Annotated in this window: 53 protein-coding genes, 2 tRNA genes, 1 pseudogene and 1 riboswitch; of the genes and pseudogenes, 24 read left to right on the top strand and 32 right to left on the bottom strand. The window is 73.1% G+C overall.

Translation table 11 applies throughout. From position 1 onward, the window contains the following. Positions 1 to 3,169 precede the first annotated feature (3,169 nt). Positions 3,170 to 3,745, top strand: a pseudogene (locus tag ACZ6O5_RS18720) (LppU/SCO3897 family protein); the annotation flags it as partial. A gap of 95 nt (positions 3,746 to 3,840) precedes the next feature. Continuing rightward, on the top strand, positions 3,841 to 5,676 hold the full coding sequence (locus tag ACZ6O5_RS18715; protein ID WP_465978652.1) for an NHL domain-containing thioredoxin family protein: 1,836 nt from the start codon (positions 3,841 to 3,843) through the stop codon (positions 5,674 to 5,676). A 62-nt stretch (positions 5,677 to 5,738) separates the two neighbouring features. Here ACZ6O5_RS18715 and ACZ6O5_RS18710 read toward each other — a convergent pair whose 3' ends face one another. From ACZ6O5_RS18710 to ACZ6O5_RS18700, 3 genes are read right to left on the bottom strand one after another with little or no spacing between them, the layout of a single operon-like run. Then, on the bottom strand, positions 5,739 to 6,488 hold the full coding sequence (locus tag ACZ6O5_RS18710) for a LamB/YcsF family protein (RefSeq protein ID WP_281933690.1): 750 nt from the start codon (positions 6,486 to 6,488) through the stop codon (positions 5,739 to 5,741). Further along, positions 6,463 to 7,434, bottom strand: a complete 972-nt coding sequence (locus ACZ6O5_RS18705) for a 5-oxoprolinase subunit C family protein (RefSeq protein WP_465978651.1) — start codon at positions 7,432 to 7,434, stop codon at positions 6,463 to 6,465. Before ACZ6O5_RS18705 ends, ACZ6O5_RS18710 begins: the two co-directional genes overlap by 26 nt. Further along, a complete protein-coding gene (locus ACZ6O5_RS18700) occupies positions 7,431 to 8,045 on the bottom strand; it encodes a 5-oxoprolinase subunit B family protein (RefSeq protein ID WP_465978650.1) in 615 nt (204 codons plus the stop codon). Before ACZ6O5_RS18700 ends, ACZ6O5_RS18705 begins: the two co-directional genes overlap by 4 nt. A 75-nt stretch (positions 8,046 to 8,120) precedes the next feature. On the opposite strand from ACZ6O5_RS18700, the gene trhA reads away from it, so the two are divergent. Further along, on the top strand, positions 8,121 to 8,798 hold the full coding sequence (trhA, locus tag ACZ6O5_RS18695; protein ID WP_107158213.1) for a PAQR family membrane homeostasis protein TrhA: 678 nt from the start codon (positions 8,121 to 8,123) through the stop codon (positions 8,796 to 8,798). Positions 8,799 to 8,904: 106 nt separating this feature from the next. Here the strand turns inward: trhA and ACZ6O5_RS18690 are convergent, their stop codons facing one another. Further along, positions 8,905 to 9,195 (bottom strand): DUF6458 family protein, encoded by a 291-nt coding sequence (locus tag ACZ6O5_RS18690; protein WP_107158212.1) that lies wholly within the window; start codon positions 9,193 to 9,195, stop codon positions 8,905 to 8,907. Positions 9,196 to 9,310: 115 nt separating this feature from the next. On the opposite strand from ACZ6O5_RS18690, the gene ACZ6O5_RS18685 reads away from it, so the two are divergent. Next, entirely contained in the window at positions 9,311 to 9,841 is a 531-nt protein-coding gene (locus tag ACZ6O5_RS18685; RefSeq protein ID WP_465978647.1) for a SixA phosphatase family protein, read from the top strand. Positions 9,842 to 9,912: 71 nt separating this feature from the next. Here the strand turns inward: ACZ6O5_RS18685 and ACZ6O5_RS18680 are convergent, their stop codons facing one another. The 4 genes from ACZ6O5_RS18680 to ACZ6O5_RS18665 all read right to left on the bottom strand — a co-directional run bounded on the left by ACZ6O5_RS18680 (position 9,913) and on the right by ACZ6O5_RS18665 (position 14,157). Further along, on the bottom strand, positions 9,913 to 10,182 hold the full coding sequence (locus ACZ6O5_RS18680; protein ID WP_013283345.1) for a DUF6458 family protein: 270 nt from the start codon (positions 10,180 to 10,182) through the stop codon (positions 9,913 to 9,915). Between the two features lie 171 nt (positions 10,183 to 10,353). After that, positions 10,354 to 12,210: an acyl-CoA dehydrogenase gene (locus ACZ6O5_RS18675; RefSeq protein ID WP_465978645.1), complete on the bottom strand. Its 1,857-nt coding sequence runs from the start codon at positions 12,208 to 12,210 to the stop codon at positions 10,354 to 10,356. 116 nt (positions 12,211 to 12,326) lie between these two features. Beyond that, positions 12,327 to 13,454: a PP2C family protein-serine/threonine phosphatase gene (locus ACZ6O5_RS18670; protein ID WP_425785080.1), complete on the bottom strand. Its 1,128-nt coding sequence runs from the start codon at positions 13,452 to 13,454 to the stop codon at positions 12,327 to 12,329. Between the two features lie 67 nt (positions 13,455 to 13,521). Next, the gene (locus ACZ6O5_RS18665; RefSeq protein ID WP_465978642.1) at positions 13,522 to 14,157 is read right to left on the bottom strand and encodes a septal ring lytic transglycosylase RlpA family protein; all 636 of its coding nucleotides are present in this window, start codon (positions 14,155 to 14,157) and stop codon (positions 13,522 to 13,524) included. A gap of 167 nt (positions 14,158 to 14,324) precedes the next feature. Here ACZ6O5_RS18665 and ACZ6O5_RS18660 point away from each other — a divergent pair, with 167 nt between their 5' ends. Both ACZ6O5_RS18660 and ACZ6O5_RS18655 read left to right on the top strand, forming a co-directional pair. Further along, positions 14,325 to 14,864, top strand: coding sequence for a phosphoribosyltransferase family protein (locus ACZ6O5_RS18660; protein ID WP_465978640.1), 540 nt, complete (start codon positions 14,325 to 14,327; stop codon positions 14,862 to 14,864). 41 nt (positions 14,865 to 14,905) lie between these two features. Beyond that, complete coding sequence (locus tag ACZ6O5_RS18655) at positions 14,906 to 15,928, top strand: questin oxidase family protein (RefSeq protein ID WP_465978638.1); 1,023 nt, start codon at positions 14,906 to 14,908, stop codon at positions 15,926 to 15,928. 279 nt (positions 15,929 to 16,207) lie between these two features. Here the strand turns inward: ACZ6O5_RS18655 and ACZ6O5_RS18650 are convergent, their stop codons facing one another. Together ACZ6O5_RS18650 and ACZ6O5_RS18645 are read right to left on the bottom strand one after the other, a co-directional pair. Next, a complete protein-coding gene (locus ACZ6O5_RS18650) occupies positions 16,208 to 17,089 on the bottom strand; it encodes an LLM class flavin-dependent oxidoreductase (protein WP_465978636.1) in 882 nt (293 codons plus the stop codon). Positions 17,090 to 17,118: 29 nt separating this feature from the next. After that, complete coding sequence (locus tag ACZ6O5_RS18645) at positions 17,119 to 18,174, bottom strand: MerR family transcriptional regulator (protein ID WP_465978634.1); 1,056 nt, start codon at positions 18,172 to 18,174, stop codon at positions 17,119 to 17,121. Positions 18,175 to 18,299: 125 nt separating this feature from the next. Between ACZ6O5_RS18645 and ACZ6O5_RS18640 the strand changes: the two genes are divergently transcribed. Continuing rightward, a complete protein-coding gene (locus tag ACZ6O5_RS18640; protein WP_465979064.1) occupies positions 18,300 to 18,620 on the top strand; it encodes a PadR family transcriptional regulator in 321 nt (106 codons plus the stop codon). 39 nt (positions 18,621 to 18,659) lie between these two features. After that, the gene (locus tag ACZ6O5_RS18635) at positions 18,660 to 19,733 is read left to right on the top strand and encodes a hypothetical protein (protein ID WP_465978633.1); all 1,074 of its coding nucleotides are present in this window, start codon (positions 18,660 to 18,662) and stop codon (positions 19,731 to 19,733) included. On the opposite strand, the gene ACZ6O5_RS18630 is transcribed toward ACZ6O5_RS18635, so the two are convergent. Continuing rightward, positions 19,720 to 20,280: an NUDIX hydrolase gene (locus tag ACZ6O5_RS18630; protein ID WP_465978631.1), complete on the bottom strand. Its 561-nt coding sequence runs from the start codon at positions 20,278 to 20,280 to the stop codon at positions 19,720 to 19,722. The two genes, ACZ6O5_RS18635 and ACZ6O5_RS18630, sit on opposite strands and share 14 nt — an antisense overlap. Before the next feature lie 50 nt (positions 20,281 to 20,330). Between ACZ6O5_RS18630 and ACZ6O5_RS18625 the strand changes: the two genes are divergently transcribed. Together ACZ6O5_RS18625 and ACZ6O5_RS18620 are read left to right on the top strand one after the other, a co-directional pair. Beyond that, the gene (locus ACZ6O5_RS18625; RefSeq protein WP_465978629.1) at positions 20,331 to 20,867 is read left to right on the top strand and encodes a GNAT family N-acetyltransferase; all 537 of its coding nucleotides are present in this window, start codon (positions 20,331 to 20,333) and stop codon (positions 20,865 to 20,867) included. Next, entirely contained in the window at positions 20,864 to 21,190 is a 327-nt protein-coding gene (locus ACZ6O5_RS18620) for a DUF6331 family protein (protein ID WP_465978627.1), read from the top strand. The genes ACZ6O5_RS18625 and ACZ6O5_RS18620 overlap by 4 nt, the downstream gene beginning before the upstream one ends. Before the next feature lie 39 nt (positions 21,191 to 21,229). On the opposite strand, the gene ACZ6O5_RS18615 is transcribed toward ACZ6O5_RS18620, so the two are convergent. Further along, positions 21,230 to 21,895, bottom strand: a complete 666-nt coding sequence (locus ACZ6O5_RS18615) for a Type 1 glutamine amidotransferase-like domain-containing protein (RefSeq protein WP_465979062.1) — start codon at positions 21,893 to 21,895, stop codon at positions 21,230 to 21,232. 127 nt (positions 21,896 to 22,022) lie between these two features. Then, a tRNA-Gly gene (locus ACZ6O5_RS18610) sits at positions 22,023 to 22,096 on the bottom strand. 203 nt (positions 22,097 to 22,299) lie between these two features. Here ACZ6O5_RS18610 and ACZ6O5_RS18605 point away from each other — a divergent pair. After that, the gene (locus tag ACZ6O5_RS18605) at positions 22,300 to 23,280 is read left to right on the top strand and encodes a zinc metalloprotease (RefSeq protein ID WP_281933720.1); all 981 of its coding nucleotides are present in this window, start codon (positions 22,300 to 22,302) and stop codon (positions 23,278 to 23,280) included. A gap of 73 nt (positions 23,281 to 23,353) precedes the next feature. Here ACZ6O5_RS18605 and ACZ6O5_RS18600 read toward each other — a convergent pair whose 3' ends face one another. Continuing rightward, entirely contained in the window at positions 23,354 to 23,935 is a 582-nt protein-coding gene (locus tag ACZ6O5_RS18600) for a pyridoxamine 5'-phosphate oxidase family protein (RefSeq protein ID WP_465978625.1), read from the bottom strand. Between the two features lie 78 nt (positions 23,936 to 24,013). Here ACZ6O5_RS18600 and dcd point away from each other — a divergent pair, with 78 nt between their 5' ends. Then, positions 24,014 to 24,592 carry a dCTP deaminase gene (gene dcd / locus ACZ6O5_RS18595; RefSeq protein ID WP_465978623.1) on the top strand — a complete coding sequence of 193 codons (579 nt, stop codon included), beginning with the start codon at positions 24,014 to 24,016 and terminating at the stop codon, positions 24,590 to 24,592. Positions 24,593 to 24,662: 70 nt separating this feature from the next. Here the strand turns inward: dcd and ACZ6O5_RS18590 are convergent, their stop codons facing one another. Next, positions 24,663 to 25,697 (bottom strand): C40 family peptidase, encoded by a 1,035-nt coding sequence (locus tag ACZ6O5_RS18590; RefSeq protein WP_465978621.1) that lies wholly within the window; start codon positions 25,695 to 25,697, stop codon positions 24,663 to 24,665. A gap of 13 nt (positions 25,698 to 25,710) precedes the next feature. After that, a riboswitch (cyclic di-AMP (ydaO/yuaA leader) is annotated at positions 25,711 to 25,846 on the bottom strand. A 230-nt stretch (positions 25,847 to 26,076) separates the two neighbouring features. Here ACZ6O5_RS18590 and ACZ6O5_RS18585 point away from each other — a divergent pair. Then, positions 26,077 to 28,110 (top strand): N-acetylmuramoyl-L-alanine amidase, encoded by a 2,034-nt coding sequence (locus tag ACZ6O5_RS18585; RefSeq protein WP_465978619.1) that lies wholly within the window; start codon positions 26,077 to 26,079, stop codon positions 28,108 to 28,110. A gap of 71 nt (positions 28,111 to 28,181) precedes the next feature. Here ACZ6O5_RS18585 and ACZ6O5_RS18580 read toward each other — a convergent pair whose 3' ends face one another. The 3 genes from ACZ6O5_RS18580 to ACZ6O5_RS18570 all read right to left on the bottom strand — a co-directional run bounded on the left by ACZ6O5_RS18580 (position 28,182) and on the right by ACZ6O5_RS18570 (position 31,667). Further along, a complete protein-coding gene (locus ACZ6O5_RS18580; RefSeq protein ID WP_465978617.1) occupies positions 28,182 to 29,192 on the bottom strand; it encodes a C40 family peptidase in 1,011 nt (336 codons plus the stop codon). A 170-nt stretch (positions 29,193 to 29,362) separates the two neighbouring features. Then, entirely contained in the window at positions 29,363 to 30,367 is a 1,005-nt protein-coding gene (locus ACZ6O5_RS18575; protein WP_465978615.1) for a hemolysin family protein, read from the bottom strand. Further along, positions 30,360 to 31,667 (bottom strand): hemolysin family protein, encoded by a 1,308-nt coding sequence (locus ACZ6O5_RS18570; RefSeq protein ID WP_465979060.1) that lies wholly within the window; start codon positions 31,665 to 31,667, stop codon positions 30,360 to 30,362. Before ACZ6O5_RS18570 ends, ACZ6O5_RS18575 begins: the two co-directional genes overlap by 8 nt. An 82-nt stretch (positions 31,668 to 31,749) precedes the next feature. Here ACZ6O5_RS18570 and ACZ6O5_RS18565 point away from each other — a divergent pair, with 82 nt between their 5' ends. Continuing rightward, complete coding sequence (locus ACZ6O5_RS18565; protein ID WP_465978613.1) at positions 31,750 to 32,421, top strand: GOLPH3/VPS74 family protein; 672 nt, start codon at positions 31,750 to 31,752, stop codon at positions 32,419 to 32,421. Positions 32,422 to 32,487: 66 nt separating this feature from the next. Here the strand turns inward: ACZ6O5_RS18565 and ACZ6O5_RS18560 are convergent, their stop codons facing one another. Continuing rightward, a complete protein-coding gene (locus ACZ6O5_RS18560; RefSeq protein ID WP_465978612.1) occupies positions 32,488 to 34,686 on the bottom strand; it encodes a (Fe-S)-binding protein in 2,199 nt (732 codons plus the stop codon). 176 nt (positions 34,687 to 34,862) lie between these two features. Then, entirely contained in the window at positions 34,863 to 35,126 is a 264-nt protein-coding gene (locus ACZ6O5_RS18555) for a cell division protein CrgA (protein WP_281933739.1), read from the bottom strand. Between the two features lie 231 nt (positions 35,127 to 35,357). Between ACZ6O5_RS18555 and ACZ6O5_RS18550 the strand changes: the two genes are divergently transcribed. The 4 genes from ACZ6O5_RS18550 to ACZ6O5_RS18535 are packed head-to-tail and all read left to right on the top strand — an operon-like array spanning position 35,358 to position 38,886. Beyond that, on the top strand, positions 35,358 to 36,164 hold the full coding sequence (locus ACZ6O5_RS18550; protein ID WP_281933740.1) for a DUF881 domain-containing protein: 807 nt from the start codon (positions 35,358 to 35,360) through the stop codon (positions 36,162 to 36,164). Beyond that, a complete protein-coding gene (locus ACZ6O5_RS18545) occupies positions 36,161 to 37,942 on the top strand; it encodes a class E sortase (RefSeq protein ID WP_465978611.1) in 1,782 nt (593 codons plus the stop codon). Before ACZ6O5_RS18550 ends, ACZ6O5_RS18545 begins: the two co-directional genes overlap by 4 nt. Positions 37,943 to 37,945: 3 nt before the next feature. Next, a complete protein-coding gene (locus ACZ6O5_RS18540) occupies positions 37,946 to 38,230 on the top strand; it encodes a hypothetical protein (protein ID WP_465978609.1) in 285 nt (94 codons plus the stop codon). 5 nt (positions 38,231 to 38,235) lie between these two features. Next, complete coding sequence (locus tag ACZ6O5_RS18535; RefSeq protein WP_465978607.1) at positions 38,236 to 38,886, top strand: aminodeoxychorismate/anthranilate synthase component II; 651 nt, start codon at positions 38,236 to 38,238, stop codon at positions 38,884 to 38,886. 87 nt (positions 38,887 to 38,973) lie between these two features. On the opposite strand, the gene pknB is transcribed toward ACZ6O5_RS18535, so the two are convergent. Genes pknB through ACZ6O5_RS18500 form a run of 7 tightly spaced genes read right to left on the bottom strand, consistent with a single transcriptional unit; the run spans position 38,974 to position 47,930 of the window. Further along, positions 38,974 to 40,791, bottom strand: coding sequence for a Stk1 family PASTA domain-containing Ser/Thr kinase (pknB, locus tag ACZ6O5_RS18530; protein WP_465978605.1), 1,818 nt, complete (start codon positions 40,789 to 40,791; stop codon positions 38,974 to 38,976). After that, positions 40,788 to 42,164, bottom strand: coding sequence for a serine/threonine-protein kinase (locus ACZ6O5_RS18525; protein ID WP_405091839.1), 1,377 nt, complete (start codon positions 42,162 to 42,164; stop codon positions 40,788 to 40,790). Before ACZ6O5_RS18525 ends, pknB begins: the two co-directional genes overlap by 4 nt. Position 42,165: 1 nt before the next feature. Then, positions 42,166 to 43,671, bottom strand: coding sequence for a peptidoglycan D,D-transpeptidase FtsI family protein (locus ACZ6O5_RS18520; protein WP_465978602.1), 1,506 nt, complete (start codon positions 43,669 to 43,671; stop codon positions 42,166 to 42,168). After that, entirely contained in the window at positions 43,668 to 45,158 is a 1,491-nt protein-coding gene (locus ACZ6O5_RS18515; protein ID WP_465978600.1) for an FtsW/RodA/SpoVE family cell cycle protein, read from the bottom strand. The genes ACZ6O5_RS18520 and ACZ6O5_RS18515 overlap by 4 nt, the downstream gene beginning before the upstream one ends. A gap of 28 nt (positions 45,159 to 45,186) precedes the next feature. After that, positions 45,187 to 46,629 carry a PP2C family protein-serine/threonine phosphatase gene (locus ACZ6O5_RS18510; RefSeq protein ID WP_465978598.1) on the bottom strand — a complete coding sequence of 481 codons (1,443 nt, stop codon included), beginning with the start codon at positions 46,627 to 46,629 and terminating at the stop codon, positions 45,187 to 45,189. Further along, positions 46,626 to 47,120, bottom strand: coding sequence for an FHA domain-containing protein FhaB/FipA (locus tag ACZ6O5_RS18505; protein WP_396772348.1), 495 nt, complete (start codon positions 47,118 to 47,120; stop codon positions 46,626 to 46,628). The genes ACZ6O5_RS18510 and ACZ6O5_RS18505 overlap by 4 nt, the downstream gene beginning before the upstream one ends. Before the next feature lie 6 nt (positions 47,121 to 47,126). Next, positions 47,127 to 47,930 carry an FhaA domain-containing protein gene (locus tag ACZ6O5_RS18500; protein WP_107158181.1) on the bottom strand — a complete coding sequence of 268 codons (804 nt, stop codon included), beginning with the start codon at positions 47,928 to 47,930 and terminating at the stop codon, positions 47,127 to 47,129. Positions 47,931 to 48,138: 208 nt separating this feature from the next. On the opposite strand from ACZ6O5_RS18500, the gene ACZ6O5_RS18495 reads away from it, so the two are divergent. The 4 genes from ACZ6O5_RS18495 to ACZ6O5_RS18480 all read left to right on the top strand — a co-directional run bounded on the left by ACZ6O5_RS18495 (position 48,139) and on the right by ACZ6O5_RS18480 (position 50,900). Next, positions 48,139 to 48,224, top strand: a tRNA-Leu gene (locus ACZ6O5_RS18495). A gap of 71 nt (positions 48,225 to 48,295) precedes the next feature. Continuing rightward, entirely contained in the window at positions 48,296 to 49,405 is a 1,110-nt protein-coding gene (locus ACZ6O5_RS18490; RefSeq protein ID WP_465978595.1) for an NAD-dependent epimerase/dehydratase family protein, read from the top strand. Beyond that, positions 49,402 to 50,208, top strand: a complete 807-nt coding sequence (locus ACZ6O5_RS18485) for a WecB/TagA/CpsF family glycosyltransferase (RefSeq protein WP_465978594.1) — start codon at positions 49,402 to 49,404, stop codon at positions 50,206 to 50,208. Before ACZ6O5_RS18490 ends, ACZ6O5_RS18485 begins: the two co-directional genes overlap by 4 nt. An 89-nt stretch (positions 50,209 to 50,297) precedes the next feature. Beyond that, on the top strand, positions 50,298 to 50,900 hold the full coding sequence (locus ACZ6O5_RS18480; protein WP_465978592.1) for a hypothetical protein: 603 nt from the start codon (positions 50,298 to 50,300) through the stop codon (positions 50,898 to 50,900). On the opposite strand, the gene ACZ6O5_RS18475 is transcribed toward ACZ6O5_RS18480, so the two are convergent. From ACZ6O5_RS18475 to ACZ6O5_RS18465, 3 genes are all read right to left on the bottom strand, one after another. Beyond that, the gene (locus ACZ6O5_RS18475; protein WP_465978590.1) at positions 50,868 to 51,272 is read right to left on the bottom strand and encodes a hypothetical protein; all 405 of its coding nucleotides are present in this window, start codon (positions 51,270 to 51,272) and stop codon (positions 50,868 to 50,870) included. The genes ACZ6O5_RS18480 and ACZ6O5_RS18475 overlap by 33 nt on opposite strands. Positions 51,273 to 51,423: 151 nt before the next feature. After that, complete coding sequence (locus ACZ6O5_RS18470; protein WP_107158178.1) at positions 51,424 to 51,645, bottom strand: DUF397 domain-containing protein; 222 nt, start codon at positions 51,643 to 51,645, stop codon at positions 51,424 to 51,426. After that, entirely contained in the window at positions 51,615 to 52,496 is an 882-nt protein-coding gene (locus ACZ6O5_RS18465; RefSeq protein WP_107158177.1) for a helix-turn-helix domain-containing protein, read from the bottom strand. The genes ACZ6O5_RS18470 and ACZ6O5_RS18465 overlap by 31 nt, the downstream gene beginning before the upstream one ends. Positions 52,497 to 53,091: 595 nt before the next feature. Between ACZ6O5_RS18465 and ACZ6O5_RS18460 the strand changes: the two genes are divergently transcribed. Together ACZ6O5_RS18460 and ACZ6O5_RS18455 are read left to right on the top strand one after the other, a co-directional pair. Then, positions 53,092 to 53,379, top strand: a complete 288-nt coding sequence (locus tag ACZ6O5_RS18460) for a hypothetical protein (RefSeq protein WP_107158176.1) — start codon at positions 53,092 to 53,094, stop codon at positions 53,377 to 53,379. A 103-nt stretch (positions 53,380 to 53,482) separates the two neighbouring features. Next, positions 53,483 to 53,911 (top strand): hypothetical protein, encoded by a 429-nt coding sequence (locus ACZ6O5_RS18455; RefSeq protein ID WP_465978587.1) that lies wholly within the window; start codon positions 53,483 to 53,485, stop codon positions 53,909 to 53,911. Positions 53,912 to 53,918: 7 nt separating this feature from the next. On the opposite strand, the gene ACZ6O5_RS18450 is transcribed toward ACZ6O5_RS18455, so the two are convergent. Continuing rightward, the gene (locus ACZ6O5_RS18450; protein ID WP_465978585.1) at positions 53,919 to 54,722 is read right to left on the bottom strand and encodes a PASTA domain-containing protein; all 804 of its coding nucleotides are present in this window, start codon (positions 54,720 to 54,722) and stop codon (positions 53,919 to 53,921) included. Between the two features lie 101 nt (positions 54,723 to 54,823). Next, positions 54,824 to 55,534 (bottom strand): PASTA domain-containing protein, encoded by a 711-nt coding sequence (locus tag ACZ6O5_RS18445; RefSeq protein WP_465978583.1) that lies wholly within the window; start codon positions 55,532 to 55,534, stop codon positions 54,824 to 54,826. Positions 55,535 to 55,596: the final 62 nt, after the last annotated feature.

The raw sequence follows: 55,596 nt of genomic DNA, 5'->3' as shown, positions 1-55,596 counted from the left end.
TCCTCCAACGCAGAAGACCCGCCCGGCACCCCGGGCGGGTCTTCTGCGTTCCCCGTCGTCCGGCACCGGGATTCCACCCCGCCGCACCGCCCGGTACGGTTGGCACGGTCGCCAACCGGCTGCTCCGGACCGACGTGGAGAGTGAAACTCATCGACGTCGCCCGGTGACTTTCGGTGATGACCGATGCTCCCCGAGCGTCCCCGGGCGGCCACCGGATACGGTGCGGGGAGCCCGCACGGCCGGTACCCACCGGCGACGCCGGCAGCCATGCCGACGGTCCCCGGCCGGCATCGGCGGTCGACCTGTGATGGAGGAGGAGCACCCATGACGTCCGAGGCTCCGCACCACCCCGGCCAGGAGCCGGGCGAGGTGTCGCCGGGCACCGGCGGACCGGTGCCGTACGGCGACCAGCCGGCGCAGCAGGACAACGGGTACAACGGCACGCCCGACCTCGGCTGGGCCCCGCCCCCGCCGGCCGGTCGGCCCGCCCCGCCGGCTCCGGCCTGGGCCGCGGCCGACGACCAGCCGCCCGCCTGGGCCCCGCCCGCCGGCCAGCACGTCACCGGTCGCGCCACCGCCCAGGTGCCCCCGCCCGCCGACCCGGGCGGCCGGGGCGCACAGCCCGCCTGGGCCGGCTCCGGCGACCGTAGCCCCGAGCAGGGCGCACCGGCCTGGGCCGGCTCCGGTCCGGGTGCTCCCGCGTGGGGGCCGGGCGAGTCGACCCGTCCGGACGCCTCCGGCGAGCCGGCGCCGCCGGCCTGGGCCCCGACGTCGGGCGGTCCCGCCGAGCCGGCGCCGCCCGCCTGGGCCGCCGAGCAGCACCGTCCCGCCCGCGGCGCCGCCGGGGAGCAGCCCGCCTGGGCGCAGCCCGAGACGGGCGCGCGGAGCACCGGCTACGTCCCGGCGCCGGCCACCGTGCCGAACGAGTCCTGGGTCACCCCCGCCGGCTCGGACGACCCGCACCGCTCCGGCGGGTACACCCCTGCCGCGCAGCAGGGTGACGACGCCGGCCACTCCGGAGGCTGGGCCGTCGGCACCGCCGCCCAGTCGGACGACCCGAACCGCTCAGGCGGCTGGAACCGCCGCGACGAGCAGCCCGGCGCCCAGTCGGACGACCCGAACCGCTCAGGCGGCTGGAACCGCCGTGACGAGCAGCCCGGCGCGCAGCCGGACGACCGGTCCGGCGGCGGTTGGGCCCCGCGCGACACCCAGCCGGCCTGGGTTCCGCCCGGCCAGCAGAGCGGGGCCACCTGGCCTCCGCCCGAGCCGACCGCCCGGGCCGCCGCCAAGGTCTCCGTGCCCGGCGCCGTCCGGCCCGAGCAGGCGTGGTCCACTCCGGAGCAGTCCGACCAGGACAGCCGCTCCACCCGCACCGAGGACGATCCGCACCGCCCCGGCGGTTGGCCGGCGGCCGGCGGGCAGCAGCACGACGAATCGGCCCGATCCGGCGGCTGGCCCGCCCCGCAGGGAGAGAACCGGGTGGGCGGCCGGGACGGTTCCACTCGGGACGACGACCCGGACCGCTCCGGCGGTTGGGCCGCCGGCGGCCGCGCCGCCGGCGCGGCCGAGGTCCCGCAGCCGGCCGGCTGGGGCGAGTCGAATCAGCCCCACCCCGCGGGCTGGAACGACGGCCCCGTCCGACCTCGGCGCGACGGCGACGACCAGGCCGGTGGCTGGAACGACGCTCCCGCGATGCCGCAACGTGACGCCGATGACCAGGCCGCCGGCCGCCACGCTCCGGCGTTGCCGCAGCGTGGCGGCGAGGGACCGGCCGGCGGTTGGGGCGGTGCCGCAGCCGGGCCGCAGCAGCGGGAGACCGAGCGGCCGGCGGAGGAGCCGGCCCGGCCCGGGTGGAGCGGCAGCCAGGACGAGCTGGCGTCCGCCGAACCCTGGTCGCCCGCCGAGGCGTGGGGCCACGCCGACGAGGCACAGCCGGCACCGTCGCGCGGCTGGCAGCCCGCCGAGGACGGACCGGTCTACCAGCCCGCGCCCGCACCGGGCATCTCACCCGGCCACGCGGTACCGCTGCCCGCACAGAGCCAGCGGGTGCCGGGGGCCGCACTGGCGGCCTCACCGCCCGCCGACCATGCCGCCGCCGCGCAGTTCGGCCCGGCCGAGCGTGCACCCCAGGCGTACGAGCCGGAGCGTGGTGACGCCGGCTGGGGCGCCGCCCGGTCCGCACCTGAGGAGCCGCAGTCGCCGGCCGGTCCGGTCCTTCCCGGCCCGCGCACCTCGCCCGAGGCCGGCGCCGCCGGTCCTGTCTCGGCCAGCGCCTCCGTCCCGGTGGCCAGCCGGGTCGCCCCGCCGGCCGACCAGCCGGCACATCCGACCGGCGCGTCCACGCCGCAGCCCCGGGTGTACGGCCGGCCGACCCGACCGGAGCCCGAGGACGCCCCGGAGGCGGACGACGCGCACGGCTACCCCGGCCAGGACGCTCCGTCCGCCTTCGCCGGCCCGCAGGCCCGACCGGACGACGGACCCGGCTTCGGGTCGCCGTCCCGGGCCGACGACGGGTACGGCTACGGCGGGTCCCCGTCCCGGGGCGACGACGGACACGGCTTCGGATCCCCGTCCCGGGGCGATGACGGACACAGCTTCGGATCCTCCTCCCGGGGCGACGACGGACACGGCTTCGCCGGGTCGCAGGGGCGTGCTGACGACGCACCCAACTTCGCCGGCCAGCAGTCCCGCTCCGACGACGCACCCGGCTTCGGCGGACCGCGCTCCCGGCCGGACGACGCACCCGCCTTCGGTGGTCCGCAGTCGCGGCCCGACGGTCCGCACGGCTACCCCGGTCAGGACGGTCCCCCCGGCTTCGGTGGGCCACAGTCCCGGTCCGACGGTCCGCACGGCTACCCCGGCCAGGACGGTCCCCCCGGCTACGGCGGGCCGCAGTCCCGGTCCGACGACGACCCACGCGGATACGGCGACCGGCCGTCCTCGCCGGCCGGCCCGCCGCCGTTCCCGGTCGGTGTGCCGTCCTTCGTGGACCCGCCCGGCAACAACCGCCCCGCCAACGGGGTGCACCCGCAGGACGACGAGCAGCCCGGCGGGTCACGCGACTCCTTCGGCGGCCCCGGCGGCCAGCAGAACCCGTTCGGCGGTCCGGGCGGCCAGCAGGACGCGTTCGGGGGCCCGGGTGGCCGTCAGGACGTGTACGGCGGTCCCGGTGGCCGTCCCGACCCGTTCGGCGGTCCGGGTGGCCAGCAGGACGTGTACGGTCCGACGGCCGGTGGGCGTGCCTCGGTCGCCGTACCGGGTCAGGGTCCCGGGGGTGAGCCGGGCGGCTTCCCGCCCGCGTTCCCGCCGCCGTCCCCGCAGGCCCCGCCGGCCTGGTCCCCGGAGGGTCCGGCCGACGAATCGGATCAGGGTCGCTTCGACGCGTTCAAGCCGGACGCCGAGCCGAAGACCGAGGCGCCCGCGCCGAAGGTGCGCAACGGTCGGGTGCTGGCCCTGGTGCTCATCGCGGCCGTGCTGATCCTCGCCGTGCCGCTCGGCCTGCTCACGCTGCTCGGCAAGATCGGCGGTGACGACAAGCCGGCGGGCTTCGACCCGGCGGTCGGCTCCTGCATCAAGCAGACCGGCACGACCGCCGTGGCTGCGGACTGCGGCGAGCAGGGCGCGTTCACCGTGGTGTCGAAGGTGGACAACAAGGACAAGTGCGCCGACCTGTCCCAGCCCACTGTCGTCCTCCAGGGCGGTGGCACCAACCGGGTGCTCTGCCTGAAGCCGGCCGGCCAGTAACTCTCACGTGAAGCGCCCGTCCCCGGTGGGGGCGGGCGCTTCACGTTGTCCCCACCCCACACGCCGAGAGGTCGGGGGTGCGGCACCATGGGGGGATGAGCGCACGAGTACGGGCACCTGAGCTGCGCGGTCGTGGCTGGCTGAACACCGGCGGCAGAGCCGTCACGCTGGCCGACCTGCGCGGCAAGATCGTTTTGCTGGATTTCTGGACCTTCTGCTGCATCAACTGCCTGCACGTGCTGGACGAGCTGCGCCCGCTCGAAGAGAAGTACGGCGACGTGCTGGTCGTGATCGGGGTGCACTCGCCGAAGTTCGAGCACGAGAAGGACCCGGACGCGCTGGCCGCGGCCGTCGAGCGGTACGGCGTGCACCACCCGGTGCTCGACGACCCCGAGATGGACATGTGGCAGCAGTACGCGGCGAAGGCCTGGCCGACGCTGTCGGTGGTCGACCCGGAAGGCTACGTGGTGGCCACCATGGCCGGCGAGGGGCACGCCGAAGGGCTGGCCCGGCTGGTCGACGACCTGATCGCCACGCACGAGGCGAAGGGCACGCTGCACCGGGGCGAGGGCCCGTACGTCCCGCCGGCCGAGCCGGAGACGGCGTTGCGCTTCCCCGGCAAGGTCGTCCCGCTCGAGGGCGGCAACCTGCTGGTCTCCGACTCGGCCCGGCACTCCCTGGTCGAGCTGGCGCCGGACGCGGAGACCGTGGTGCGCCGGATCGGCGCGGGCACCCGTGGCCGCACCGACGGCCCGGCGGCCGGCGCGACGTTCGCCGAGCCGCAGGGGCTCTGCCTGCTGCCCCCGCACGTGGCCGAGGTGGCCGGCTACGACCTGGTCGTCGCGGACACGGTCAACCACCTGCTGCGCGGCGTACGGCTGGAGACCGGCGAGGTGGTCACCGTGGCCGGCACCGGGCGGCAGTGGCGCTCGACGGTCGACGACCACGCGCACGACGCGCGCGCCGTCGACCTTTCCTCCCCCTGGGACGTGGCCTGGTACGACGACCGGGTGGTCGTGGCGATGGCCGGCATCCACCAGCTCTGGTGGTTCGACCCGATCAAGCGGACCGCCGGCATGTACGCCGGCACCACGGTCGAAGCGCTGCGGGACGGTCCACTGCCGGACGTCTGGATGGCCCAACCGTCCGGGTTGTCCGTCTCGGCGGACGGTTCCCGGCTCTGGATCGCCGACAGCGAGACCAGCGCGATCCGCTGGGTCGAGGCGGGCGAGATGCACACCGCCGCGGGTCAGGGGCTGTTCGACTTCGGGCACGTCGACGGCCCGGCCGATCAGGCGTTGCTCCAGCATCCGCTGGGCGTGTGCGCGCTGCCGGACGGCTCGGTGCTGGTCGCGGACACGTACAACGGCGCGGTGCGCCGCTTCGATCCGGCGGCCGGCCAGGTCGCGACCGTGGCCGACGGGTTGGCTGAGCCGAGCGACCTGGTGGTCACCCCGGCGGGGGAGGTGCTTGTGGTCGAGTCGGCCGCGCACCGGTTGACCCGGCTGGCGCCCGGCGCGCTGACGGCGGCCGGCGCGAGCACGGTGGCGGGCGCGCGGCACCGGATGGAGCGCAGGCCCACGGATGTGGCGGCGGGGGAGCTGACGCTTGACGTGATCTTCACGCCGGCGCCGGGGCAGAAGCTCGACGACACGTACGGGCCGTCGACCCGGCTGGTGGTCTCGGCGTCCCCGCCGGAGCTGCTGGTCGACGGCGCCGGCACGACCACCGACCTGTCCCGGCGGCTGGTGGTCAGCGGGGACGTGACGCAGGGGGTGTTGCAGGTGACCGCCCAGGCGGCGACCTGTGACGCCGACATCGAGCACGCCGCCTGCCACCTGACCCGGCAGGACTGGGGCGTACCGGTCCGGGTGGTCACCGACGGCGCCACCCGTCTCCCGCTGGTACTGCGCGGCCTCGACGAGTCCTGAGCCGACGAGCGTTAGGAGGGGCCCCCTGTTATGCGTCAGGCGTTAACAGGGGGCCCCTCCTTTCACGCGAACGGAGTGAGCGTGACCCCCGCGTCGACGAGTGCGGCGCGGACCAGCTCCGCGCACCGCACCGCGCCGGGTGTGTCGCCGTGCAGGCAGATCGACTCGACGGGGCAGGAGACCACGCTGCCGTCGACCGCGACCACGGTCCGCTCGACGGCCATCCGGACGGCCCGCACGGCGACCTGATCCGGGTCGGTCACCAGCGCGTTCGGGGCGCCGCGCGGCACCAGCGCCCCGTTGGGCAGGTAGTTGCGGTCGGCGAAGCCCTCGGCCACCACCCGCAGGCCGGCGCCGACCGCGAGCTGGGCGAGCACGGTGCCGGGCTGGCAGAGCACCGGCAGCTCGTGGTCGTACCCACTGATCGCCGCCACCAGCGCGGCGGCCTGGGCCTCGTCGCACGCCGCCGCGTGGTAGAGCGCGCCGTGCGGCTTGAGGTAGCGCACCCGGGTCCGGTAGAGCCGGCAGAACGCGTCGAGCGCCCCGAGCTGGTAGATCGTCTCGTCCCGCAGCTCGGCGAAGTCGTAGGCGATGTGCCTGCGGCCGAAGCCGGCGAGGTCCCGGTAGCCGACCTGCGCGCCGACCGCGACGCCGCGTTCGGCGGCGGCGGCGCACACCCGGTGCATGGTGGCCGCGTCCCCGGCGTGGAAGCCGCAGGCCACGTTGGCGGAGCTGATCAGCCCGAGCAGCGCCTCGTCGTCGCCGAGCCGCCAGCTACCGAATCCCTCACCGAGGTCCGCGTTGAGGTCCATGGAACCTCACCGTAGTCCCCGGGCGGGCCTGGGCGAGCGCTGTCACGTCGTCCACCACCCCGATGACCGGGTAGCCACCGGTGGTGGGGTGGTCGGCCAGGAAGATCAGCGGCTGGCCGTCCGGTGGCACCTGCACCGCGCCGAGCACCAGCCCCTCGCTCGGCAGTTCGCCGGCCACCGCGCGGGGCAGGGCGGCGCCGGCCAGCCGCGCGCCGACCCGGTTGCTGTCCGACCCGACGGTGTACGCGCTGCCGTGCAGCAGGCCGAGCGCGGCGGGCGTGAACCAGTCCTGCCGGGGGCCGGGGCGCACGGCCAGCGACACCTCGGTCGGCACCGGCGGGGTGACGGTGAGGTCCACCGGGGGCGGCGGGCCGGTCGGTGCGCCCAGCGGCAGCCGGTCCCCGTCGCGCAGCGGAGGCGGCCCGAGGCCGGAGAGCGTGTCGGTGGACCGGCTGCCGAGCACCGGTTCGACGGTGATCCCGCCGCTGACGGCCAGCCAGGTCCGGACCCCGGCGCGGGCCGGACCGATCCGCAGCACCGCGCCGGCCGGCAACGACAGCGGTCGCCCGACGTCGCCGGGGCGTCGCTCGACCTCGCCGGGGCGCGGCTCGACCTCGCCGGGGCGCGGCTCGACCTCGCCGGGGCGCGGCCCGGTTGGGCGCGCCTCGGCGGGCCCCGGGTCGGCGGTCCGCGAACGCTGCTCGACGAGCACGTCGGCGGGTGCGCCGGTGAGCGCCACGGTGACCGCCCGGGTGACGCGCAGCACGCACCCGGTCAGGGTGATCTCCAGGCCGGCGGCGTGCTCCGGGTTGCCGGCGAGGCGGTTGGCCAGGCGCAGGGCGGCCGGGTCGAGCGCGCCGGACCGGGGCACGCCGAGGTGCGCCCAGCCGGGCCGGCCCTGGTCCTGGACGGTGGTGAGCGCGCCGGCCCGCAGCACCTCGATCATGGCGCGTCGACGAACCGGACCCGGGTGCCGGGCGTGAGCCGGGCCGGCGGGTCGGCACGCACGTCGAAGAGGATCAGCTCGGTCCGCCCGAGCAGCAGCCAGCCGCCGGGTGAGGCGGCGGGGTAGATGCCCGCGTACGGGCCGGCCAGCGCGACCGAGCCGGCCGGCACCCGGGTACGCGGGGTGGTGAGGCGCGGCACGGCCAGCTCGGGCGGCAGCCCGGTGAGGTAGGCGAACCCGGGCGCGAAGCCGCAGAACGCGACGCGGAACTCGGTACGCCGCAGCCGGTCGACCACTGTCGGCACGTCGACGCCCCAGTGGCCGGCGACGGTGGGCAGGTCTTCCCCGTCGTACGTGACGGGCACCCGGACCTCGGCGGCGGCGGAGCGGTCGGTGGTGTTCCGGGGGTGCCAGCCGGCGATCCGCGCGGCGGTGGCCGCCGGGTCGGGCACGCCGTCGAGCAGGACGGTGACCGCGGCGGGGACGATCTCGACGGCGGCCAGCTCGCCGGCCGCGCGCCGGTGCCACAGCTCGGCGCGCCACGCCTCGACCTGGTCGGGGTCGTCGCAGTCGAGCAGCAGGGCGTGCGCCCCGACGGGTCGGATCCGCATCCGGTCATCCTCGCGTCGTCGGGCGTGACGGTCCACACTACTTGCAAGTAACCTACGGTGTCGTAACCTGATGAGGTGACCACCTCCGCACCGCTCCGGCTCCGGCCGGTCGACATCGGAAAGCCGCGCATGCGCGGCTGGCTCCACGCGTACGCGTTCTTCGCCGCGCTCGTCTGCGGCATCGTCCTCTGCTCGATCGCCGCCACCCGGCCCGGCTGGGCGCCGCTGGTGAGCTGCCTGATCTACAGCCTCACCGTGTGCGGGCTCTTCGGCACCAGCGCGCTGTACCACCGGCGGGTCTGGTCCGAGCGCGGCTACCAGATCATGCGCCGGATGGACCACTCGATGATCTTCGTGTTCATCGCCGGCACCTACACCCCGTTCTGCGCGCTGCTGCTGGACACCCGGCACGCCACGATCATGCTCAGCCTGGTCTGGGGCGGCGCGCTGGCCGGCGTTGCGGTCAAGCTGATCTGGCCGCACGCGCCCCGCTGGGTCTCCGCCCCGCTCTATCTGGCACTCGGCTGGGTGGCGGTGGCGATGCTGCCGGAGATCCTGCACTCCGGCGGCGTCACCGCGCTGGTGCTGCTGAGCGTGGGCGGCGCGATCTACAGCGTGGGCGCGGTGTTCTACGCGCTGCGCCGGCCGAACCCGTGGCCCACCGTCTTCGGCCACCACGAGTTCTTCCACGCGTGCACGCTGGTCGCGGCGATCTGCCACCACATCGCGATCTACTTCGCGCTGTTCGCCTGAGCCGGCCCGCCCGAAGCCGGCCCGCCCGAAGCCGGCCCGCCCGAAGCCGGTCCGGACATGCACGAGGGCCCCGCGCCGTTGCGGGGCCCTCGGGTCTCGGGGTGGGTCAGGCCGGGTAGCCCGAGCCCGGGCGGCGCACCTCGCGGTACTCCTCGCGCACCACCCGGTCGCCCTGCACCGGCACCACCGGCTCGGCGACGACCTGCTGACGCACCGGCGCGGCGACCACGCGGCGGCGGCTGTTCCAGAAGTAGAGCGTCGTGAGCAGCCCGGCGAGGCCGGCGAGCATGAGCACCCAGCCCACCACGTTGAGGTTCAGCCATCCCAGGTTGGCGTCGATGGCGAACGCGAAGATCGCGCCGAGCGCGATGAGGAAGATGCTGGCACCGATGCCCATGACGTCGCCTCCTTGGCGTCCTGCTGGCGCTTCTGCCCGCCGCGGCCATGGATGAGGTAGCGGCACACATCGACATACCCACGCGCCCCGATCGCCAATCAGGCAAGCTGGGCGGATGACGGACGGCACGAACCGGCAGCGGACATTGGTGCTGTTGCGGCACGCCAAGGCCGAGCAGTCCCGGGACGCCCCGGACGCGGAACGACCGCTGACCGCGCGGGGGCACGCCGACGCCGCGGCGGCCGGCGCCTGGCTGGCCCGGCACGGGCTGCTCCCCGACGTGGTGCTCTGCTCGCCGGCCCGACGCACCCGGCAGACCTGGCACGGGGTGGCGCTGGGCCTGGCCGGGTCCCCGCCGGAGGGCGGCCCGGCGGGCCCGGCCCCCGCCGTCCGCTACGAGCCGACCGCGTACGAGGCGCACCCGGACGAGCTGCTGGAGCTGGTGCGGTCGGTGGACCCGGCGGTCGGCACGGTGCTGCTGGTCGCGCACAACCCGGGCATCTCACTGCTCTCGGCGCTGCTCGACCCCGAGCGGGCGGACCCGGAAGGGATGCGCACCACCGACATCGTGGTGCACCACCCCACCACCGAGTGGGCCGCGCTCTCGCGCGCCCCACTAACCACCCGCCACACCGCCCGCGGCTGAGGTGCAAGGAGGGGCCCCCTCTTAACGTCTCCGGTAGAGGAGGGGGCCCCGCTTAACAGCCGCGGGGACCGTCAGGACGGCGGGGCGGTGGGCGGCGGCGGGTCGGGCGGCGGCGGCATCATCGCGGTCGGGTGGGAGAGCCGGTTCTCCTCCACGATGAGCGTGCGGGCCCGCTTGCGACGGTCCTGCCAGAACCACAACGTGGTCAGCAGGACGCCCAGCCCGGCCAGGATGAAGACCCAGCCGACCGCGCGCAGGTCGATCCACCAGACGTTGGCCCGGATGGCGAAGGTCATGATCGCGCCGAGCGCGATGAGAAAGATGGCGCTGCCAATGCCCATGTGCGCTGCACTCCCCCGTGCGGTGGCCCTTGGGCGTACTCCGGTCGTGGTCCGCGACGGTTACCCGCCCACCGGCCGGCCTATCCACCTCCGGCGCCACCAACGACGGCGGCCGGCGGGCTGTCGCCCACCGGCCGTCGAGGTGAAAGGGGAGGAAGTGCCCGCGAGGGCTTAGAACGCCTCCTCCGGAAGGTCCATGATCTCCAGGTCGGCACCCTCGATGATCCGCCGGTCGGCGCCGATACGCGGCAGCACCTCTCGGGCGAAGAACCGGGCGGCGGCCACCTTGCCGGTGTAGAACGCCTTGTCGCTGGCGGAGACCTCACCGGCCAGCGCCTTCAACGCCACGTCCGCCTGCTTCTGGAGCAGCCAGCCGACCACCAGGTCGCCGATCGCGAGCAGGAACCGGCGGCTGCCCAGGCCGACCTTGTAGAGCGCGCGGGCGTCGCCGGCCTGGGCCTCGCCCAGCCACCCGGTCATCACACCGATCATGTGCTGGATCTCGGCGAGCGCCTTGCCGAGCGCCTGCCGCTCCTCCTTGAGCTGGCCGTTGCCGGCCTCGGAGGTGATGTGCTCCTGGATCTCGCCGGCGACCGCCATCAGCGCCTTGCCGTTGTCCCGGACGATCTTCCGGAAGATCAGGTCGAGGCTCTGGATGGCCGTGGTGCCCTCGTACAGGGTGTCGATCTTGGCGTCCCGGACGTACTGCTCCAGCGGGTAGTCCTGGAGGAAGCCGGAGCCGCCGAACGTCTGGAGCGACTCGTGCCCGAGCAGCTCGTACGCCCGCTCCGAGCCGACGCCCTTGACCAGCGGCAGCAGCAGGTCGTTGACCCGCTTGGCCAGCCTGGTGGCCTTCTCGTCGCCGGCCGCCTCGGCGAGCGCGACCTTGTCCTGCCAGCTCGCGGTGTAGCAGACCAGCGCGCGCAGGCCCTCGGCGTACGACTTCTGCATCAGCAGCGAGCGGCGCACGTCCGGGTGGTGGGTGATGGTCACCCGCGGCGCGGTCTTGTCGGCCTGCTGGATCAGGTCGGCGCCCTGCACGCGGTTCTTGGCGTACTCCAGCGCGTTCAGGTAGCCGGTGGAGAGCGTGGCGATGGCCTTGGTGCCGACCATCATCCGGGCGTACTCGATAATCATGAACATCTGGCGAATGCCGTCGTGCTTCTCGCCCAGCAGCCAGCCCTTGGCCGGTACGCCGTGCTCGCCGAAGGTCACCTCGCAGGTGTTGGAGACCTTCAGGCCCATCTTGTGCTCGACGTTGGTGGCGTAGACGCCGTTGCGCTCGCCCAGCTCACCGGTCTCGGCGTCGAAGTGGAACTTCGGCACCACGAAGAGGGACAGGCCCTTCGTGCCGGGGCCGCCGACACCCTCCACGCCGACCGGACGGGCCAGCACGTAGTGGACGATGTTGTCGCTCAGGTCGTGCTCACCGGAGGTGATGAAGCGCTTGACGCCCTCGATGTGCCACGTGCCGTCCGGCTGCTGGACCGCCCGGGTGCGGCCGGCGCCGACGTCCGAGCCGGCGTCCGGCTCGGTCAGCACCATGGTCGAGCCCCACTGCTTCTCGATGAACAGCCGGGCCCACTTCTGCTGCTCCTCGGTGCCCTCGACGTGCAGCACGTGCGCGAAGGACGGGCCGGAGGCGTACATCCAGACCGGGGCGTTGGCGCCGAGCACCAGCTCGGCCAGGGACCACCAGAGCGCGCGGGGGGCGTTCGTGCCGCCGAGCGCCTCCGGCAGGTCGAGCCGCCAGAACTCGGAGTCCATGAACGCCTGGTACGACTTCTTGAACGACTCGGGCAGCGGCGCGGTGTGCGTGGCCGGGTCGAAGACCGGCGGGTTGCGGTCGCTGTCGGAATAGCTGGCGGCGAGGTCCTCGCGGGCCAGGCGGTCGACCTCGGAGAGGAAGCTACGGGCGGTGTCGACGTCCAGGTCCGTGTACGGCTCCTGGCCGAACGTCCGGTCCGCCCCGAACACCTCGAACAGGTTGAACTCGAGGTCCCGAAGGTTGCTCTTGTAGTGGGTCATGCTCGCTGGCCCCGCTTCCGGACAGGTGTTACCGATCAGTAACTCCAGACTGTATTACTCACCGGTAGGCAACGACAACCCGATCTCGGAAGTGACAGCGATTACACACTTCCCCTTCACCCGTCGGCGGCGCCGACCTCCCAGCTCGGCACCGGGGCCGCCGCCGCGCTACGCGGGCCGGTGTACTCCATCAGGACCAGCGCGATGTCGTCGTCGAGCCGGTCCTGCACCCACTCGACCAGGGCGGTCTCCAGCGAGGCGAGCCCGTCGCCGACCGTTCCGTGACCGAGCAGTCGCCAGGCGCGGTCGGCGGTCGGGAAGAACTCGCCGTCCCGCCGGGCCTCGCCCAGCCCGTCGGTGAACAGCAGCAGCCGGTCGCCCGGCTCCAGCCGCTCCACCCGGGGCCGGACCACCGGCATGAAGCCCAGCGGCGGCGCCGGGGCCGGCGGCTCCAGCGGGATCACCGCGCCGCGGCGCAGCAACAGCGGCGGCGGGTGTCCACAGTTGACGATGGTGAGCGTGCCGCCGCGCTCCTCGACCAGGGCGGCGGTGACGAAGTCCTCGTCGCCGACGTTGCGGGCCACCGCCCGGTCCAGGTCGGTCACCACCGCGCGCAGGTCGGCCCGCTCGTAGGCCACGTGCCGGTAGGAACCGAGCACGATGCTGGCCAGCCGGACCGCGTCCAGCCCCTTCCCGCGGACGTCCCCGATGATCATTCGGACGCCGTACGGGGTGTCCATCACCTCGTACAGGTCGCCGCCGATCTCGGCGGTGGCCGTGGAGGAGATGTAGCGCGCGGCCACCGCCAGCGTGCCGACCTGCGGACCGAGCGGACGCAGCACCGCCTGCTGGGCGACCGCGGCGAGCCGGGTCAGCTCGGCGATCCGCTCCGTCTGACGCTGCCGCACGGCCGCCGTGGCGGCGGAGATCGCGGTGGCCAGGACGATGGCGGCCACGCTGACGGCGGTCACCAGCGGCATGCCCTTCTCGGCCGCGGCGAAGGCGACCCCGGCTGCGGTGGCCAGCGCCCCCACGGCCAGCACCACCCGCCAGGAGGCCAGCGCGGCGGCGAGGACGGGCGCGGCGGCCATCAGCGCGAGGTAGTGCACCGGCCGGCCGTCGGCCGCCTCCGCCGCCGACACGATTGCGAGCAGCGCGAGGGCCGCGCCGAGGCCGGCGCGGGATCCGGGGCTCAGCGGGCCGCGGCCCGGCTGGAAGGGTTGCGTACGTACATCGGACAGCATGCCTGATGGATGTGAACCGGAGAACGAACGCGGCCCGTCCGTCGCGGAAGTTCTGCCGGACCGGCTGTCAGCCGAGCACCTCGTAGCGGACGTCCACCTCGCCGAGACCGGTCGAGGCGATGGCCGCGAACGCGGCGCGGGACAGGTCGATGCACCGGCCGTCGATGTACGGGCCCCGGTCGTTGATCCGGACCACCACGGACTTGCCGTTGGCCGGGTTGGTGACCCGGACCCGGGTGTTGAACGGCAGCGTCTTGTGCGCCGCGGTCAGCGCGTCCGGGTCGAACGTCTCGCCGTTCGCGGTCATCTGGCCCTCGTCGTAGAAGGACGCGCCGCAGGAGCCGCTCTCCACCACCTTCGGGGCGACGGTCTTCTTCTTCGTCGCGGTCGGCTTCGGCGCCGCGGTCCGGGTCTTGCCCCGGGACGCCGGCTGGGTACGGGTCGACTTCGCGCTCGGGGTGGCCTTCGGCGACGGGCTCCGGGTCGCGGTGGCGGAGGCGCTCGGCGACGGCGCGGCCGAGGTAGGGGCCGCCGTGCTGGGCGGCGTCTCGACCAGGGCCGGCGCGGCGGGCGGCTCGGCGGCGGTGAGCTGCACCGCGCCGACGGTGCCGCCGACCGCGAGCGCCACGCCGACCGCCGCGGTGGCGGCGATGCCGGCCGGCGAGGAGAACAATCTGCGGGTACGAAGGTGCCTAGCAGCCACCGGGCCGGTCCTTTCGTCAACTCAACAAACCGGCCCGGACCGTAACGAGAGAAGCACTTCCGACGTCAACGTGATCATGGTGGTATGCCCATATTTGCCGTGGTACGTGTAGCCGATCAAGCCACGGCCGTTGGGCCGAACGGTGGACGGGCGGGCAGGATGGAGGCGTGCTGAACCGTCGCCTGGTCGAACTGTTCCGCTGGGCCGACCCCGGGCCGGACAGCAGCCACCTGGTCAGCGACCTCTCCGGCTGGTGGCGTGACCCCGAGGTGCTCGCCGAGGTCGGGCCGGCACTTGCCGGCCTCTTCCCGGACGCGCGCCCGACCGTGGTGCTCGCCCCCGAGGTGACCGGGCTGCTGCTCGGCCCGCTGGTCGCGGTGGCCGCCGGCGCCGGGTTCCTGCCCGCGTACAAGGACGGTGGCGAGCGACGCCGGATCGGGCCGACCCGGTGGGCCGGGACCCCGCCGGACCACCGGGGGCAGCGGCTCCGGATCGGCGTGGACGGCCGGCGGCTCGGCCCCGGTGACCGGGTGCTGCTGGTGGACGACTGGGTCGACACCGGCGCGCAACTGGACGCGCTGTGCCGGCTGGTGCGCGACGCCGACGCCGAGCCGGTCGGCACCGCCGCACTGGTCGCCACCTGCCCGGCGGACGTCCGCGCGCGACTGCGGGTCCGCGCGCTGCTCACCGGGGACGACCTGCCCTGAGGGGTTGACCTCAAGCTCGCTTCAACCCCGACCATCGGCGGATGGACGACGGCATCCTCGACGAGGCGTACCACCGACTGCACCGCACCGGCCCCGAGTTCGAAGGCTGGCTCTCCAACCACGGGCCGATGGCCGCCGAGGCGCTGGTCCGGCACGGCCAGGGCGCCCGCGTGCACCGCTGGCTCGACGGCTACCTGCGCCGGCTCGACGACCTGCCGCGGGGCCTGCGGCCGATCGACGACTGGCGGGCCGCGCTCGGTGACCCGAAGCGGGCCGGCGACTGGCTCGACCACTTCGACCGCGAGCTGCGCGACCGGCCGTGGCGGGAGGTGCTCGGCGAATGGTGGCCCCGGCTGCTCCCCGGGATCGCGGCCGGGGCCACCCACGGCGTGATCCGGGTCGGACACGCGGTGCGGGTGCTGCACACCGACGGGGAGACCCCGGAGCGCCGCGCCGAGCTGGGCCAGGCGCTCGGCTACTGGGCGGCCCGCTGGCAGCCGGTCCCCGGCGCCGGCCCGCTCACCGGTCACGCCGACGTCGCGGCGGCGCTGGCCGGGGTGCCCCGGATCGCGGACCGCAGCGGCGGCATCCGGGAGCGGCTGGGCCGGCTGACCGGGGAGCCCGGATGGTCGACAGCGGTCACGGCGCTGCGTCCGCCGGCCGACCCGGACCGGGCGGCCCGCACGCTCACCGAGGTGGTGCACCGCGCCGCGCTGGACTACCCGCGGTTCGGGCACGGCGAGCCGGTGATGCTGGTGCACGCGGTCACCGCGCCGACCGCGGTGCTGCGTACCCTGCCGGCCCTGGACCCGGCGCTGCGGGCGCCGAGCGTCGCTGCGGCCTGGGCCGCGACGGCGGCCGTGACCTCGGTGTACGCCGCACCCGCACCGACCGCCGCCACGCCTGTCGACGGGCCCACCGATCCGGCCGAGGTGTTCGCCCGGGCGGCCCGGCACGGCGACGAACACGTGGTGAAGCTGGCCGACGCGGCGCTGGAGGCGTACGCGGCCACCGGCGACGAACGGGTGCTGGCCGCCCCCGGCCACGCCGGCCGTCTGATCTGACCGGTGCCGTAGCCTCCGGGGCATGTGGCCCCGCATCGGTGGACTGCGCGCGCTCGCCCTCGGCACCCCCGGCGAGCTGCGCACCAGACTGAACACGCTCGTGCTCAGCGGCGCGAAGACCGCCACCGCCGGGCTGATCGGCGCACGGCGCCTACTGGGCGCGGCAGGGCACCCCGGTCACCGACGACAGCCGCATCGTCTGCCTCCGCTTCCGGCTGGTGTGAAGGAGGGGCCCCCTGTTAACGCATTCTGCATAACAGGGGGCCCCTCCTAACGCCTCTAGCCGACGCGGCGCAGCTCCGGCAGCAGCGCCGCCGCCTCGGTCAGCACCGCCTCGTCGCCGGCGTACCAACTGCTGGCCCGGGGCCAGTGCGTGATCACGTCGGTGAAGCCCAGCCGGGCCGCCCGGGCCGCCTGCTCCGCGAGGAAGTCCGCGCTGGTCAGCGAGAAGACCGGAGCCGAGTCGAGCGAGAGGTACCGGTCCAGGCTGGCCGGGTCGCGGCCGGCCTGCTCCAGCGCCCGGGTCATCCGGTCGGACAGCTCCGCCACCGTGTCCCACCAGCCCGCCAGGTCGTCGCCGTCGAGGCCGGTGGTCACCCACCCCTGCCCGAACCGGGCGACCAGGCGCATCGACCGGGGACCGTTCGCGGCCAGCACGAACGGCACCCGGGGCTGCTGGACGCAACCGGGGTTGTTGCGGGCGTCCACCGCCGCGAACCACTCCCCGCGCCAGGTCGTGCCGTCCTCGCGCAGGATCAGGTCGAGCAGCTCGGTGAACTCCGCGAACCGGTCGACCCGCTGCCGGGGCGGCAGGGTCTCGCCGCCGAGCACGGCCGAGTCGAAGCCGATGCCGCCCGCGCCCAGCCCGAGCAGCACCCGCCCGCCGGACACGTCGTCCAACGCGGTCACCTGGCGGGCGAACGCCGCCGGGTGGCGGAAGTTCGGCGAGGCCACCAGCGTGCCGAGCCGAACCCGGGAGGTCACCGTGGCCGCCGCGGTCAGGGTCGTCCAGGAGTCGAACCAGGGCCCGTCGACCAGGTCACGCCAGCCCAGGTGGTCGTACGTCCAGGCGTGGTCGAAGCCCCACTCGTCCGCCTGCGCCCACCGCCGGCGCGCCTCCGACCAGCGTTGGTCCGGCAGGATCACGATGCCAATTCGCATGATCCCCAGCGTACGGCCCGGCCGTTCCGCTACGTCGTCACCAGATCGGCCACCACACAGGCGATGTTGTCCGGCGCGCCCGCCGCGTACGCCAGCTCGACCAGGTGCCCGACGGCGGTCTCCGGGTCGTCCGCCCCGGCCAGCGCGGCGTGCAGCGCGCCCGGGTCGACCACCGCGGCGAGGCCGTCCGAGCAGAGCAGGTAGCGGTCACCGGGCAGCGCGGTCCGCAGCGCCAGGTCCGCCTCCACCTCGCCGCCCGCGCCCAACGCCCGGGCCAGCAGCGCCCGCTGCGGGTGCGCCCCGGCTTCGGCCGGCGTGAGCCGCCCCTGGTCGACGAGCGTCTGCACGTACGTGTGGTCCTGGGTGAGCCGGGACAGCTCGCCGCCCCGCAGCAGGTAGGCCCGGGTGTCCCCGACGTGCACCAGGGCAAGCCGGGTGCCCCGTCGGACGATCGCGGTGAGCGTGCTGGCCGGCCGGTCCACGTCGGTGGCCTGCGCGCGTACCGCCCGGTCGGCCCGGCTCACCGCGTCGCCCAGCGCGGCGAGCAGGTCGCCCGCCGGCGCGTCGGCCGCCGCCAACGGCCGCAGCGCGTCCACCGCCGCCGCGCTGGCGGTCGACCCGCCCGGACCGCGTACGCCGTCGGCGACCGCGAGCAGCGTGTCGCCGGCGTACGCGACGTCCTCGTTGGAGTCGCGGACCGTGCCGGTCTCGCAGCGCGCCGCGTACCGGAAGGTGTGTTCGGACATGGTGGTGCCCCTCTCGGTGAGCTGGTCGACGAGGGATGCGACGGCCCGGCCACGGGCCTCGGTGTCCGCGCTGACCCGCCGCCACCACGCGTCCAGTGCCTCGGCGGCGGCCGGCGACGGCAGCGCGCTGACGGCCCGGATCTCGGCCAACGGCATGCCGGCCCGGCGCAGCGCGGCGATCAGCCGCGCCCGGTCGAGCTGCTCCGGCGCGTAGTAGCGGTAACCGGAGTGCGGGTCCACGGCGGCCGGCGGCAGCAGTCCGCAGTCGTCGTAGAGGCGCAGCGCCTTGGCGGTCAGTCCGGCCGCGCGGGCGAACGCCCCGATGGTCAGCAGCCGCACGTCGCTCTCCTCCTCGCGCCGGCCCGGGTGGGCCGGCCCGGACCACGTTGCGGCTTGCCGCAGGGGACGGGTCAAGAGCGTTGACCATACATCGAAGACTTATATATGTTGTCGACATGACCCAGATGCGGGAGCCGACGTTCCTGATCCTCACCTCGCTCGCCGGCGGGCCGAGGCACGGCTACGGCATCACCCAGGAGGTCGCCACGCTCTCCGCCGGGCGGGTGAGCCTGCTGCCGGGCACGCTCTACACCGCGCTGGACCGGCTCACCGCCCAGCGCCTCGTCGAACCGGACCGCGAAGAGGTGGTGGACGGCCGGCTGCGTCGCTACTACCGCCTCACCCCGGCCGGCCTCGACGCGCTCACGGCCGAGACCGCCCGGCTACGGCAACTCGCCACCGTCGCCGAGACCCGGCTGCGGGCCCTGCGCCCCCGCACCGCCTGAACCGCCTCCCGCCCGCACCCGCAAACCGTAGGGGAGACCATGTCGCTCGCCCACCAGTACCGGCGGTTGCTCCTCGCCTACCCCCGCGCCTACCGGCGGGAACGCGGCCCGGAGATCCTGGGACTCCTGCTGGACTCGGCACCACCCGGGCGAACCCGACCCACGCTCCGCGAGGCCGCCGACCTGGTCCGCGGCGGGCTCCGCTGCCGGCTCGGCCGGCCCGCGAGCCGCACCGTCGGCGTCTGGGCGGCACTGACGGCGTTGATCTGCGGACTGTTCACCGCCGCGCTCGCCGCCCGGCTCACCTGGGAGACGTCCCGGCCGCAGCCGGACCGGGCCGAGTTCGCCGCGGTCTTCACCGAGGCGTTCCCCGGCCACCGGATGAGCGACGACGTCTCGACCGCGCCCGCGCTCTTCGTCTACTACAACCAGCCGCTACGACTCGGGCAGTGGCGTGGGCTCGTCCTCGGTGACGGTGGTGAATACCAGGAGGGCTCGGCATCCGGATCAGCATCCGGCCCGATGCCGACGCCCCCGGACCGCACGCTGACGACGGCCACGCGACGACTGGAGGCCGACGGCTGGCAGGTGGCCGAGCCGACCTCGATCGTGCTCCAGACCTGCTATAACGCCAGGTGCGAGCGGGCCGACGAGCCGGTCGAGACCGTGCTGGTCGCCCGGCGCGGCGACACCGTCCTGCGGGCCACCTTCAACGACCCCGACACCTCCGGTTCGTACCTCTACGTGGAGGTTCAGCGGGCGACGCCGCCCGCCGTGCTCCCCGCCGCCGCTCTCGCCGCGCTGGTCGGCGGCGTCCTGGCCTGGCTGGCCTTCGGCTGGGCGAGCCGGCGCACCGACGGTCGACGTGGCGTGCCACTGCTGCTCGGCATCACCCTCGTCCTCTGGTGGACGCCCGCGGTGCTCACCACCTTCTCCTTGGTCGGGCACCACCTGGACGAACCGCATCCGAGCTGGCATCCCCTCTGGGAGTGGCTCGGTCAGCCGGCGCTCTCGCTGTTCTTCCTGGTCGGCCTGGCCGGCGCGGCGACGCTGTCGGCCATCGCGCTCGTGCCGCGCCGCGAGCCGCATCCGCTGACGCTCAGCCCCGGGTGAGCTTGGCCAGCATCCGGCCCAGGTGCGGCTCGACCGTGCCGGCCGGCGCGTCGCCCACCTCGGCCGGCGTCCACCAGCGGACGCCCCGGAACTCGACCGGGTCGGGGGTGAACCGCTGCTCGCGGTGGGCGTCCAACACGTACCAGAGGCTGACGTCGGTGTGCCGCTGCGCAGGCGGGCCGACCGTCTCGGTGACGGTGAGGAACGCCGGTCGCTCGCCGAACGGCGGCGCGAAGACCGCTGGTACGCCGAGTTCCTCCCGCAGCTCGCGGCGCACGGTGTGCACGGGGTGCTCGCCCGGCTCGACGTGACCGCCGCTGGGCAGCCACCTGCCGGCGTTGCGGTGGTCGACCAGCAGCACCGCGCCGTCGGACGGGTCGCGGAGCAAGAAGTAGGCGACCAGGTGCGGCGACGGGGTGCACGGCTTGACCCGGCGGAAGATGTCCTCCGTACCGGCCAGCCAGGCCAACGCCGCCGCCCGGTGCCGGGCCTCCTGCTCGTCGCCCGGCGTCAACGCCTCGACCAGGGCCCGGATCTCGTCGCGCATCCCGCGGCTGCCATCCGGGTACGACGGGCGTCGGCGACTAGCCTGGCCCGGTGCCGGAACTCGAACGACTCGCCACCCATCACGCCTACGTGCTGTACCGGTTCGAGCGGGAGAACCGGGCCTACTTCGCCCGCTACGTGCCCGACCGCGGCGACGACTACTTCGACCTGTTCGCCGACCGGCTCGCCGCCCTGCTGGACGAGCAGGACCGCGGCATCTGCCACTTCCACGTGCTGGTCGACGACGACGGTTTCGTGCTCGGGCGGTTCAACCTGGTCGACGTGGCCGACGGCAGCGCCGAGCTGGGCTACCGGGTGGCCGAACGCGCCGCCGGACGCGGCCTCGCCCAGTACGGCGTGCGGCGGGTCAGCGAGCTGGCCCGCGACGGGTACGGGCTGCGCCGGCTGGTCGCCGACGCGGCGCTGGCGAACCCGGCGTCCCTGGCGGTGCTCCGGCGGACCGGGTTCGTGGAGGCCGGAAAGGTGGACCTGGGCGGAGAGCCGGGGCTGCGGCACGTCCTCGACCTGCGCCCCTCTCCGGGGCAGCGCCCTCAGGCCGGCGGTACGCACCCGGGGGATCAGCGGTGAGGGAGGTGTCGGTCGACATCCCGTCGCCCCTGAGCGGCTGCGTCGACCACTGCGAGGTCGAGTGCGTCCGCCTGTGCTGCGGGATCGACGCCATCTCCACCGATCCCGCCCTCGTCGCGGCGTGGTGCCGTCGGGTGGGGCCGGACGCGGTGGCCGAGGCCCGGCGTCAGCTCGCCGCGCTGGTCGAGGTCGTCCGGGACCGCTCGCACGTCGTCACGTCGACGTTCCTGAACCACCGCACGCACGACGACGCCGCGCGGGGTGAGTTGCTGGACTTCCTGGCCGAGGTGGAGGCGGGGTTGGCGCGCGGGAACCGGTCCTGAGAACGCGATCCGGCCTCGCGGCGGGCCGATCGCCTGTCGTCACGACTGTGCCGGGAACAGCTTCCAGTGCCCCTCGGTGACGACCTCGACGTTACCGTCGATCACGGTGATGGCTGTTGAATCGTCGATCGCGTATGCCGGTCCCGACATGCCGGCGGCCCACTTCTCGGCCTCGGCCATGGTGTTCTCCGGCAGGTCCGGGTGATCCAGGTGCGGGAAGATCGAGAAGTCGACCATGCCCAACGTTTCGTCGGTCCCGCCGGGTGGGGTCCAGGCGACGAATTCGGCCCCGACCCGGGGGGCCATCACCATGCTGCCGGCGCTCGCCCCCACCCAGACCGCATCCAGCGACGGCAGCAGCTCCGCCAAGCCGGACTGCCGCATCCAGTGGCTCAGATACAGGGCGTCCCCGCCGCCCACCAGCAGGGCGTCCACCTCCTGGACCCAGGGCACCCAGCGATCTTCACCGACGCTGGGCAACGCGGTGAGTTCCAGCACCCCCAACGACTTCCACCCCAACTCGCACATCGGTATGACGGATTGGCCGGTGATGAAGCGCCACGCCCCGGCGGGACCGCCCATGGCGTACGCGGCGGTCGGAATGCAGAGGGCGTTGGCGTCGGCGATCGGTTTGCCCAGGAGGCCGACCAGCTCGTCCTGAATGCTCGCGTTCCTGATGCCCGCGGACGTGAGAAGAAGCTTCAAGATCATCCCCCGATGGATCTTCGTCGGTCCCCGGAGAATAGTCCCCTGACCGCGGGTTCGACGTCCGCCAACCGCCGCAACGCCGAAGGCCCCGGCGAGACTGTCGTCCTCACCAGGGCCTCGATCGTGGAGCGGGTGACGGGAATCGAACCCGCACTGTCAGCTTGGGAAGCTGATGTTCTGCCATTGAACTACACCCGCGAGCGGCACCACTGTACCTGAGGTCACCACCCCCGTGCACCCAGGTACCCCCGCCACGCGGGCCCAGCCGAGTTGATCAACGAATGTTGCATGCCGGCAACATATGGCCGTTCTCAAATCCCTCGATGGGATGTAACGTCTGCCACACGTTTCCGGCTCGGCGTGACACACCCCCTGCCACGCCGTCAGAAAGAGGTGGGCCCATGGGACTCCGTCCCAACCTGCTGACCCGGCGTACCGCCGGTGTCGCGACGTCGACCCTCGCGCTGCTGCTCAGCACCGCCGCCGTCGGCGTCGTCCCCGCTGCTTCGGCCTTCTCGGCCGCCCCGGCCGGCGTGTGCGCCGAGCCGGCCGACGCCCACGCCGACGCCCGTGTCGCCAAGGGCGGCCACGCCAAGCTCGACCCGAACCACCTGACCGCCAAGCAGGTTCGCGACCGCGAGGCCGACCTCGCCGCCGCGCAGCGCGAGCGGGCCAACTTCCGGACCGGCGCCGTCGCCCCGCTGGCGACCGTGACCATCCCGGTCGTCGTGCACGTCATCCAGGAGAACAGCACCCGCGCCGGCGGCAACATCCCGGACTCGCTGATCACCCAGCAGATCAGCGTGCTCAACCAGGCGTACGCGGGCTCGACCGGCGGCGCGGCCACCGCGTTCAGCTTCCAGCTCACGAAGATCAACCGGGTGACCAACGCGTCGTGGTACCCGATCGTGCAGGGCTCCTCGGCGGAGCGGTCGATGAAGACCTCGCTGCGCACGGGCGGCAAGAACACGCTGAACATGTACCTCGGTGAGCTCAGCGACGGCCTGCTGGGCTGGGCGACCTTCCCGAAGCGGACGCTGGACAAGATGGACGGCGTGGTCGTGCTCGGCGAGTCGCTGCCCGGCGGCACCGCGACCAACTACAACCAGGGCGACACCGGCACCCACGAGATCGGCCACTGGCTGAACCTCTACCACACCTTCCAGGGCGGCTGCTCGGGCTCGGGTGACAGCGTCTCCGACACCCCGGCCGAGGCCTCCCCGGCGTACGAGTGCCCGACCGGTCGGGACACCTGCTCCACGACCGGCAAGGACCCGATCACCAACTTCATGGACTACACGTACGACTCCTGCATGTACCAGTTCACCGCCGGCCAGGCGAGCCGCATGCTGACCGCGTGGAACGCCTACCGCGCGGCCTGATCGCCACCGCACCACGTACCGGTGCCGGCCCCGTCTGCGGACGGGGCCGGCACCGTCGTTTTTCCGGGCCCGGTCAGGCGGCCGGCCGGCGGGTGTCGAAGCCGTGCCGACCACGGCGGCCGTCCGGGACGAGCGCGTCACGCCGGGCCGCGACCAGGGGTGGCGACACCGGAGTGGCGGACGCGGGTGCGACCTCCCCCGGGTCGAGCCAGAGCCGCATCTCCGGGCGGCCGGCACCGATCTGGGTGACCGGGTCCCGGCGGGTCAGCATCGCCACGTCGACGGAGAACTCGAACAGGCGCCAGTCACCCTGCGGCGCCGCCCGGCCGATCCGGGTCAGCCGGTCCACCGTCGCCGGATCGGTCACCGGCCGGGCCCGACCGGCCAGGTAGGCCTCGTCGTCGCTCTCCTCCGGCGGGAAGGAGTGCAGCGCGTAACGGCCGTCGCGTTCGAGGTCGCGGCGCTTCGGCGAGTCGATGACGAAGCACCAGAGGCCGTCGTCGGTGATCAGCGGTGAGACCGGGTGCACCCGTGGGCCACCGTCGGCGCGGACCGTGGCGAGATAGCCGAAGCCCGGCCCGTACTGCTGCATCAGAAGGCGGATCTCGGCCGCGAGTCGGGGTTCGTCGGCGGCGAATTCGGACCAGGAAGCCATGCCGACAGTCTATCGAACACGTGTACGAAGAAGTAGTCCGACACGCTGTTCACCACCGTCTGTCGCTAGAGTGTTCCGATGCTGCTCTCCGACCGCGACCTGGTCTCCGAGATCAAGGCGGGCACGCTCGCGCTGGAGCCCTTCGAGCCCACGCTGGTGCAGCCATCCAGCATCGACGTACGCCTGGACCGGCTGTTCCGGGTCTTCAACAACCATCTCTACACGCACATCGACCCGTCGGTGCAGCAGGACGACCTGACGTCGATGGTGGAGGTCCCCGAGGGGGAGCCGTTCGTGCTGCACCCGGGCGAGTTCGTGCTCGCCTCCACGCTCGAGGTGATCTCGCTGGGCGAGGAGTTGGCCGGCCGACTGGAGGGCAAGTCGTCGCTGGGGCGGCTCGGTCTGCTCACCCACTCCACGGCCGGCTTCATCGACCCGGGCTTCTCCGGCCACGTCACGCTGGAGCTGTCCAACGTGGCGAATCTGCCGATCACGCTCTGGCCGGGCATGAAGATCGGCCAGCTCTGCATCTTCCGGCTCTCGTCGCCGGCCGAGCACCCGTACGGCTCGGCCGTCTACGGCTCGCGCTACCAGGGTCAGCGCGGCCCGACGCCGAGCCGGTCCTGGCAGAGCTGGCGCACCTGGCCGACCCGCTGACGCCGAGTTTGGTTGTTAGGAGGGGCCCCTGTTATGCGGAATGCGTTAACAGGGGGCCCCTCCTTACACCTCAGCCGGGGCGGCCGTAGCTGTTGATGTCGCCGTCGTCGACGCGCTTCATGGTGATGGGCTTGCCGGACTGGGAGGCGTGCACGACCCAGCCGTCCCCGACGTACATGCCCACGTGGTGCAGGTCGCCGTAGTAGAAGACCAGGTCACCGGCGCGCAGCTCGGCGCGGCTGACCCGCCTCGTCACGTCGTGCTGCTGGCGGGCGTTGTGCGGCAGCGAGACCCCGGCCTTCGCCCAGGCGGCCATGGTCAGGCCCGAGCAGTCGAAGTGGTCCGGGCCGGCCGCGCCCCACACGTAGATCTTGCCGATCTGGGCGCAGGCGAACTTGACCGCCACCCCGGCCGCGCCGCCCGGGTATCCGGCGGGACAGGGAGCCGGGCGCAGCGGGCCGCCGCCACCGTTGCCGTACACCTTGAGCCGTAGCTTCTGGAGCTTGGCGATCTCGGCGTCGATCTGCTTCTTCTTCGCCGCGAGCTGCGCCTCGGTGCGACTCAGGTCGGCGACCATCGCGTCCAGCGGCTTCTTCTTCGCCGCCAGCTCGTCGCGCAGCGCGGCGATGTCGCGGACCTGCTCCTGCTGGTGGTGCGCGAAGCGGTCGAGCATTTCCAGGCCGGCGACCAGCTCACTCGGCGAACGGCTGCCCAGCAGCGCGTTGACGGTGGAGAGGTTGTCGCCCTTGTACGCGTCGGCGGCGAGCCCGCCGACCTGGCCGAGCGCGGCGTCCACCCGGGCCTGGAGCGGGGCGATCTGCTTGCCGAGCGCGTCGGCCTGCTTGCGGCGCACCGCGAGCTGCCCGCGGACGGCGTTGACCTGTTCGATGACGGGTTCGAGCTTGTTCCAGTCGCGGTCGATCTGGGCCTCGATCTCGGCGACCGAGGGTTCCGCGTGCGCCGCCGTCGCGCCACCGGTCAGGACGACCGCGGCGCCGACCAGGGCGGCAAGTGTGGTGGTGAAGCGGGACCAGCGGAAACGCGGCACGACGGCGGACCGGTCGACCGACCGGCTCGACGTCGGCCGCGGGGCATGGTGGGCCACCGGGCGTCCGTACTCCTTCTGCCTGACCGCCTACCGGGTTAGCTGACGGGTTCGGGCGGGAAGGGAAGCGCCCTACCGCAGTGGCTGCGGATTCACCCCAGGAACCTGGGTCCCCGGTTCGCCCGTGGGCGACTCGGCGGTGTCGGGCCGTCACCGACCGGGTTGGACGGTGAAGATGCGGCCGACGATTGACCAGAGTAAAGATTCCCGTTACCAATCCGCAACCCGAACGACCGTGACACTCCGTACCTGATACGGCGGGCGAACGCGAATGGAGATTTTCTTCGCATCGGATTGCCTCCTGGAAAGGTATTGACCCCACGGGGGGCTGGCGTGAGGGTGGGAACGCAGTGACCCCCATCCCTGTCCAGGAGGTTCGATGCACCTCTCAGCCCCGCCGTCGAGCAGACGGATCCTGCTCGCCGCCGCCGTGGCGACGGCCACCGCGCTGGCCACCACCGGCCCGGTGAGCGCCGCGCCGCAGGCGGCCCAGCCCACCGGCGACCGCCAGCAGCAGTACGCTGCCGCGGCGGCCGAGTACGGCGTACCGCAGAACGTGCTGCTCGGTGTCTCCTACCTGGAGTCGAGGTGGGACACCCACCCGGGCCAGCCCAGCACCAGCGGCGGCTACGGCCCGATGCACCTGACCGACGCCGCGCACATCCTGGCCACGCCGGGCAGCGCGCACGTCGACGAGGACGAGGACCCGCGCGGCGACGACAGCCGCCCGCTTCGGCTTGACCCGGCCACCGCCGCCGCGCCGACCCGGGAGACGCCGCTGCCGACCGCCTCGCTCCAGACGCTCGACGCCGCCGCCACGCTCACCGGGCTGGACGCGCAGACCCTGCGCACCGACCCGGCGGCGAACATCCGCGGTGGCGCGGCGCTGCTGGCGTCGTACCAGAAGGCACTGGGTGGGCCGGTCGGCGCCGGCAGCGACGTCGCGGCCTGGTACGGCGCGGTGGCCCGCTACTCCGGCGCGGACACGTCCGACGCGGCGGCGGCCTTCGCCGACGAGGTCTACGACCAGCTCGGCCAGGGCGCGGCCCGGACCACCGATGACGGGCAACGGGTCACGCTGGCCGCCACCGCCGCGCAGCCGGACCGGGCCGGACTGGCCCGGCTCGGGCTGCGCCACGCCGCGCGGCCGGACGGGCTGGAGTGCCCGGTGCGGCTGGCCTGCGAGTGGATTCCCGCCCCCTACGAGCAGCTCAGCGCCGACCCGGGCGACTACGGCAACCACGACCTGGGCGACCGGCCGAAGCAGCAGAAGATCGAATACATCGTCATCCACGACACCGAGGGCTACTTCGCCCCCAGCGTCGACCTGGTGAAACGTGCCGACTACCTGGGCTGGCACTACACGCTGCGGTCGGTGGACGGCTACGTCGCGCAGCACATCAAGGCCAAGGACGTCGGCTGGCACGCCGGCAACTGGTACGTCAACGCCAAGTCCATCGGCCTGGAGCACGAGGGCTTCGCCGGGCAGGGCACCTGGTACACCGAGGCGATGTACCGCAGCTCGGCCAAGCTGGTCCGCTACCTGGCGCAGAAGTTCGGCATCCCGATGGACCGGCAGCACATCATCGGCCACGACAACGTGCCCGGCATCACCGCCGCGAACGTGCGGGGCATGCACTGGGACCCGGGCCCCTACTGGGACTGGTCGCACTACTTCGACCTGATGAAGGCGCCGTTCCGGACCACCGGCACGTCGCGTACCGGGCTGGTCACCATCGACCCGGACTTCGCCACCAACCGGCCCGCGTTCGTCGGCTGCAACCAGCAGCCGCCGGGCGTCCCGACGCCCACCCCGCCGGCCGAGACCTGCCCGTCGCGCGGCTCCTCGGCGGTGGTGCTGCGGACCGCGCCGAGCGCGGACGCCCCACTGGTCAACGACCTCGGGCTGCGCCCGGACGGCACGCCGGACACGATGTACATCTCCGACCACGGCGCCCGCGCCTCCGCCGGCCAGACGTACGCGGTGGCCGGCCGCGAGGGCGACTGGACCGCGATCTGGTACCTCGGCCAGAAGGCGTGGTTCCACAACCCGGCCGCCGCGCCCACCGCGAAGTGGGCCACCGGCTTCGTGGTGACGCCGCGCCCCGGCAAGGCCACCATCCCGGTGTACGGCCGCGCCTACCCGGAGCAGGCCGCCTACCCGGAGACGATTCCGTACCAGGCCATCTCCCCGCTCCAGTACACGTTCGCGGCCGGCCAGCGGTACGCGGTGGGCGGTGTGCTGCCGGGCGAGTACTACCGGGCGGTCTCCTACGACGGCTCCGCCCCCGGTGACCGCACCGTGGTCCGTGGCGAGAACCGCTACGTGCAGGTCCAGTTCGGCCACCGGATCATGTTCGTGAACCTCGACGACGTGCTGATCCTGCCGTCGCCGCTCGGCGCGCCGCGCTGAGCCGACCCGTCGATGCGAGAAGGCCCCCGGTCCTGCCTGGACCGGGGGCCTTCTGCCGGGAACGGGTGCGGTCAGCTGACCCGGACGAAGCCGGCGAGCGGCTGGGTGCTGATGCTCGACACCTGCACCGGTTTGCCCGTGCGGGGCGCGTGCACCATCATCCCGTCGCCGAGATAGAGCCCGACGTGATGCAGGTCGCTGCCGAAGAAGACCAGATCACCGGGTCTGGCCTCGGATCGGGAAACCTTGCGGCCCTCGTTCCACTGCGCGCCGGTGAAGTGGGTGAGCGAGATGCCGGCCGCCTTGTAGGCGTACTGCGTCAGGCCCGAGCAGTCGAACGAGTTCGGCCCGGTGGCGCCCCACACGTACGGGTCGCCGACCTGGGCGCACGCCGTCTTGATCGCGGTACGCGCGGCGCTGCTCACCACGCCGTCGATGGAGGGGCAGCCGGCCGGCCGGATCGAGGTAACCGGCAGCATCCCGGTCAACCGTTTGATCTCGGAGTCGATCTGCTTCTTCTGCGAGGCGAGTTGGGCCTCCTGCCTGACCTCGGTGGCGATCAACGCGTCCAGCTTCTGCTTCTGCGCGTTGTACTTGTCGCGGGCGGCGAGCACGCCGGCGATCTGCCGGCGCTGGTCGTCGGCGATCCGGTCGAGCATGACCAGCTGCTCGGCCAGCGTGCCCGGCTTGGTGCTCACCAGCAGCGCGCCCATCTCCTGCGACGGACCGCGCATGTAGTAGCGGGAGGCGATGTCACCGACCTTGTTCATCGCCAGCGTCGAGGCCAGCTCCAGCGGCACCATCTTGTCCTGGAGGTCCGCGGACTTCTTCTTGTTGACCTTGAGCTGGGCGCGGACCTTGTTGTACTGCTCGATCGTGGGCTCGAGCTTCTCCCACTGCTTGTCGATCTGCGCGTCGATCTCGTCCACCGAGGGCGCCGCGTGCGCCGGGGCCGCCAGCATCCCGGCGCCGACCGCGACGGCCGCGACCAGGATGAGGAGACGGCGTACCACCCGGTGGACCCCGGCCGACCGGCCGGAGGGAGCGCTCGGGACGTGACGTTGGGGGGGCATGGTTGCCACCGGCACGGACTCCTTTGCAACCGACCGGCGGGCGCCTCGCGAGAGGGAAGATCGAGGCAGACGACCCACGGCGGTCGGTGCATCACATTAGGGAAGGCACCGGGGTGGAATCAAGGCGGCCGCCTGTTCAATCACGCGTCCGCAATCGCTTGCACACCAAGGGTATTCATTCACGTGCCGACAATGGCCGTCAATACGTCGTCGAGCGTCACCACACCGAGCGGCCGGCGACCGTCGCTGACCAGCACCATGTGCCGGCGCTCGCGACGCATCGCCAGCAGCAGATCGGCGAGCGTACGGTCCGGGGGCACCACCGCCAGCGGCCGGTAGACCTCGGCCGGCACCGGGGCCCGTCGGCTCGCACCGGCGTACCCGAGCACGTCCTTGACGTGGACGAAGCCGAGCACCCGGCGGGTGGCCCGCTGCACCACCGGGAACCGGGACCGGCCGGTGCGGGTCGCCAGCACCTCCAGCGAGGCCGGTGAGACGTCCTCCGCCACCGTGGTCACCGTCGACCACGGCTGCAACGCGTCCGCGGCGGTACGGCTGTGCAGGGCGAGCGCGCCGGTGATCCGGGCGTGCTCCTCGGCGTCCAGCAACCCCTCGGTGCGGGCCTGGGAGACCAGCCCGGCCAACTCCTCGGCGGTGAACACGGTCTTCACCGCGTCCGTCGCCTCCACCCGCCACCACCGCAGCACCTGCCGGGCCGACCACTTCATCGCCAGCAGCAGCGGCTTCGTGGCCAGGCAGAACGCCAGCATGGCCGGGCCGAGCCAGAGCGCCGACGGCTCCGGGCCGGCCAGCGTGATGTTCTTCGGCACCATCTCGCCGACCACGGTGTGCAGGAACACCACCACGGCCAGCGCGATCACGAACGCCACCGGGTGCACCGCCGAGTCGGGCAGCCCGACCGCGGTGAAGGGCACCTCCAGCAGGTGCGCCAACGCCGGCTCGGCGATCGCGCCCAGGCCGAGCGAGCAGACCGTGATGCCGAGCTGCGCACCGGCGATCATCAGCGGGATCTGGTTCATCGCGGAGAGCGCCCAGCGGGCCCGCTTCGACGTCGCCGCCAGTGGTTCGAGCACGGTACGGCGGGACGCGATCAACGCGAACTCACTGCCCACGAAGAAGGCGTTGCCGAGCAGCAACACCAGGGCCACCAGCAGCTCAGGCACCGTCGTCGGGCTCCTCGGGACGCAGCACGCGGACCTGCTCGATCCGGTGCCGGTCCACCTCCACCACGGTGAACTCGTAGCCCGCCTCGTCGACCGTCTCGCAGGCGACCGGGATGTGCCCGAGGCGGGCCATCAGGAACCCGCCCAACGTCTCGTACGGCCCCTCGGGCAGCCGGAAACCGGTCTGCTCGACCAGCTCGTCGGCGCGCAGTAGGCCGTCCACCAGGACGGTCCGTTCCCCACCCGGCACGGTCAGCTCCACCGGCCCGAGGTCGTCCACCGCGGCCGGGTCGAACTCGTCGGCGATCTCCCCGACCAGCTCCTCGACCAGGTCCTCCACGGTCACCACGCCGTCCGTGCCGCCGTACTCGTCGACCACGATGGCCAGGTCCGCGCCGGCGTCCTTCAGCGCGGCCAGCACGCCGTCCAGGTCCAGGCTCTCCGGCACGTACACCGGCTCCCGGGCGACCGAGGCGACGGTGGTGGCGGGCCGCCGGGCCAGCGGCACCCCGAGCGCGTCGGGCACCCCGACGACACCGGTCACCAGGTCGAGCGTCTCCTCGTAGACCGGGAACCGGGTGCGGCCGGTCCGTCGGGACAGATCGAGCAGCTCGGCGACGGAGGCGGTGGCGCGCAACGCGATCACGTCCACCCGGGGGGTCATCGCCTCGGCGGCCCGCTTGTCGCCGAACCGGATGGTGCGTCGCAGCAGCATCGCGGTGTCCGGGGGCAGTGCGCCGGCCCGCGCCGAGATCGCGGCCAGCAGCCCCAGCTCCTCCGGTGAGCGGGCGCTGGCCAGCTCCTCCTGCGGCTCCACGCCGAGCCAGCGGACCAACCGGTTGGCGGAGTCGTTGAGCAGCCGGATCAGCCAGCCGAAGGTGCGGGAGAAGGCGCGCATCGGCGCGGCGGTGGCCAGCGCCGCCGGCATCGGCCGGGCCAGCGCGAGGTTCTTCGGCACCAGCTCACCGAAGAGCATCGAGAGCAGCGTGGCCAGCGCCAGGGCGAGCAGCCCGGAGAGGTGGTCCGCCCCGCCGAACGGGCGCAGCACCGGCGCGACGAGCCGGGCCAGGGCTGGCTCGGCCAGGTAGCCGGTGAGCAGCGCGGTGATGGTGATGCCGAGCTGCGCGCCGGAGAGCTGGAAGGACAGGTCGCGCAGCGCACGGCGGACCGTGGTGGCCCGGGCGTCCCCCTCGCCGGCCCGCCTGTCGATCTCCGCCCGGTCCACCGTGACCAGGGCGAACTCGGCCGCGACGAAGAAGGCGTTGCCCGCGGTCAGCAGCACGAAGCCGACCAGGGGCAGCAGCGTCAGAACCAAAAGGCCGTCGATGGGCGTGATTGTGGCATGCGGGCGCCGATGGCGCGCCACCCGTAGCGTGGCGGATATGGACGGTCTGCTGCTCACCGACGAACTGGTCCTGCTCGCCTACGACGACGCCGGCGCGAACCGGCTCGGCCGTCCGCACCTGGACTACGGCCTCGCCGGCGCGGTGCTGCTGGAGTTGGCGCTGGCCCGCCGGGTGGAGGTCGCGGACAAGCGACTGGTGGTGACCGATCCCACCCCGACCGGCGTGCCACTGCTCGACGAGGCGCTGGCCGCCGTCGGGGAGGGGCGGCCCCGCAAGCCGAAGGACTGGATCGGCAAGCTGGCCAAGGGGCTGCCGGACCGGGTGCTCGACGGGCTGGTCGACGCCGGGGTGCTGCGTCGGGAGTCCGACCGGGTGCTGCTGGTCTTTCCGCGTACCCGCTATCCCTCGCCGACCGGCGCGGAGCCGGCGGCGGAGACCGAGGCCCGGCACCGGATGAGGGACGCGCTGCTCGGCGACGGCCCGGTCGACGCGCGGACCGCGGCCCTGCTCACCCTGACCGGCGCGGTCGGTCTGGACCGCAAGCTCTTCCGCGAGCTGCCGAAGGAGCGGGTCAAGGCCCGGCTGACCGAGATCGCCGCCGGTGACTGGGCCTCCGCCGCGACGAAGAAGGCGATCGAGGAGATGCAGGCGGCGGTGATGATCGCGACCACCACCTCGGCCGCCGTCGCGGTCACCACAGCGAGCTGAGACGACGGCGGCGGCACCGTCCGGGTGCCGCCGCCGTCGTGGTCCGACTCGTGCCGGGGGTACGCCTCAGCCGGCGGCCGGCGCGGTCTCCTTCTCGCCGGCCGGCGCGTCGGGCTTGACCGAGCGCAGCAGCACGCTCGCCACGTCGACCACCTCGACGTCCTCGCCGGCGCCCTTGCCGTTCACCCCGTCGTTGAGCATGGTCGAGCAGAACGGGCAGCCGACCGCGATGGTCTTCGCGCCGGTGGACATGGCCTCCTCGACCCGGTCCACGTTGATCCGCTTGCCGATCTTCTCCTCCATCCACATCCGGGCGCCACCGGCGCCGCAGCAGAAGGAGCGCTCGCTGTTGCGCGGCATCTCGGTCAGCTCGCCCTGCATCGAGTCGCCGAGCACCTCACGGGGCGCGGCGAAGATCCGGTTGTGCCGGCCCAGGTAGCAGGGGTCGTGGTAGGTGACGCCACCGTCGACCGGCTGCACCGGCGTGAGCTTGCCGGCGCTGACCAGGTGGGCCAGGAGCTGGGTGTGGTGCACCACCTCGAACTCGCCGCCGAGCTGGCCGTACTCGTTGCCCAGCGTGTTGAAGCAGTGCGGGCAGGTGGCGACGATCTTCCGCTTGCTCTTCTCCCGGCCGTCGAACGCCTCGTTCAGCGTCTCCACGTTCTGCTGGGCGAGCATCTGGAACACGAACTCGTTGCCGATCCGGCGGGCCGGGTCACCGGAGCAGGTTTCGCCCTCGCCGAGGATGGCGAAGCTCACGCCGGCCTCGTTGAGCAGCGTGGCGACCGCGCGGGTGGTCTTCTTGGCCCGGTCCTCGAACGCGCCGGCGCAGCCGACCCAGAAGAGGTACTCGAAGTCCTCGACCTCGCCGACCCGGGGCACCTCGAAGTCGAGCCCCTTGGTCCAGTCCTCGCGGGTGTTCTGCGGCGCGCCCCACGGGTTGCCCTTGTTCTCCAGGTTGCGCAGCATCACGCCGGCCTCGGACGGGAAGCTCGACTCGATCAGCACCTGGTAGCGGCGCATGTCGACGATGTGGTCGACGTGCTCGATGTCCACCGGGCACTGCTCGACGCAGGCGCCGCAGGTGGTGCAGGACCAGAGCACGTCCGGGTCGATGACGCCGCCTTCCTCGGCGGTGCCGATCAGCGGCCGGTCGGCCTCGGCCAGGGCCAGCACGTCCATGTGGGCGAGCTGCGCCTCGGTGGCCTTCTCCTCGCCGGTCAGGTCCTTGCCGCCGCCGGCCAGCAGGTAGGGCGCCTTGGCGTACGCGTGGTCGCGCAGGCTCAGCACCAGCAGCTTCGGCGACAGCGGCTTGCCGGTGTTCCAGGCCGGGCACTGCGACTGGCAGCGACCGCACTCGGTGCATGTGCTGAAGTCGAGCAGGCCCTTCCAGGTGAACTGCTCGACCTGGGCGACGCCGAACTGGTCCTTCTCCGGGTCGGCCTCCTCGAAGTCGAGCGGCTTGCCCTCGCTCGTCATCGGCCGCAGCGGGCCCAGGCCGGAGCCGGCCGCCTTCTGCGGGTCGCGCTTGAAGAAGATGTTGGGGAAGGCCAGGAAGCGGTGCCAGGCGACACCCATGGTGACGTTCAGCGAGATCACGATGAGCCAGGTCATCGAGATGACGATCTTGATGAGGGCGGCCACGCTGACGCCGGCCGCCCAGTCGGGGAGCACCGAACCGACCGCGTGGCTGAGCGGCGTGGCCCAGACCGGGTACTCGAAGTGGTCGGTGGCGACCTTGAAGCCCCGGATGACGAAGCCGAAGATCAGGACCAGCAGCACGACCCACTCGACGAAGTAGCCCTGCCACATCGTCGAGCCGGTGAAACGGGAGCGGTTCTCCGGCCGGTTGGGCCGGTTGCGCAGCCGGATCGCCATCAGCACCAGGATGCCGACCAGGCCGAGGATGCCGATCCACTCGGTGACCAGCCCGAAGACGGTCCAGTGCCCGACGATCGGCAGCCCGCCGCCGGTCGAGACCACCTCGAAGTAGGCCTCCAGCACCAGCAGCGACAGCACGATGAAGCCGACCATCACGAACCAGTGGGCGGCCCCGACCACACTCCACTTGAGCATGCGGGTGTGGCCGGCGGTCTCCACCAGCATCTTGGTGGTGCGCGCGCCCTTGTCGGCGAACCGCTCGGGCGCGGGCTGCCCGAGCCGGATGACGGCCGTCATCTTCATGACCGCGCGTACCGCAAGCCACACCGCCACGGCGGTGATGGCGGCCGCGAGGATCGTGGTGACGATCTGGACGCTGCCCATCGAGTTGGCCTCCCGGTCTGCTGCTTGTCAGTGCAGCCTACGCGGAAGGTTACTCAGCAGTAACGTGAGTCTTCTCGCATCGGCCACGCCGCCCTGCGGACACCTTAGGCGGGCCGGAGCCCAGGCGCCGGGCAGGGGCGGCGTGGCGTGATGCGAGTGCTGCGGAAACCAGCCGGTCAGCGCCAGCGGGAGAGCAGGATCAGCGAGGAGACCATCGCGCCGAAGCCCACCGCGAGGTTCCAGTAACCCCACGAGGCGACCGGATACGCCTGCTCGGAAAGGTAGTAGACCACCAGCCAGGCGATGCCCACCACGATCAGCGCGACGGCGGTGACCGGCAGCCAGATCGGGCTAGGCTTGCGCGTCGACGCCGTCGCCGTCGGACGGACGTCCGTCGGCGGGGTGTACACCTTCTTCTTGCGGACCTGAGACTTGGGCACGACGCTCTCCAGAGGGGGGTACGACCTCGTCCGGCCTGACAACCGGGCGCGGGGGCGACGGTCCATGGCCAATAATGTGTCGACAGCTAGCGTAGTCCCGACAGACCGTCCAGGCCACGAATGGGGTCGGGCCGGTGCGCGGAGTTACCGAAAAGAGCGGACTTTTCGGGTCGAGCAGGTCGGTTCGCATCGGCGCGGGCCGGAACGAGACGACGGGAAAGGGAACGCCCGGTGGAGTACACGTCCGGTGCCGCCTCCTGGCAGAAGGTCCTTCGCCGCGCGGTCGCCGGTCTGCTGCCCCGGCGGGCACGCCAGCGCCGCCCCGGCTGGTCGATCGGCGTGCCGCTGATCGCCGCCGCGGCCGGGCTGCTGTTCACCACCACCGCGACCACCGCCGGCGGCACCCCGCTGCGCGAGGACCGCCGTCCCCAGCTCACCCAGCTCATCGAGGACCGCCGCGAGCAGGTCGCGGCCAGCGAGGCGAAGGCCGCGCGGCTGCGCGACGAGGTCGAGGAGCAGACCGAGGCGCTGGCCGGCACCGACGGGCCGGTGAAGACGCAGCGGGACCGGGCCGCCGCGATCCGGCAGGCCGCCGGGTTCACCGCGCTCACCGGAACCGGCATCACGATCGAGCTGAACGACGCCGACTGGGGCCCCGGCCAACCGCTGCCCAAGGGCGCCAGCAACGACGACCTGGTCGTGCACCAGGGCGACGTGCAGGCGGTGGTGAACGCGCTGTGGGCCGGAGGCGCAGAGGCCATGTCAATCATGAACGTCCGCGTGCTCAGCACCAGCGCGGTACGCTGCGTCGGTAACACCCTGCTGCTGCACGGCCGGGTTTACTCCCCTCCTTTCAAGATCGTGGCCATCGGCGACCCCGCCCAGTTCCAGCGGGCGCTCGCCGCGTCTGAGGGAGTCCGGGTGTTCAAGGAAGTGGCTGACCACTACCAACTCGGCTACAGCGAGAAGACCTCCACCGTGACGGTGCCGGCGTTCGAGGACTCCACCGCGCTGCAATCGGCGACGGTGCCCCGGTGACCGGCGACGAACCCCGGGAACGCGACGATCGCCGGCGCACCGGATCGGAGGAGCCGACCGCGTTCCTCCGGAAGGTCGAGCGTCCGGCGCCCGCCCCGGCCCGGGCCGACCTGCCGTGGCCGGACGACGGTCCGGCCCACTCCGCCCCGGCACGGCGCGGCCCCACCGCCCGTCCGGTCACCCCGCCGGCCGCCCGCCCCGCCGGCCCACCCCCGGCCTGGCCGGGCAATCCGGCCCGTCCGCCGGCCTGGCCGGGCAATCCGGCCACCCCGCCGGCCGCCTCGCGCACCGAGGCGTACCCGCCGTCCCGCCGACCCGGCCGGCCCGCCGCCGGCCCCGAGGGGCGCCCACCGGAGGTCCGCAACGGGCTCGGCACCCCACCGCCCAGCGGCCCGCCCGCCGGCCGAACCGCGGAGACGCCCGGCGTCGACAGCCGGCGGTACGCCGGTCCGACGGCTCCCACCGACCCCCGGCGGTTCGACCCGCCGGGTCGGGGAGCGCACTCCCGCACGTCCGCCGGAGCCCCCCACGACCGCCGCCCCGGTCCGGACCCCTCCGACGCCCCGACCGGCCGTCCCGGCGGGATGCCTGGTTTTGGCGCTGTGCCCGGTGTCGGTGTGCGACCGGCCGCGCCGGGTGACGGGCCGACCGACTTCATCCCGCCGGTGGCCGGCCGGCCCGAGCGGCGCTCCGCCGGAGCCCAGCAGCACACCGGCGCACCACAACGGCACCCGGGCGCACCTGAGCGACACGCCAGTGGTCCCGAGCGGCACGCCGGCGCACCCGAGCGACACGCTGTCGGACCCGAGCGACACGGCGTACCCCGGTCGGGTGGCCCGACCGGGCGCGGCCCGGACCCGGCCCCGCCGGCCGACCCCGGCGCGACAGCGGTGCTGCCCGCCGTCACCCGCCGGCCGGCCGACCCCCGGTTGGACGCCACCGGCCTGATGGGCGCGGTGCCCCCGGCGCCGGACCCCGGCGGCGACGACAGCGAGCCGCCCGCCGAGCCGCCACGGCCACGGCGCGGCGAGCGGGTGGTGCAGCTCCGGCCGGAACAGACCGGCGAGGGATACCGCAGCGTCTACTCCGAGCTGACGCGGCCCACCACCGGCTCCCGGCTCCGCACGGCGGTCCGTGGCGCGGGCGAGCTGCTGATCACGTTCGGCCTGGTGGTGCTCCTCTTCGCCGGCTACGAGATCTGGGGCAAGTCGGTCATCGTCGACGCCCACCAGAACGACCTGACCGGTCAGCTCGCCCAGGAGTGGGCGGCGGACCCGACAGTCGGCCCGACCCCCGGCCCGAGCACGAAACCGAAACCGCCGGCCGAGGGCAAGCCGGTCGCCGGCCTCTACATCCCGAAGCTCGACAAGCACTGGGTGGTGGTCGAGGGCGTCACCCCGGACGACATCCGGTACGCCCCGGGCCACTACCCGGACAGCGCGATGCCCGGCGAGGTGGGCAACTTCTCCGTCGCCGGGCACCGCATCCGGTCCACGTTCTGGCGGCTGGACGAGCTGTCCCCCGGCGACGCCATCGTGGTCGAGACCAAGGGTGAGTGGCTGGTCTACCGGGTCTACCAGCAGCGCATCGTCAAGCCGTCCCAGGTCGAGGTGGTCGCGCCGGTGCCGGGCAAGCCGGGTGGCCGGGCCACCGAGAAGCTGCTCACGCTGACCACCTGCAACCCCAAGTTCGACAACTACCAGCGGCTGATCATCCACGCCCGCTTCGACCGGGCCCAGGCCAAGTCGACGGGCCGACCGGCCGAGCTGGAGGGCTGAACCGTGTACGCGTGGATCTGGCGGAAACTGCCCCTGGGCCTGCCCGGCAAGCTGATCGGGTCGATGCTGCTGGCCACCGCCACCGTGGCCCTGCTCTGGTTCGTGGTCTTCCCGTGGGCCGAGCCGCTGTTGCCCTTCGACGACGTGCAGGTCACGCAGGACTCCGGCGTGCCCGGCGACGCCCCCGGCGGCGGCCTCACCGACCCGAGCGGGCAGCCCGACCAGGACGAGGAACTCCCCTACAGCACCGAGACGAACAACGCCCCGCCCACCGCGCCGGGCGGGTGAACCCGATGCGCGTCCTGGTGATCGACAACCACGACTCGTTCGTCTTCAACCTCGTGCAGTATCTCGGCCAGCTCGGCGCGGACTGCGAGGTCCGCCGCAACGACGAGATCGACGTCGCCGAGGTGGGCCGGGTCGGCGCGGCCGGTGTCCTGCTGTCGCCCGGTCCGGGCCGCCCGGACCGCGCCGGCATCTGCCTGGACGTCATCCGCGAGTACGCCGGCCGGCTCCCGATCCTCGGCGTCTGCCTCGGCCACCAGGCCATCGGCGCGGCGTTCGGCGCGACCGTGACCCGCGCGCCGGAGCTGCTGCACGGCAAGACCTCCGAGGTGCGCCACCGCGGCGACGGCGTGCTCGCCGGCCTGCCCGACCCGTTCACCGCCACCCGCTACCACTCGCTCGCCGTGTTGCCCGGGACGCTCCCCGACGAGCTGGAGGTCACCGGCTGGACCGCCTCCGGCGTGGTGATGGCGATGCGGCACCGTACGCTGCCGGTCGAGGGCGTCCAGTTCCACCCCGAGTCGGTGCTGACCGAGGGCGGTCACCTCATGCTGGCGAACTGGCTGGCCGCCTGCGGCCATCCGGAGGCGCGGGAGCGGGCCCCGGAGCTGGCCGCCGAGGTCGACGCGCGACGCCGGGCCGCGTTCGCCACCGCCTGACTCTCCCGGACACGCCACGTGGCGGCGCCCCCCGGTGGGGCACCACCACGCCCGTGGGTTCCGGCCGCCGGGGCCCCTGCCGAGAGGTCAGCGGTTGCGCGTCGGCGGGATCGACGGGATCGGGAAGCCGCCACCGCCACCGGCACCCGGGGTGCTCGGCGACGTGGTGGGGGTCGCGCTCGGCGACGGGCTCTCGCTCTGCTCCTCGATCGGCACGTCGACCGCGATGGTCACGGTCTCGCCCTTGGCCAGCTTCTTGCCGGGGGACGGGGACTGGCTGCTCACCTTGCCCGCCTGGGCCGGATCGACCTCTTTGCCGTCCCGGACCTCGACGTCGTAGCCGGCGTCCTTCAGCCGCGCCTTCGCCTGGTCCTCGGTGTAGCCACGAACGTCCGGCACCTGGTTGACGTTGCCCTTGGAGACCTCGAGCGTCACCTTGCTCTGCGGTGCCACGGTGCTGCCCTCGTCGGGTGACACCTTGACCACCTGCCCCTCGGGCGCGCTGTCGGTGACGTCCTTCCGGACGACGGTGAGCCCGAGACTCTCCAACTGCGCCTTCACGCTGGTGTAGGTGCCGCCCTTCAACCCCGGCGGGATGGTGACGTCGTTCGGGCCGGCGCAGACCTGCACCGTGACCGGGGTGTTCTTGTCCACCCGGAGGCCCGGCCCGGGGTTCTGCCCCACCACCGTGCCCTTCTTGCACTCGGCGTTCTTCACCGGCGTGCCGGGGACGAACCGCAGCCCGGCCTGGGTGAGCGCGGCCTGCGCGTCGGCCTGGGTCCGGTCGCCCAACTGCGGGACGGAGACCTTCTCGTTGCCGGCCTGGTTGAGCCAGAGCGCGGTGCCCAGCGCGATCACCGCGAGCACGCCGAGCGCGGCGAACGTGGCGATGACCCAGGACGAACTCCTGCGCTTACGCGGATCCCCGACCCGGGCCGGCGGCTGCTGGCGGGTCTGCGGGCCCATCATCTGGGTCTGCTGCGCCGCTTGGTAGCCGCCCGCGGCGGCCGCCATCGGCATGGTCTCCTCGGCCGGCATCACCGGGGTGGCCAGCACCGGCCGGCCGGCCGCGGCGCGGAGCAGGTCCGCCCGCATCTCACCGGCGCTCTGGTAGCGGTTGAGCGGGTTCTTGGAGAGCGCCTTGAGCACGATGGCGTCGACCGCGGGGTTGACGTCCGGGTTGATCGTGCTCGGCGTCGGCGGCTGCTCGCGGACGTGCTGGTAGGCGACGCTGACCGGGCTGTCCCCGACGAACGGCGGATGCCCGCAGAGCAGCTCGAACAGCACACAGCCGGCCGCGTAGACGTCGGAGCGGGCGTCGACCGCCTCGCCGCGCGCCTGCTCCGGGGAGAGATATTGTGCGGTGCCGATGACCGCGCTGGTCTGCGTCATCGTGGTGGCGCCGCTGGCCAGCGCGCGGGCGATGCCGAAGTCCATCACCTTGACCTGGCCGGTCTGGGTGAGCATCACGTTGCCGGGCTTGATGTCCCGGTGGATGATGCCATGCCGGTGGCTGAACTCCAGCGCGGCGCACATGTCGGCGCAGATCTCCAGCGCCCGGCGCGGCTGGAGCCGCCCCTCGACGCCGAGGACCTCCTTCAGGGTCCGCCCGTTGACGAACTCCATCACGATGAACGGCAGCGTCTCGCCGGTCGGGGCGGTCTCCTCGCCGGTGTCGTAGACGGCGACGATGGCCGGGTGGTTGAGCGAGGCGGCGTTCTGCGCCTCCCGTCGGAACCGCATCTGGAACGTCGCGTCGCGGGCCAGGTCGGCACGAAGCATCTTGATCGCGACGTCCCGCCCGAGCCGGAGATCGCGACCGCGGTGCACCTCCGCCATGCCGCCGTAGCCCAGCAGCTCGCCGACCTGGTACCTGCCACCGAGCAGGCGGGCCTGCGCTGTCATCGCGTCTCTCGTCCTTCGCTCGTCGTCGTACCGCCGCCGGCCGGCTGGAGGCGTACCTCACGACGGTACGACGTGCGGACCGGATAGTCGCCCCCGTACGCGCGCACCGCGCCGGAGGTCACGCTCACACTCGCCGGACCGGGGGCGGCCGAACCGTACTTCCGGTACCAGAACGAGATCACGCCCGAGCAGAGGATGACCAGCACCGCCACCAGGATCGCGGTCGTCCAGAGCCCGGACCGGGAGCGGCGGGGCGCCGGCGGCGGCGCGACGGGCGGACGAGCGTACCCCAGCGGGTTGTGCGGGGGCCGGGGTTGCGGGACGGGTGCCGCGCCGCGCGGACCCACCGGTGGGCGGGCCTGCGGAGCCGGGTGCGCGACCATGGTCGGGCGCGGCGCCGCCGGTGGGCGGGCCGGCGTCACCGGCGGTCGCGGCGGCGTCACCGGCGGTCGGGGCTGTGGGCGGGGCGCGGCGTTCGGCACCTGCGCCCGCGCGACCGGTGCGGCCGGCGAGGCCGGTACGCCGGAGATCGGCCGCCCGCCGCGCGCCTGCTGGGAGAGCGTCTGCTTGGCCTGCCGGGCGATCCCGGCCAACGCGGCGGCGCTGGACCAGCGGGCCGCCGGGTCCTTCGCCATGGCCCGCTCGACGATCGCCCGCACCTGCGGCGGGATGTCGGCGGGGAGCGCGCGGGGTGTGTCCCGCACGTGCTTCATGGCGATCTCGAGCGGGTTGTCGCCCTCGAACGGCCGCCGGCCGGCCAGGCACTGGTAGGCGACCACGCCGAGCGCGTAGACGTCGGAGGCGGGGGTGGCGACCGCGCCGGTGGCCTGCTCGGGCGAGATGTAGGAGGCGGTGCCGAGCACCGAGCCGGCGGCGGTGAGCTGGCCGACCAGCTCCGACCGGGCGATGCCGAAGTCGGTGAGCACCAGCGTGCCGTTCGGCCGGACCAGTAGGTTGCCCGGCTTCACGTCGCGGTGCACGATGCCTTTCTCGTGGGCGGCGTGCAGCGCGTCGGCGGCCTGGGCCAGCAACGCCATGGTGCGGGCCGGGGTGAGCCGGCCGACCCGGCCGAGCGTGGCGGAGAGCGCGTCGCCCTCCACGTATTCCATGACCAGGAACGCGATGTGCTGGTCGCTGCCGAAGTCGTAGACGTCCACCACGCCGGGGTGGTTGATGGTGGCCATGGTCCGCGCCTCGCCCCGGAAGCGCTCGGCGAAACCCGGCTCGTCGAGCAACGCGGGCAGCAGGCTCTTGACCGCGACCGTTCGGCCCAGCACCTGGTCGGTGCCGCGCCAGACGTCACCCATGCCACCGCTGGCGATCCGCTCGTCGAGACGGTAGCGGTTGCCGAGCTGCACCCCCGGGCTCAGCACGTCAGCGCCTCCCGGAGTCCGCGATGGCCGCCGCCATGATCCGGCCGGCGATCCGGGCCGCCTCCGCGCTGCCGCCGCTGCCGGCCTGCTCCAGCTCGACGCAGACCGCGGAGAGCGGCGTGCCGTCCTTGTCCATCGCGAAGCCGATGAACCAGCCGTGGTCCGGCGTGTCCGGGCCGGACTGCGCGGTGCCGGTCTTGCCGCCGACCACGTACCCGTCGATGGCGGCCCGGCGGCCGGTGCCCTCCTTCACCACGTTCTGCATCATCGACCGCAGGTCGGCGGAGACCTGGCTGCTGACCGGGCGGCGCAGCTCACGCGGCTTGGCGGCGTCGTAGACCGTGGTGCGGTCCGGCCCGAGCAGCTGCTTCACCAGGTACGGGCGCATCTGGCTGCCGTTGTTGGCCACCGCGGCGGCGATCAGCGCGCCCTGCAACGGCGTCATCCGCACGTTGTTCTGGCCGATCGACGACTGGGCCAGCGCGGCCTGGTCGGTGCTGCCGTCCGGGTTCTGCATGTCACCGGTGCGGCTGGCCGCGACCGGCAGGCCGCCGTCACCGTTCTGCCCGACCGTGAGGTCCTCCTGCTCGAAGCCGAACTGCTTCGCCTTCTCCTTGACCTTCTCCGCGCCGAGGCGCACGCCGAGCTGGGCGAAGCCGGTGTTGCAGGACTCGGTCACCGCATCCCGCAGTGTCACCTCGGACTCGGGGCAGATCGACGGCGCCGCGTTCTTGATCGGCACGCCGGCGCCCGGCGCGGTGTAGCTCGACCCGGCCGGGATCTGCGTCTGCTGGCCGACGCCGTTCTCCAGCGCCGCGGCGGCCATGACGACCTTGAAGGTGGAGCCCGGGGGCAGCACCTCGGAGAGCGCGCGGTTGGCCAGCGGCCGGTCCTTGTCCTTCTCCAACGCGTTGTAGGCCCGGTCGGCCTCCGTGCTGGAGTGGCTGGCCAGCGGATTCGGGTCGAAGCTCGGCATGGAGACCAGCGCCTGCACCGCGCCGGTACGCGGGTCGATCGCGACTGCCGCGCCCTTCTTCGCCCCGACCTGGTTGTCGTTGAGCTGCTTGAACGCCGTTTCCTGGGCCCGCTTGGAGAGGGTCAGCAGCACGTTGCCGCCACCGGTCTCGTCCCCGGTGAACATGTCCTTGATGCGGCTGGCGATGAGCGCGTCGCTGGTGCCGGCGAGGAAGTCGTTCTCCACCCGCTCGATGCCGCTCGCGCTGCCGTTCACCGGCTTCCAGCCGAGCACGTGCGCGTACATCTCCCCCTGGGGGTAGGTGCGCAGGTACTTCAGCTCCCCGCCGGTCTCCTTGCTGAGCGCGTACGCGGTGCCGCCGACCTCGATGTTGCCGCGCTTGCGGTCGTACTCGGCGACCTGGACCCGGCCGTTGTAGTCGCTGGTGCGGTACTCGTCGGCCTTGTACGCCTGGATCCAGTTCAGGTTCGCGAAGAGCAGGCCGAACAGGATCATCACGACCACACCGACGCGGCGCAGGGGTGCGTTCACGGCCGGATCACCTCCGTGGGGGCACCGTGCAGCTGGTCGGGCGGGCCGCCGGCGGGCCGGGCCGCCGAGCCGCGACCGCCGGTGACCGGCCGGCGGGCCCCGTCGGAGACCCGCAGCAGCACGGCGATCAGCAGCCAGTTCGCCATCAGCGAGGAACCGCCGGCGGAGAGGAACGGCGTGGTCTGACCGGTCAGCGGGATGAGCTTGCTGATCCCGCCGACGATGACGAAGACCTGGAGGCCCAGCGTGAACGCCAGGCCGCCGGCGAGCAGCTTGCCGAACGAGTCGCGCACCGCCAGCGCGGCCCGCAGGCCCCGCTCGACGATCAGCAGGTAGACCACGAGCAGCGCGGAGAGACCAAACAGGCCGATCTCCTCACCGATGCCGGCGAAGATGAAGTCGGTCTGCACCTCGGGCAGCAGCGTCGGCTGACCGCCGCCCGGGCCGGCCCCGAACAGACCACCGGTGCCGAGCGTGAGCAGGCCCTGGACGAGCTGGTAGCCGCGGTCGTACGGCTCGGCGAACGGGTCGAGCCAGATCTGCGCCCGGTCGTAGAAGTTGGCGAACGGGCCACCCACGGTGCTGCCCAGCAGGTAGGCCAGGTAGGCGCCGCCGAAGAACAGGATCAGGCCGATGAGCAGCCAGCTCACCCGCTCGGTGGCGACGTAGAGCGTCACCACGAACATGCCGAAGTAGAGCAGCGAGGTGCCCAGGTCCTTCTCGAAGACCAGGACCAGGATGCTGACCAGCCAGACCACCAGCACCGGGCCGAGGTCCCGGCCGCGCGGGAAGTCGATGCCGAGCACCCGCCGGCTGGCCAGCGACAGCACCTCCCGCTTGCGCACCAGGTAGTACGCGAAGAACGTGAGCAGCGCGAGCTTGGCGAACTCACCCGGCTGGATCTGGAACCCACCGACCCGGATCCACAGCTTGGCGCCGTTGATCTCGGAGAACCGGCCGGGCAGCACCGCCGGGATCATCACCAGCACGATGCCGGCCAGCCCCAGCGTGTACGCGTACCGGGAGAGCGTGCGGTGGTCGCGCAGGATCGCCAGCAGCCCGGCGGCGAGCGCCACCGCGGCCAGCGTCCACGCCAGTTGCCGGCCACCGGTGCCGGCGAAGATGGCCAGGTCGGCCCGCTCCGCCGGCGCGGCCTGGGCCAGGTCGTAGCGGCGCAGGAAGCCGACCCCGATGCCGTTGAGCAGCGCCACCGCCGGCAGCAGCGCCGGATCGGCGTACGGCGCCAGCCACCGGATCACCAGGTGCAGACCCAGGAAGACCAGCCCCAGCGCGGCGGCCGGAACCCAGAAATCCGACGTGATGGTGTCCAGCGCCTTGGCCTCGATCATCGCCGCGTACGCCGCCACCAGCACCATGGCGAGCAGGAGCAGGGACAGCTCGGCGTTACGCCGGGACCGGGCCAGGCGTACGCCGGACTGCTCGCCCGTCGAAGCGGGCGAGGCGGCCGGTGCGGCGGCTGCGGTCACGGATGCGTCCTCGGGATCGAGCCGGCGCTCACTCCGGCGACCGGCAACCGGCGGGATCGGCCGGCGGAACGGTGTCGGAGACTACGGCGTCGGGCGTGATGGTCAACGTCGGTGTGGGCGACGGCGGGACGGGCGACGGGGTCGGCGGGACGGCGCTGCCGGTGGCCGCCGGGGACAGCGCACCGGCCGTCGCCACCGGCGTCGGGCTGGGCGTGGCCGGTGCCGTGCCGGGCGCCGGACTCGGCGGGCAGAGCGGCTTGAGGTTCGGGTTGGCCGGGTCGTCGCTTGTCAGTTCCGCCAGTCGGCGCTCGGCGTCCGGTTCGCTCTTGGCCTGGATGCCCTGCTTCACCCGCTCCTGGGCGGCCAGGGTCAGGTCGTCGAGCCGGGACTCGCTGCGGGCGTGCACGTCCGACAGGTCGAGGCCGGCGACCTGGCCGGGCACCCCACGGAACACCGCGAGCTGACCGTCGTCGGTGGCGCCGACGTAGTACTGCCGCTGGGTGTACGTCCAGCCGCCGAAGACGGCGCCGGCGACGATGACCGCCAGCGCGAGCGCCATGGCCACGGTCCGCAGCGGCCGTCGCCGGCGCTCGGGCTCGTCGTCGCGGTTGTCGGCCGGCTCCTCGGGCACGGGCGCCCGGGGCGCGGACAGCGCCGAGGCGCGGGCCGCCGGGGTGGAGTCGTCGGCCGATGTCGCCATGCCCCGGTCCCGGGCGGCGGCGCCGCCGACGATCGGGGACGCCTCGACGATGTCCTGGTCGGTCGCGTCGGCGATGATCACCGTGATGTTGTCCGGACCGCCGCCGCGCAGCGCGAGCTGCACCAGGCGTTCCACGCACTGCTGCGGGTCCGGGTACTCCCGCAGGGTGTCGCCGATGGTGTCCGCGCTGACCACGCCGGAGAGGCCGTCGGAGCAGATCAGGTAACGGTCGCCGGGCAGCACCTGGCGGACGCTGTACTCCGGGTCGATGTCCCGGCCGTCGAGCGCGCGGGTGAGCAGCGAGCGCTGGGGGTGGCTGCTCGCCTCCTCGGCGCTGATCCGGCCCTCGTCGACGAGCATCTGGACGTAGGTGTCGTCCTTGGTGATCTGCGCGAACTCGCCGTTGCGCAGGAGGTAGGCCCGCGAGTCACCGATGTGGACCATGCCGAGCTTGCTGCCGGAGAAGAGGGTCGCGGTGAGCGTCGTGCCCATCCCCTCCAGCTGCGGGTTTGCGTCCACGGTGTCGCGGAGTTGCTGGTTGGCGGTGCCCACGGCGGATCGGAGCGCGTCGACCAGGGCGTCACCGGGGACGTCCTCGTCGAGCGGCGCCATGGCACCGATGACGATGTTGCTGGCGACGTCACCGGCGGCCATGCCGCCCATGCCGTCGGCAACGGCGAGCAGCCGCGGTCCGGCGTAGACGGAATCCTGATTGCCGTCTCGGATCAGACCGCGGTCACTGTGGGCCGCGTAGCGCAGGGTCAGAGTCATGGCCGTAATTCGAGGGAAGTGCGGCCGATCCGGATCGGCACGCCGAGGGGGACGGGGGTTGGTCCGGTGACCTTAGCGCGATCCAGGTAGGTGCCGTTAGTTGATCCGAGGTCCTCGACGTACCACTGCCCGTCACGCGGCACGAGCCGGGCGTGTCGCGCCGAGGCGTAGTCGTCGGTGATCACCAGTGTCGAGTCCTCCGCACGACCGATGGTGATCTGCGCTTCCCCCAGCGTGATCCGGGTGCCGGCGAGTTGACCGGCGGTGACCACCATCTGGTGGGCGGCGCGGCCCCGCTTGCCCTTCGCCGGCTTGCCGGGCGGGGCGGGCTGGTTGGTCGACGCGCCGACCCCGCGTGGCGCGGCCACCAGGCGACCCGACCGGGCCCCGGCGAAGAGGTCCCGGCGGATCACGCCGACCACCGTGAAGACGAAGATCCACAGCAGGATGAGGAACCCGAACCGGGCGACGGTGATGACGAGCTCCGGCAACGGGGATCAGCCGTCCACGCGGAAGGTCAGCGTCGTGGTGCCGAGCTGGATCATGTCGCCCGGGTTGAGGGCGACCGCCGAGACCCGCTGGCCGTTGACCATCGTGCCGTTCGTGGAGCCGAGGTCGGTCAGCACGACCTGGCCGCCGTCGAAGTCCAGCCGGGCGTGGCGCCGGGAGATGCCGACGTCGGGCAGACGCAGGTTGGCCTGGTCACCGCGACCGATCACGGTCGAGCCCATCTGGAGCGGGTAGGTGCGCCCGTCGCCGGAGACCAGGCGGACGTTGCGACCGCCGCCGTGGCCGGGCGGCGGACCGTAGCCGCCACCCTGGTCGTAGGCCGGGTACGCCGGGCCGGCGTCGTAGCCGCCCTGGTCGTAGCCGCCCGGCGCGGAGACCGGCGCGACGTCGCCGCCGGTGTAGACCTCGGCGGTGACCCGGAACATGCCGGTGTCCAGCCCCTCACCACGTTCGACCTCGACGATCACGTCGCCGTAGACCGTCCAGGCCTGCTCGCCGATGAACTCCGCCTGCGACTGGGCCAGCTCCTGGGCCAGCGCGGCGGCGTACGGCGCCAACCGACTGTGGTCGTACGGCGAGAGATCGATCACGTAGCGGTTGGGCACCAACGTGCGCCCACCGGCCAGGATCGCCTTGTGCGCCTCGGCCTCCCGCTGCATGGCGTTGAGGATCTCCACGGGGTGGACCACCCCTTTGAAGACCTTGGCGAAGGCCCCCTCGACCAGGCCTTCCAGACGCTTCTCGAAGCGTTGCAGCACGCTCACCGGCTCCTCCTCGGGTCCCGAGGCAATGATGGTATCCGGCCACCGCCTCCGCAGCTCACACGCCGCTCGGCCGGCTACCGTCGACCCGTTCGTGACCAGGCCCGCGAGCGTGCTACAGTTTCGCCCGCCACGAGCGGTGATCGCTCGTGGCGTGACCAGTGGACAGCGTAATATGTCCCGACACCCGCCGCAGATGGCGGGCGAGGGATGCGATATGGTGTTCCGGTCGTGCCACGGGGATGTGGCGGAATGGCAGACGCGCACGGTTCAGGTCCGTGTGTCCGAAAGGACGTGGGGGTTCAACTCCCCCCATCCCCACCAGAACGAGGGCTCCGCAGGCTGCGGGGCCCTCGCGCCGTATCGGGGCGTACCGGACGTCACGCTATGCTCCGATGGTTTCCCTGCCTCCCATGGACCAGGAGTGGCGTGTGAGTGTCGCGTTGGTGACCGGTTCCGGCGGTCTGATCGGCTCCGAGGCGGCCCGGCACTTCGCCGGCCTCGGTCTCGACGTGGTCGGCATCGACAACGACATGCGGCGGTACTTCTTCGGCGAGGACGGCTCGACCGCGTGGAGCCTCGACCGGCTCGCCGCCGATCTCGGCTCCGCGTACACCCACCACGCCGTGGACATCCGGGACCGGGACGGCCTGGAGCAGGTCTTCACCCGGTACGGCCGGGACATCGCCGTGGTGATCCACAGCGCCGCCCAGCCGAGCCACGACTGGGCCGCCAAGGAGCCGTTCACCGACTTCGACGTGAACGCCGGCGGCACGCTCAACGTGCTGGAGAACACCCGGCGGCACGCGATCGACGCGCCGTTCATCCACTGTTCCACCAACAAGGTCTACGGCGACCGGCCCAACTCGCTCCCGCTGATCGAGCTGGAGACGCGCTACGAACTGCCCGAGGACCACCACTGGTACGGCGGCATCACCGAGGACATGTCGATCGACGAGTCGCTGCACTCGATCTTCGGCGCCTCGAAGGTCGCCTCGGACGTGATGGTCCAGGAGTACGGCCGGTACTTCGACATGAGGACCGCCTGCTTCCGGGGCGGCACGCTGACCGGCCCGGCGCACTCCGCGGCCGAGCTGCACGGCTTCCTCGCCTACCTGATGCGGTGCGTGATGGAGGGCCGGACGTACAACCTCTTCGGGTACAAGGGGAAGATGGTCCGGGACGCGATCCACTCCCACGACGTGCTCACCGCGTTCGAGGCGTTCTTCCGGGAGCCGCGGTCCGCCCAGGTCTACAACCTCGGCGGTGGCCGGCACTCGAACACCTCGCACATCGAGGCGTTCCGGATCGCCCAGGAGATCACCGGCCGCGAGGCGCGGATCAACTACGTCGAGCAGGCCCGCACCGGCGACCACCAGTGGTACGTCAGCAGCATGGCCCGGTTCGAGGAGCACTACCCGGCCTGGAAGATCACATACGACGTGCCGATGATCCTCCGCGAGATCCACGAGGCGAACGTCGACAAGTGGGTGCCGCAGGCATGAACGGCGGCACGAAGCGCAACGTGCTCGGCGTCGGCGTCGACGCGACCGACTACGCCCGGGCCACCGAGGCGGTGGTCGACGCCGCCCGGGAACGCCGTCCCCTGGCGCTGACCGCGCTGGCCGTGCACGGCGTGATGACCGGGGTGCTCGACCCGGCGCACAACGCCCGGCTCAACGCGTTCGACGTGGTGACCCCGGACGGCCAGCCGGTGCGCTGGGCGCTCAACCTGCTGCACGGCGCCGGCCTCACCGACCGCGTCTACGGGCCGGAGCTGACCCTGCGGGTGCTCGCCCGGTTCGCCGACGAGGGGCTGCCGGTCTACCTCTACGGCTCCACCGAGGAGACGCTGTCCCGGCTGATCCCGGCGCTGGAGCGCAAGTTCCCGGCGCTGAAGGTCGCCGGCGTCGAGCCGTCCAAGTTCCGGGCCGTCCAGCCGGGCGAGGACGCCGAGATCGCCGACCGGATCCGGAGCAGTGGCGCGCGCCTCGTCCTGGTCGGGCTGGGCTGCCCCCGCCAGGAGGTCTTCGCGTACGCCATGCGACCGCTGCTGGACATGCCGCTGATGGCGGTCGGCGCGGCGTTCGACTACCACGCCGGCCTGCTGCGCAACCCGCCGCCGTGGATGCAGCGCGCCGGGCTGGAGTGGTTCTGGCGGCTCGGCCTGGAGCCGAAGCGGCTCTGGCGCCGGTACGTCATCCTCAACCCGGCCTACCTGGCCCGGCTCGCGGCGCAGAAGACCGGCCTGTGGAAGGCCACCCCGCCGGCGCCGGCCACCGGGCGTCCGTCCACCTTCGACGTCTGATCCGGCCCGCCCCCTACGGGACGACGTTCCGGGTCGACCGGGGTGCCGTCCCGGATTCGGTGTACGCCGAACTGGGCAAGGCTGGGCACATGGATGACCGTCTCGCTCTGCTGCTCCCCGTCGCCGCCGTCTGGCTGGCCGCCGGCCTGGTCGCGGAGGGCCTGCCCGGGCGGCGGCGCGCCCGCGCGCTGCGCCGGCGTACCGGATGGTTGTCCGCACTGGTGCTGACCGGCCTCACGCTCACCGCGGCGGTCCTCGTCGCGGGCCTGCAGAGTGGCGGCGACACGGCGCTCGACCGGGCCGCCGCCGGGCTCGCGGTCGCGGCGGCCCCGACGGCCCTCGTCGCGGTCTGCACGGTACGGCGGCTCCGGCGACTGCGGGCCGGCGCGAGCGCCTTCACCGCGGCGCCGGGCACCCCGGCGCCGCACGGGCTGCGGGCCGCCGCCGCGCACCCGCTGATCGTGCTCCCGATCCAGGCGACCGCGCTCGCGGCGCTGGTGGCGGTGCTGCCGGCCGTCGGGGTCGACCTGTTCGCCGCGCCGGGGGTGGCCGGCCCGGCGATCACCGTCGCGGTGCTCGGCGTGGCCACGATCGGGGTACGCCACGCGCTGCGGCACAACCGGCTCGCCGAGCGGGCGATGCCCCGGGCGACCGCGGTGTCAACGCGTCCGGCCGGTGCCCTGCACGTATAGCAGTTCGAGGATCGCCCGGGTCGCTTCGAACCAGCGGTCCAGCCAGCCGGGCGGGGGCACGCTCCCCCTGGGCGGCAACTCCAGCAGCAGCCCGCGCAGCAGCGGGTGGTCCACCAGGGACTCCTGCTGCTCCATCGGCCATCCGCTGGGCGGGAACGACGGCTCGGTCAACGGGTTCGGGTCCAGCGACGGCAGGGAGAGCGTCGGCGCGGACGGCTCCGGCGCGCCCGTGTCCCGGGCGGTGGGGTCCTCGCCGTCGGTGGAGACCACCTCGGTCAGGACGGTGTCCCGGCGGGCCCCACGGTACTTGCCACCGAACCGCTCGGGCTTACCCGGGCCGTTGGTGAGATTCTCTGAACCGATCGTCGTCATCAGTCTCGCCTGCCTCGTTCGGTTGCCGATCCGTGCGGTTCAACGAGGCGGAACGGAACAGGCGACGGGTGCCCGGCGTCGGCGGCCGGTGGACGTGGAACGGTCCCGCCCGACGACGCTGGCGGGCGGGACCGTTTCTCGGGGGTACTGATCAGCTTTGGCCGAAGGCTCCGCCCCGGGCCCGGGCGACGAATGCGTGCCAGTCACCGGGGGCGAAGACCAGGGCGGGGCCCGCCTTGTCCTTCGAGTCCCGGACGCCGACCGCCCCGGTCACGTACGCGACCTCCACGCAGTTGTCGCAGTTCGGCCCACTCTTCGAGCTTTTGAACCACGTCGCCTGCGTCAGGTCCACGGGGAACTCCTTGGTCGCCATTTCCACAGCGGCTCCTCTGCCAGTCTCGCGATGTGTGCGACGGACTCCTCCGGTCGAATGGCCGCTGCTCGAATGTGATCGAAGATGAAGCTGTACTTCTGAAGCTCGTCGCTCTTCTCCAGGAAGAGCCCACCCGTGGCGTTCTCCGCGTACACGACATCAGGATCACTCGGTTCGGGGAAGCTGAGGATCGTGAAGGTGCCATCCATACCGGCGTGGGCCCCCACCTCGAAAGGGAGGACCTGCACCGTCACGTTCGGCAGTTGGGCCACCTCCACCAACCGCTTGAGCTGACTACGCATCACCGCGTCGCCGCCAACCGGCCGGCTCAGCACCGCTTCATCGAGCACCACCCACAGATCGACCGGATCGTCCTGGGTCAACAACGACTGTCGGCCCAATCGGACACGCACCCGTTGGTCGATCTGGTCGGCGGTGAAGTCCGGACGGGCGGCGCGGATCATCGCCCCGGCGTACTCCTCGGTCTCCAGCAGGCCGGGCACGACCTGCTGCTCGTACGCCCGGATCTGGCTGGCCGCGGCCTCCAGGCCGACGTACGCGCCCACCAGCACCGTGCTGTACGGATGCCACCACCCCTTCTGCCGTGCCTCGCGGGCGATCTGCACCAGCTCGTCGCTCTCCGCGCCGACCACCCCGTAGATGCGGAGCATGTCCCGCACGTCGCGGGGTGTCGCGGTGGTGTGGCCGGTCTCGATCCGGGAGACCTTGGACGCCGAGCACTCCAGCTGCTCGGCGACCACCTCGATGGTGATGCCGGCGGCTTCCCGTTGCCGGCGGAGTTCGGCGCCGAGTCGGCGCCGACGGATGGTCGGGCTGCGCCGTTCGCTCACGACGCGGCTCCAGGACTCGCAGTCACCCGGCTACCTCCGGTCGGTCGCGCCCGGTTCCACACCCGCCGTGGGCGCGACCGGCGAGCGGCGGGCAAGTGTTCGCGGCGGGGGTGGTGCCGGTCGTCGACCGGCCGCGACGGGCGAAACCGGCGTCCAGTGTGCCGGCCCGGCACCTGAGGCTTCAAGCGTCCGGTTCACGTGTCCCGCTCACCTATCGGCAAAAGTCGACGTGCAACTTGCATGTCGCACCTCGCTGATGCACTCTGTCCGTATGGCACGGGTTACTCACCGTCTTCGCTTGATCTCCGCGCGTGGTGACACCACGGTCCGCGGGACGGCCGGAGGGGAGCCGTCCCGCGCCGTGCGACCTGCCCCGGAGTAGAAGACCCCGCTGCTGTACGCCGTCTCGGCTGCGGTGGCGGGAGCGGTAACCGGGGGCAGCCGGGTGATGGTCGGGTGGCGGCTCGCCACCGCGGGTACGGCCCGACCAGCACCGACCCACCGCCGGTCCACGAGGTAGACCCCCCGTCGCCGGACCGCACCGACCCGTTCAGCTCGCCGGCCCCGTGCCGGCCGAACCCTCTCAGGAGCCCATGTGCTTCCCCGCTCCGGTGACGTACTGCACGTGACGCGCGCGGCGAGTGTCCAGTTCTTCCGACCGATCATGTTCCGGATGATCCGGGTGCTCGACTGGCCGGCCTACGACGGTTGGCTCTGGCTCGACGGCTACGAGTTGAACGCGGCGGGGGACGCGGTCAACCGACGGTCGATCTTCGTACAGCAGGAGGGGCTGCGGCAGATCCAGGCCGCGCCGGTCCCCCGGCAGCACACCGTCCGGACCGCCCGCCGTCCGGTCACCCGGACCCCGGTCCGGGTGGGCTGACCTCACAATTCCCGGCCGGTGGGCGTGCTGCCGCCATAGAATCGGTACGCCCACCCCGGCACGTTCCACCCCGCGCGCCACGGACCCTGAACCAGGGATGGTCATGGTCAATCTGCCCACCGCGCGGCGGCACCACAGGTCCCGCACCGGCTACGCCCTCGGGCTCTTCGTCTTCCTCGGGGTCGCGACCGCGCTCGCGCTCGTGGTCCGCCACCCGGCTTTCTCCACCACCCAGCAACTGGCCGAACCCGTACCGGCCCCGGAGATCACCGTGGCCGGCGCGGACGCCCGCCCGACCGTCGAGCCGGACGACGCCGAGCCGGACGAGATCGAGCAGCCGTCGGCGGCGGACGGGGCCGACGCGTCACCCCCGTCCGGTGCGGCGGGCAGCGGGGCCGGCGGCGGCATGCTCGCCGACCGCCCCATCGAGCCGACGGACCTCAGCCGGCCACTGTTCTACTCCGGTCTGCTCGGTCTCGCCATCTCGCTGGCCGGGCTCGGCCTGGTCGGCGCCCGCCGCCGACAGTGGTGAGTACGCGTCAGGGCGTGGCGGAGGTGGCCGGCGCGGAGCCCGGCGTGGTCGTCCCGGTCGTCGGTGCACCGGTGGTGGGCGCGGCGGACGCGGCCACCACCAGGGTGACCCGCTCGCCCTCGCCCACGGCGTAACCGGCCTCCGGATCCGTGGCGATCACTGTTCCGGCCGGCCGGTCCGATGCTCGGCGCTGGACGCGGTAGTCGATGCCGAGCCGGTCCAGCACCGACCGGGCAGCCGACTCCGGCAGCCCCACCAGCGGCGGCATCGGCACCTCGGCGGCTGCTGTCGTGGCCGGCGGCGTGGTTGGCGGTGCACTGCTGGGCGACGCGCTGGTCGGGGTGGCACTCGTCGGTGCGGAGGTGCTCGGCACCGCCGACGGTGCCGGCCCGGGACCGGAGTCGCGCTCGGCGGCCCGCAACGCCAGCCACACCCCGGCCGCGATCAGCCCGATCAGGATCAGGGCCAGGACGCCCAGCAGGATCGGCATCCACCAGCGCCGCCCGGCCTGCTCGTCGGCGTACCACTCGGCACCCGGCTCCGGATAGGCCGCCGACCGTGGCGGCGGCACGCCGGCCCGGCCGGACCAGGGCGCGCCACCGACCGGCTCCTGCCGGCTGGTGGCATCGAGGGGCCGAGGTGCCCCGCCGGGCAACGGCCGGGTCGCGTCCGCGTCCTCGCTCGCCCCCGCCGCGTTCCGCCGCATGGCCCGGGTGGCGTCGACGTCCTCGCCCGCCCCCGCCGCGTTCCGGGGCAGGGCCCGGGTGGCGTCCCCGTCGTCGGCGGGTGGTTCCTGACGGTCGTCGCTCATGACACTCGTCCTTCCCGCACCGGGACGGGGGCTCGCGGCCCTCGGACGTCCACGGTAGCGGGCCCCGGCCGGGCCGGCCGGGATCAGCGCGCCGGCCGGCGTCAGGGCGTCGGCGGCGGGCCGTCGCTCGGCGTGCTCGACGGCTCGTCACCGCAGGTCAACGACACCTGGTCGTTCCAGTGGGCGGTGCCCCCGGCGACCGGGTCCTGCCCGCTGACCGACCCCTGCCGACCGGCCGGGTAACGGGGATAGAGCCCCGCCTCCACCAGGTCGTCGGCGGCGTCGGAGCAGGACTCGCCGCCCACGTCGGGCACGGTGACCTCGGGCGCCGGCCCGGTGACCCAGACGGTGACGGTGACCCCGCGCTTCACCGGCGCCCCCGGCCCGGGCGACGTGCGCTCCACGGCGCGTCCCGAGCCGCTGCCGAACACCAGCCGCCAACCGAGTCGACGGTCGCGCAACTGCTGCCGGGCCCGCTCGAAGTCGGTACCCACCAGCTCCGGCACGGTGAGGCCGGCCGGGGTGCGCGAACGCGTACCGGTGGGGCGGTCCTCGCCCGGGCGGTCCGTGGTGGGGGCGGCCCCGGTCGGGCCGGACGGAACGGGCGGCGGGGCGGCCGGCGGCGAGACGGCCTCGGACGAGGCGGTGGGCCGGTCCGGGCCACCGGCCAGGATCCAGCCACCGCTGGCTCCGATCACGGCCAGCAGGACCGCCGCCAGACCGCCTCCGACGAGCAGCCGGGTCCGGTCCGGACCGCTCTCGTCGCGTACCGGCTGCTGCTCGTCCGTCATCGCGTCTCCCGCCTCAGTCATCGGCGACCGTAGCCGGTGCCGCCAAGCCGTCCGGGCCCGGCCGGCCCCTCCCACGACTCGCC

This window comes from Micromonospora sp. NPDC049201, from assembly GCF_055586805.1.
The sequence above is the reverse complement of the archived record's forward strand: the minus strand, read 5'-3'. Positions and strand labels throughout refer to the sequence as shown.

Bases quoted from the DNA above. Each gene is read 5' to 3' on its own strand.
- ACZ6O5_RS18715 (WP_465978652.1), top strand. From the start codon at position 3,841: ATGAGCGCACGAGTACGGGCACCTGAGCTGCGCGGTCGTGGCTGGCTG.
- ACZ6O5_RS18710 (WP_281933690.1), bottom strand. From the start codon at position 6,488: ATGGACCTCAACGCGGACCTCGGTGAGGGATTCGGTAGCTGGCGGCTC.
- ACZ6O5_RS18705 (WP_465978651.1), bottom strand. From the start codon at position 7,434: ATGATCGAGGTGCTGCGGGCCGGCGCGCTCACCACCGTCCAGGACCAG.
- ACZ6O5_RS18700 (WP_465978650.1), bottom strand. From the start codon at position 8,045: ATGCGGATCCGACCCGTCGGGGCGCACGCCCTGCTGCTCGACTGCGAC.
- ACZ6O5_RS18690 (WP_107158212.1), bottom strand. From the start codon at position 9,195: ATGGGCATCGGTGCCAGCATCTTCCTCATCGCGCTCGGCGCGATCTTC.
- ACZ6O5_RS18685 (WP_465978647.1), top strand. From the start codon at position 9,311: ATGACGGACGGCACGAACCGGCAGCGGACATTGGTGCTGTTGCGGCAC.
- ACZ6O5_RS18680 (WP_013283345.1), bottom strand. From the start codon at position 10,182: ATGGGCATTGGCAGCGCCATCTTTCTCATCGCGCTCGGCGCGATCATG.
- ACZ6O5_RS18675 (WP_465978645.1), bottom strand. From the start codon at position 12,210: ATGACCCACTACAAGAGCAACCTTCGGGACCTCGAGTTCAACCTGTTC.
- ACZ6O5_RS18670 (WP_425785080.1), bottom strand. From the start codon at position 13,454: ATGCTGTCCGATGTACGTACGCAACCCTTCCAGCCGGGCCGCGGCCCG.
- ACZ6O5_RS18655 (WP_465978638.1), top strand. From the start codon at position 14,906: ATGGACGACGGCATCCTCGACGAGGCGTACCACCGACTGCACCGCACC.
- ACZ6O5_RS18650 (WP_465978636.1), bottom strand. From the start codon at position 17,089: ATGCGAATTGGCATCGTGATCCTGCCGGACCAACGCTGGTCGGAGGCG.
- ACZ6O5_RS18640 (WP_465979064.1), top strand. From the start codon at position 18,300: ATGCGGGAGCCGACGTTCCTGATCCTCACCTCGCTCGCCGGCGGGCCG.
- ACZ6O5_RS18635 (WP_465978633.1), top strand. From the start codon at position 18,660: ATGTCGCTCGCCCACCAGTACCGGCGGTTGCTCCTCGCCTACCCCCGC.
- ACZ6O5_RS18630 (WP_465978631.1), bottom strand. From the start codon at position 20,280: ATGCGCGACGAGATCCGGGCCCTGGTCGAGGCGTTGACGCCGGGCGAC.
- ACZ6O5_RS18605 (WP_281933720.1), top strand. From the start codon at position 22,300: ATGGGACTCCGTCCCAACCTGCTGACCCGGCGTACCGCCGGTGTCGCG.
- ACZ6O5_RS18600 (WP_465978625.1), bottom strand. From the start codon at position 23,935: ATGGCTTCCTGGTCCGAATTCGCCGCCGACGAACCCCGACTCGCGGCC.
- dcd (WP_465978623.1), top strand. From the start codon at position 24,014: ATGCTGCTCTCCGACCGCGACCTGGTCTCCGAGATCAAGGCGGGCACG.
- ACZ6O5_RS18585 (WP_465978619.1), top strand. From the start codon at position 26,077: ATGCACCTCTCAGCCCCGCCGTCGAGCAGACGGATCCTGCTCGCCGCC.
- ACZ6O5_RS18565 (WP_465978613.1), top strand. From the start codon at position 31,750: ATGGACGGTCTGCTGCTCACCGACGAACTGGTCCTGCTCGCCTACGAC.
- ACZ6O5_RS18560 (WP_465978612.1), bottom strand. From the start codon at position 34,686: ATGGGCAGCGTCCAGATCGTCACCACGATCCTCGCGGCCGCCATCACC.
- ACZ6O5_RS18535 (WP_465978607.1), top strand. From the start codon at position 38,236: ATGCGCGTCCTGGTGATCGACAACCACGACTCGTTCGTCTTCAACCTC.
- pknB (WP_465978605.1), bottom strand. From the start codon at position 40,791: ATGACAGCGCAGGCCCGCCTGCTCGGTGGCAGGTACCAGGTCGGCGAG.
- ACZ6O5_RS18510 (WP_465978598.1), bottom strand. From the start codon at position 46,629: ATGACTCTGACCCTGCGCTACGCGGCCCACAGTGACCGCGGTCTGATC.
- ACZ6O5_RS18490 (WP_465978595.1), top strand. From the start codon at position 48,296: ATGGTTTCCCTGCCTCCCATGGACCAGGAGTGGCGTGTGAGTGTCGCG.
- ACZ6O5_RS18485 (WP_465978594.1), top strand. From the start codon at position 49,402: ATGAACGGCGGCACGAAGCGCAACGTGCTCGGCGTCGGCGTCGACGCG.
- ACZ6O5_RS18480 (WP_465978592.1), top strand. From the start codon at position 50,298: ATGGATGACCGTCTCGCTCTGCTGCTCCCCGTCGCCGCCGTCTGGCTG.
- ACZ6O5_RS18475 (WP_465978590.1), bottom strand. From the start codon at position 51,272: ATGACGACGATCGGTTCAGAGAATCTCACCAACGGCCCGGGTAAGCCC.
- ACZ6O5_RS18470 (WP_107158178.1), bottom strand. From the start codon at position 51,645: ATGGCGACCAAGGAGTTCCCCGTGGACCTGACGCAGGCGACGTGGTTC.
- ACZ6O5_RS18455 (WP_465978587.1), top strand. From the start codon at position 53,483: ATGGTCAATCTGCCCACCGCGCGGCGGCACCACAGGTCCCGCACCGGC.
- ACZ6O5_RS18450 (WP_465978585.1), bottom strand. From the start codon at position 54,722: ATGAGCGACGACCGTCAGGAACCACCCGCCGACGACGGGGACGCCACC.
- ACZ6O5_RS18445 (WP_465978583.1), bottom strand. From the start codon at position 55,534: ATGACTGAGGCGGGAGACGCGATGACGGACGAGCAGCAGCCGGTACGC.